57 protein-coding genes (2 of these 57 running past the window's edge) are annotated in these 56,265 nt (G+C 50.7%); 48 read left to right on the forward strand and 9 right to left on the reverse strand.

Features of this window, described 5'->3' with window-relative positions:
• Both LCH97_RS18135 and LCH97_RS18140 read right to left on the reverse strand, forming a co-directional pair.
• Nucleotides 1-535, reverse strand: the 5' portion of a protein-coding gene (locus LCH97_RS18135) for a ParB/RepB/Spo0J family partition protein (RefSeq protein WP_227305772.1). 431 nt of this gene lie to the left of the window's left edge; the window shows 535 of its 966 coding nt (coding positions 1-535); its start codon is at nt 533-535; the stop codon falls past the left edge of the window.
• A gap of 9 nt (nt 536-544) precedes the next feature.
• Nucleotides 545-1,588, reverse strand: coding sequence for a ParA family protein (locus LCH97_RS18140; RefSeq protein WP_227305774.1), 1,044 nt, complete (start codon nt 1,586-1,588; stop codon nt 545-547).
• 190 nt (nt 1,589-1,778) lie between these two features.
• Here LCH97_RS18140 and LCH97_RS18145 point away from each other — a divergent pair, with 190 nt between their 5' ends.
• The 4 genes from LCH97_RS18145 to LCH97_RS18160 all read left to right on the forward strand — a co-directional run bounded on the left by LCH97_RS18145 (nt 1,779) and on the right by LCH97_RS18160 (nt 3,721).
• The gene (locus LCH97_RS18145; RefSeq protein WP_227305776.1) at nt 1,779-2,876 is read left to right on the forward strand and encodes a replication protein RepA; all 1,098 of its coding nucleotides are present in this window, start codon (nt 1,779-1,781) and stop codon (nt 2,874-2,876) included.
• A gap of 159 nt (nt 2,877-3,035) precedes the next feature.
• Nucleotides 3,036-3,269, forward strand: coding sequence for a hypothetical protein (locus LCH97_RS18150; protein ID WP_227305778.1), 234 nt, complete (start codon nt 3,036-3,038; stop codon nt 3,267-3,269).
• A 17-nt stretch (nt 3,270-3,286) separates the two neighbouring features.
• Nucleotides 3,287-3,484, forward strand: a complete 198-nt coding sequence (locus tag LCH97_RS18155; RefSeq protein ID WP_227305779.1) for a hypothetical protein — start codon at nt 3,287-3,289, stop codon at nt 3,482-3,484.
• A 78-nt stretch (nt 3,485-3,562) separates the two neighbouring features.
• Entirely contained in the window at nt 3,563-3,721 is a 159-nt protein-coding gene (locus LCH97_RS18160; RefSeq protein ID WP_227305781.1) for a hypothetical protein, read from the forward strand.
• Nucleotides 3,722-3,739: 18 nt separating this feature from the next.
• Here LCH97_RS18160 and LCH97_RS18165 read toward each other — a convergent pair whose 3' ends face one another.
• Complete coding sequence (locus LCH97_RS18165; RefSeq protein WP_227305783.1) at nt 3,740-4,369, reverse strand: hypothetical protein; 630 nt, start codon at nt 4,367-4,369, stop codon at nt 3,740-3,742.
• A gap of 529 nt (nt 4,370-4,898) precedes the next feature.
• On the opposite strand from LCH97_RS18165, the gene LCH97_RS18170 reads away from it, so the two are divergent.
• The 26 genes from LCH97_RS18170 (at nt 4,899) to LCH97_RS18295 (ending at nt 30,296) form a co-directional block, all read left to right on the forward strand.
• Nucleotides 4,899-5,552, forward strand: coding sequence for a DotI/IcmL family type IV secretion protein (locus tag LCH97_RS18170; RefSeq protein WP_227305785.1), 654 nt, complete (start codon nt 4,899-4,901; stop codon nt 5,550-5,552).
• A 4-nt stretch (nt 5,553-5,556) separates the two neighbouring features.
• Nucleotides 5,557-6,612 (forward strand): DotH/IcmK family type IV secretion protein, encoded by a 1,056-nt coding sequence (locus tag LCH97_RS18175; protein ID WP_227305788.1) that lies wholly within the window; start codon nt 5,557-5,559, stop codon nt 6,610-6,612.
• A complete protein-coding gene (locus tag LCH97_RS18180) occupies nt 6,539-7,849 on the forward strand; it encodes a DotG/IcmE/VirB10 family protein (protein ID WP_227305791.1) in 1,311 nt (436 codons plus the stop codon). Before LCH97_RS18175 ends, LCH97_RS18180 begins: the two co-directional genes overlap by 74 nt.
• Nucleotides 7,849-8,109 (forward strand): hypothetical protein, encoded by a 261-nt coding sequence (locus tag LCH97_RS18185; protein WP_227305793.1) that lies wholly within the window; start codon nt 7,849-7,851, stop codon nt 8,107-8,109. The genes LCH97_RS18180 and LCH97_RS18185 overlap by 1 nt, the downstream gene beginning before the upstream one ends.
• 46 nt (nt 8,110-8,155) lie before the next feature.
• Nucleotides 8,156-8,503 (forward strand): hypothetical protein, encoded by a 348-nt coding sequence (locus LCH97_RS18190; RefSeq protein WP_227305796.1) that lies wholly within the window; start codon nt 8,156-8,158, stop codon nt 8,501-8,503.
• Nucleotides 8,504-8,615: 112 nt separating this feature from the next.
• On the forward strand, nt 8,616-9,239 hold the full coding sequence (locus LCH97_RS18195; RefSeq protein WP_227305798.1) for a hypothetical protein: 624 nt from the start codon (nt 8,616-8,618) through the stop codon (nt 9,237-9,239).
• Entirely contained in the window at nt 9,239-10,339 is a 1,101-nt protein-coding gene (locus LCH97_RS18200; protein WP_227305800.1) for a hypothetical protein, read from the forward strand. Before LCH97_RS18195 ends, LCH97_RS18200 begins: the two co-directional genes overlap by 1 nt.
• A 9-nt stretch (nt 10,340-10,348) precedes the next feature.
• Nucleotides 10,349-11,281 (forward strand): IS5 family transposase, encoded by a 933-nt coding sequence (locus LCH97_RS18205; protein ID WP_227301451.1) that lies wholly within the window; start codon nt 10,349-10,351, stop codon nt 11,279-11,281.
• Nucleotides 11,282-11,467: 186 nt separating this feature from the next.
• Nucleotides 11,468-14,416, forward strand: coding sequence for a hypothetical protein (locus tag LCH97_RS18210; RefSeq protein ID WP_227305802.1), 2,949 nt, complete (start codon nt 11,468-11,470; stop codon nt 14,414-14,416).
• On the forward strand, nt 14,416-14,814 hold the full coding sequence (locus LCH97_RS18215) for a hypothetical protein (protein WP_227305804.1): 399 nt from the start codon (nt 14,416-14,418) through the stop codon (nt 14,812-14,814). The genes LCH97_RS18210 and LCH97_RS18215 overlap by 1 nt, the downstream gene beginning before the upstream one ends.
• Before the next feature lie 18 nt (nt 14,815-14,832).
• Nucleotides 14,833-15,609, forward strand: coding sequence for a DotD/TraH family lipoprotein (locus LCH97_RS18220; protein ID WP_227305806.1), 777 nt, complete (start codon nt 14,833-14,835; stop codon nt 15,607-15,609).
• Nucleotides 15,610-15,637: 28 nt separating this feature from the next.
• Nucleotides 15,638-16,438 carry a type IV secretory system conjugative DNA transfer family protein gene (locus LCH97_RS18225; RefSeq protein WP_227305823.1) on the forward strand — a complete coding sequence of 267 codons (801 nt, stop codon included), beginning with the start codon at nt 15,638-15,640 and terminating at the stop codon, nt 16,436-16,438.
• Nucleotides 16,438-17,556 carry a type IV pilus twitching motility protein PilT gene (locus LCH97_RS18230; RefSeq protein WP_227305808.1) on the forward strand — a complete coding sequence of 373 codons (1,119 nt, stop codon included), beginning with the start codon at nt 16,438-16,440 and terminating at the stop codon, nt 17,554-17,556. Before LCH97_RS18225 ends, LCH97_RS18230 begins: the two co-directional genes overlap by 1 nt.
• A 5-nt stretch (nt 17,557-17,561) precedes the next feature.
• A complete protein-coding gene (locus LCH97_RS18235; protein ID WP_227305810.1) occupies nt 17,562-17,816 on the forward strand; it encodes a hypothetical protein in 255 nt (84 codons plus the stop codon).
• A gap of 8 nt (nt 17,817-17,824) precedes the next feature.
• Nucleotides 17,825-18,082: an IcmT/TraK family protein gene (gene icmT, locus LCH97_RS18915; RefSeq protein WP_227305812.1), complete on the forward strand. Its 258-nt coding sequence runs from the start codon at nt 17,825-17,827 to the stop codon at nt 18,080-18,082.
• A complete protein-coding gene (locus LCH97_RS18245) occupies nt 18,082-18,993 on the forward strand; it encodes a hypothetical protein (protein WP_227305813.1) in 912 nt (303 codons plus the stop codon). Before icmT ends, LCH97_RS18245 begins: the two co-directional genes overlap by 1 nt.
• A 77-nt stretch (nt 18,994-19,070) precedes the next feature.
• Entirely contained in the window at nt 19,071-19,517 is a 447-nt protein-coding gene (locus tag LCH97_RS18250) for a toxin co-regulated pilus biosynthesis Q family protein (protein WP_227305814.1), read from the forward strand.
• An 11-nt stretch (nt 19,518-19,528) separates the two neighbouring features.
• Complete coding sequence (locus LCH97_RS18255) at nt 19,529-21,181, forward strand: PilN family type IVB pilus formation outer membrane protein (protein ID WP_227305815.1); 1,653 nt, start codon at nt 19,529-19,531, stop codon at nt 21,179-21,181.
• Between the two features lies 1 nt (nt 21,182).
• The gene (locus LCH97_RS18260; protein ID WP_227305816.1) at nt 21,183-22,472 is read left to right on the forward strand and encodes a hypothetical protein; all 1,290 of its coding nucleotides are present in this window, start codon (nt 21,183-21,185) and stop codon (nt 22,470-22,472) included.
• Entirely contained in the window at nt 22,462-22,878 is a 417-nt protein-coding gene (locus tag LCH97_RS18265; protein WP_227305817.1) for a hypothetical protein, read from the forward strand. Before LCH97_RS18260 ends, LCH97_RS18265 begins: the two co-directional genes overlap by 11 nt.
• Nucleotides 22,879-22,905: 27 nt before the next feature.
• Nucleotides 22,906-24,636, forward strand: coding sequence for a GspE/PulE family protein (locus LCH97_RS18270; RefSeq protein ID WP_227305818.1), 1,731 nt, complete (start codon nt 22,906-22,908; stop codon nt 24,634-24,636).
• Between the two features lie 13 nt (nt 24,637-24,649).
• Nucleotides 24,650-26,524 carry a hypothetical protein gene (locus tag LCH97_RS18275; RefSeq protein ID WP_227305482.1) on the forward strand — a complete coding sequence of 625 codons (1,875 nt, stop codon included), beginning with the start codon at nt 24,650-24,652 and terminating at the stop codon, nt 26,522-26,524.
• Entirely contained in the window at nt 26,524-27,630 is a 1,107-nt protein-coding gene (locus tag LCH97_RS18280) for a hypothetical protein (protein ID WP_227305485.1), read from the forward strand. The genes LCH97_RS18275 and LCH97_RS18280 overlap by 1 nt, the downstream gene beginning before the upstream one ends.
• Before the next feature lie 80 nt (nt 27,631-27,710).
• Nucleotides 27,711-28,280 carry a type 4 pilus major pilin gene (locus LCH97_RS18285; protein ID WP_227305487.1) on the forward strand — a complete coding sequence of 190 codons (570 nt, stop codon included), beginning with the start codon at nt 27,711-27,713 and terminating at the stop codon, nt 28,278-28,280.
• 61 nt (nt 28,281-28,341) lie between these two features.
• Nucleotides 28,342-29,295, forward strand: coding sequence for an ATPase, T2SS/T4P/T4SS family (locus LCH97_RS18290; protein WP_227305489.1), 954 nt, complete (start codon nt 28,342-28,344; stop codon nt 29,293-29,295).
• Entirely contained in the window at nt 29,295-30,296 is a 1,002-nt protein-coding gene (locus LCH97_RS18295) for a hypothetical protein (protein WP_227305491.1), read from the forward strand. Before LCH97_RS18290 ends, LCH97_RS18295 begins: the two co-directional genes overlap by 1 nt.
• A gap of 2,619 nt (nt 30,297-32,915) precedes the next feature.
• On the opposite strand, the gene LCH97_RS18300 is transcribed toward LCH97_RS18295, so the two are convergent.
• The 4 genes from LCH97_RS18300 to LCH97_RS18315 all read right to left on the reverse strand — a co-directional run bounded on the left by LCH97_RS18300 (nt 32,916) and on the right by LCH97_RS18315 (nt 36,950).
• Entirely contained in the window at nt 32,916-33,848 is a 933-nt protein-coding gene (locus LCH97_RS18300) for an IS5 family transposase (RefSeq protein ID WP_227301451.1), read from the reverse strand.
• 573 nt (nt 33,849-34,421) lie between these two features.
• The gene (locus LCH97_RS18305) at nt 34,422-35,555 is read right to left on the reverse strand and encodes a site-specific integrase (protein ID WP_227305493.1); all 1,134 of its coding nucleotides are present in this window, start codon (nt 35,553-35,555) and stop codon (nt 34,422-34,424) included.
• Nucleotides 35,533-35,793: a helix-turn-helix domain-containing protein gene (locus tag LCH97_RS18310; RefSeq protein ID WP_227305495.1), complete on the reverse strand. Its 261-nt coding sequence runs from the start codon at nt 35,791-35,793 to the stop codon at nt 35,533-35,535. Before LCH97_RS18310 ends, LCH97_RS18305 begins: the two co-directional genes overlap by 23 nt.
• Before the next feature lie 197 nt (nt 35,794-35,990).
• Complete coding sequence (locus tag LCH97_RS18315; RefSeq protein ID WP_227305497.1) at nt 35,991-36,950, reverse strand: ParM/StbA family protein; 960 nt, start codon at nt 36,948-36,950, stop codon at nt 35,991-35,993.
• 251 nt (nt 36,951-37,201) lie between these two features.
• Here LCH97_RS18315 and LCH97_RS18920 point away from each other — a divergent pair, with 251 nt between their 5' ends.
• From LCH97_RS18920 to LCH97_RS18375, 12 genes are all read left to right on the forward strand, one after another.
• Nucleotides 37,202-37,540: a lytic transglycosylase domain-containing protein gene (locus LCH97_RS18920; RefSeq protein WP_370630742.1), complete on the forward strand. Its 339-nt coding sequence runs from the start codon at nt 37,202-37,204 to the stop codon at nt 37,538-37,540.
• Nucleotides 37,540-39,702 (forward strand): DNA topoisomerase 3, encoded by a 2,163-nt coding sequence (locus LCH97_RS18325; protein ID WP_227305499.1) that lies wholly within the window; start codon nt 37,540-37,542, stop codon nt 39,700-39,702. Before LCH97_RS18920 ends, LCH97_RS18325 begins: the two co-directional genes overlap by 1 nt.
• 79 nt (nt 39,703-39,781) lie before the next feature.
• Complete coding sequence (locus LCH97_RS18330; RefSeq protein ID WP_227305501.1) at nt 39,782-40,558, forward strand: hypothetical protein; 777 nt, start codon at nt 39,782-39,784, stop codon at nt 40,556-40,558.
• A 110-nt stretch (nt 40,559-40,668) separates the two neighbouring features.
• Nucleotides 40,669-41,211 carry a hypothetical protein gene (locus tag LCH97_RS18335; protein ID WP_227305503.1) on the forward strand — a complete coding sequence of 181 codons (543 nt, stop codon included), beginning with the start codon at nt 40,669-40,671 and terminating at the stop codon, nt 41,209-41,211.
• A 151-nt stretch (nt 41,212-41,362) separates the two neighbouring features.
• Nucleotides 41,363-42,136, forward strand: coding sequence for a hypothetical protein (locus LCH97_RS18340; protein WP_227305505.1), 774 nt, complete (start codon nt 41,363-41,365; stop codon nt 42,134-42,136).
• Nucleotides 42,133-42,867, forward strand: a complete 735-nt coding sequence (locus LCH97_RS18820; protein WP_304956734.1) for a M23 family metallopeptidase — start codon at nt 42,133-42,135, stop codon at nt 42,865-42,867. The genes LCH97_RS18340 and LCH97_RS18820 overlap by 4 nt, the downstream gene beginning before the upstream one ends.
• Nucleotides 42,868-42,905: 38 nt before the next feature.
• Nucleotides 42,906-43,871 (forward strand): hypothetical protein, encoded by a 966-nt coding sequence (locus LCH97_RS18350; RefSeq protein ID WP_227305507.1) that lies wholly within the window; start codon nt 42,906-42,908, stop codon nt 43,869-43,871.
• 11 nt (nt 43,872-43,882) lie between these two features.
• Nucleotides 43,883-45,481: a hypothetical protein gene (locus LCH97_RS18355; protein ID WP_227305509.1), complete on the forward strand. Its 1,599-nt coding sequence runs from the start codon at nt 43,883-43,885 to the stop codon at nt 45,479-45,481.
• Nucleotides 45,482-45,489: 8 nt separating this feature from the next.
• Nucleotides 45,490-47,625 carry a DotA/TraY family protein gene (locus LCH97_RS18360; protein ID WP_227305512.1) on the forward strand — a complete coding sequence of 712 codons (2,136 nt, stop codon included), beginning with the start codon at nt 45,490-45,492 and terminating at the stop codon, nt 47,623-47,625.
• Between the two features lie 125 nt (nt 47,626-47,750).
• Entirely contained in the window at nt 47,751-48,011 is a 261-nt protein-coding gene (locus LCH97_RS18365) for a hypothetical protein (protein WP_227305515.1), read from the forward strand.
• 288 nt (nt 48,012-48,299) lie between these two features.
• Nucleotides 48,300-48,671, forward strand: coding sequence for a hypothetical protein (locus tag LCH97_RS18925; protein WP_370630743.1), 372 nt, complete (start codon nt 48,300-48,302; stop codon nt 48,669-48,671).
• 67 nt (nt 48,672-48,738) lie between these two features.
• On the forward strand, nt 48,739-48,999 hold the full coding sequence (locus tag LCH97_RS18375) for a hypothetical protein (protein ID WP_227305517.1): 261 nt from the start codon (nt 48,739-48,741) through the stop codon (nt 48,997-48,999).
• A gap of 57 nt (nt 49,000-49,056) precedes the next feature.
• Here LCH97_RS18375 and LCH97_RS18380 read toward each other — a convergent pair whose 3' ends face one another.
• Both LCH97_RS18380 and LCH97_RS18385 read right to left on the reverse strand, forming a co-directional pair.
• Entirely contained in the window at nt 49,057-49,320 is a 264-nt protein-coding gene (locus LCH97_RS18380) for a hypothetical protein (protein WP_227305519.1), read from the reverse strand.
• Nucleotides 49,321-49,328: 8 nt separating this feature from the next.
• Nucleotides 49,329-50,018 carry a hypothetical protein gene (locus LCH97_RS18385; protein WP_227305521.1) on the reverse strand — a complete coding sequence of 230 codons (690 nt, stop codon included), beginning with the start codon at nt 50,016-50,018 and terminating at the stop codon, nt 49,329-49,331.
• Between the two features lie 92 nt (nt 50,019-50,110).
• Between LCH97_RS18385 and LCH97_RS18390 the strand changes: the two genes are divergently transcribed.
• The 6 genes from LCH97_RS18390 to LCH97_RS18415 all read left to right on the forward strand — a co-directional run.
• The gene (locus tag LCH97_RS18390) at nt 50,111-51,115 is read left to right on the forward strand and encodes a hypothetical protein (protein ID WP_227305523.1); all 1,005 of its coding nucleotides are present in this window, start codon (nt 50,111-50,113) and stop codon (nt 51,113-51,115) included.
• 72 nt (nt 51,116-51,187) lie between these two features.
• Complete coding sequence (locus LCH97_RS18395) at nt 51,188-51,922, forward strand: polymer-forming cytoskeletal protein (protein WP_227305525.1); 735 nt, start codon at nt 51,188-51,190, stop codon at nt 51,920-51,922.
• 122 nt (nt 51,923-52,044) lie between these two features.
• Complete coding sequence (locus LCH97_RS18400; protein ID WP_227305527.1) at nt 52,045-52,458, forward strand: hypothetical protein; 414 nt, start codon at nt 52,045-52,047, stop codon at nt 52,456-52,458.
• Nucleotides 52,458-54,773, forward strand: coding sequence for an ArdC family protein (locus LCH97_RS18405; RefSeq protein ID WP_227305528.1), 2,316 nt, complete (start codon nt 52,458-52,460; stop codon nt 54,771-54,773). The genes LCH97_RS18400 and LCH97_RS18405 overlap by 1 nt, the downstream gene beginning before the upstream one ends.
• A gap of 75 nt (nt 54,774-54,848) precedes the next feature.
• Entirely contained in the window at nt 54,849-55,772 is a 924-nt protein-coding gene (locus tag LCH97_RS18410) for a hypothetical protein (RefSeq protein WP_227305530.1), read from the forward strand.
• Nucleotides 55,773-55,843: 71 nt separating this feature from the next.
• Nucleotides 55,844-56,265, forward strand: partial view of a hypothetical protein gene (locus LCH97_RS18415; protein WP_227305532.1) — the 5' portion only. 142 nt of this gene lie beyond the right edge of the window; only the first 422 of its 564 coding nucleotides appear in the window; its start codon is at nt 55,844-55,846; the stop codon falls past the right edge of the window.

Below are 56,265 nucleotides of genomic sequence, written 5' to 3' on the forward strand. Positions count from 1 at the left end.
CGACGCCAATCGACTTGGCCGCATCAATTAGGCTCGTGTAGGTGCCATCTTCAATGCGATCCTTCACGGCCTTACCAAGCTCATAATCAGTCAGTCGTTTTTGTAGAACATTGTCTACAAGTACGGCTTTCTTGGCTTGATGATCATCCATGTCTTGAACGATGGATTGGATGGTTAGTCGTTCAAGATACTGGTGGGCACGGAAGCGCGTTTCACCACCAATCAGTTCGTACTTACCATTGTCCAGACGCCTAACGGTTACCGGCCGGATCAAATCAGATTCTTCGATGCTCGCCGCCAAGTTCACGACAGATTCATCATCAAATTTGAGCCGGGGTTGGTATGGAGAGGGAACAATCAAGTCCAAGGGAATATCGTGAACTTGGCCAACCACCAATTTTGTTTGGTGTTGGTAAGCCGGTAGATTTCCCTTAGGAATGTAATTGTTATCCTTTTTGGTCTCGCCATCAGGTTCCCCGCTGGGCAGAGCGGAACCAAAGCGCTTATTACCTCCACCAAGCATGCCTTTTGCCATGATTTTTCCTTACAGAAGGTTCGATGAGCCGCGCAAATGAAGCAGTTTCGCCAGTTCTTTGGCAACCTCAACCAAGGACCAGGCCGCAGAGCTTGCGGTGTCCCTGAGGAAGAGTGGAAGAGCGGCCTCACCAGGCAAATGCTGCTTCGAGAACCCTACGTAATGCGGAATTTTCTTGTTGAAGACTTGGTCCTTGAACCGGAGACGCAACTGCTCATCGTTCATCTTCGTGTGCGGCCAGCCGTTATGGAGTCCATTTGACACAAAGTGAAGCGGGACAGATACCCCATACTCGGTTTTGATTTCTTCTAACTCATTGATAATGCATTTGATTGCTTTGAGAGAGATGCCATCAAGGAATACAGGAGTAATGATCAGATCTGCGGCCATCATCAGCGAGTAGTTGAGGATGGTGCTTGCCGGGTTGGTATCAACCATGACAATGTCGTACTTGGCGGCAAGCTGACGTTGATTCTCCTGAAACCACTTTTGTATAAGCTTTTCACGCCCACGTTCAGACATCACTGTCGAGTCATATCGTGCGATAAACTGATCACCTGGGACTAAATCAAGAGATGTGTCTGCGAATGGTTGGATGACTACTTTTTCCAATGGCTCTCCATTGAGAAAGAGATCCATGGCGGTCAGCAAGCTTTCGTTCTCTGTATCCACGTTGAACAGTTCACTGATCGAACCTTGGCTGTCCGCATCAATGACGAGGACGCGATAGCCCATGGATGCCAGGATGGTAGAGCCGTTAGCAGTGAACGAAGTCTTACCGGTTCCACCTTTGGTCATTCGCGTAACAACCACTGGCGGAACAGATTGTGGGTTATCAGCCAGTGAAAATCCGGGCTCATGGGTTTCCCTGTACATAGCGACCTGTGCAGGGCTGTAATACTGCTTACGACTACGAGATCCACCATCTTCTGGCTCGTCCATGCCGAAAAGCTCTTTTCGGCGATGGTAGGGGAGTTCATACCCCAAGAGCCGGGAGAGCTGGGCAGGACGGAGTTCGATAGGGGTTGTGCAGCGCAATGGACTTGCTTCCATCGAACAATCCTCCTTAGTGACAATGTATGTGTACGGTCCGCTCATTGTGCTGAGCATCATGTTTGTTATTTTTGCACTTTGATGTGTAAATAACAAGCGACCGATAGAACAAAAGTTGCACGCTCCAGTTCCATGTTCACAAAAGGCTGAATATAATGTTTGTCATAGTAGCTACTAAATCAAACACAAAATGTCCGACTTTATTGCGCAAGCCATACGGCTTGGTCTTCCTGAGCATGTTGCAAAAGAGCTTGCAAGCAAGAAAGTAAATCCGGCTGGTGGCGCAAATGCCGCTGTCAATAGGGTTTCAGCCCAGGCAGGGGCCTCTCCGCCACCAAAAACGACAGAAATAACGAAACCACAGCAAGGTGCCTTTGATTTCGTAGGTGGATTGGCAAGCCCACTTCAGCGTCATGTTGTAGAACAGCAACATGGGCCAGTGAAAAAATTGACGGCGGCAGCGAAAAAGAAGGCGGTGCTGTCACTTCAAGACCCGGAACTTGGGTTCATGGAGACAACGTTACTTTCCATTGGGCTTCCATACGAATCGGTAGATCATTTGACCGATGCGTCCAGGCTAGTCTGGACTAGGCGCGTAGGTAAGCGCAGCTTGACCATCACTGGTGACCCGGATTTTGGGCTGCCATCCGGAAAAATCCCCCGGCTCTTGAGTGCCTGGATCTGTACAGAAGCCAAGCTCACGAAAAAACGAGAGATCGACTTGGGATCTTCTTACAATGATTTTCTCAAACGGATTGGCATGAAGCACGTGACAGGTGGGAAAAATGGCTCCCTGACCGCTGTGCGAGAACAGGCCTTGAGGCTCTTCACCTCGAACATCAGGCATAAAGAGGTGGATGGGCATCGCGTTGGGTTTGAAAATCTGGATATCGCTTCCAATGGTGTTCTACTTTGGAACCCTACAAAACCAAGTGATCCTGACTCAATCTGGAATTCAGGGCTGAAGCTGTCCGAGAACTTCTTTGAAAGTTGTATGGAACACTCAGCACCGATCAATTTGAATGTCATCAGGGCGCTGAAGAGCCCGATGGCGATCGACATGTACTTGTGGATCTCGTATCGCTCAAACATCGTAAAGGTTGGCAAGCACCTGGTTGAATGGCCCACATTATTTGAGCAGTTCGGGCAAGGCCGGGACGCTGAGAACGATCGTGCAATGTACAAATTCCGCGAGCGCTTCCGGCTCCATCTCAAAGATGTGCTTGGCTTTATGCCCGATCCCGATAGATATCATGACTCCAAGCAGGGACTGATCATCACTGCGTGAACAGGGCTACAGAGGTCCCTGTTTCTCAAAGCAAGCTCCGTGAGGAGCTTTATTTTTTTGTAGCGAGAATTGAACAGTATCTCCAATTGGTGGTCACTTTGTTGCATTTGATCGAGCTGTGACAATGTGGGCATCGAGAAAAGAAATGGAGTGAACATCATGACCACGCAAAGCAACGTACTCGAAAACTTGTTTCACAAAGACAATCTGGTAAAACTGGTTAAAGCGCTTGATGAGCGCAGCGAAAAACTGGCTGAGGATCTTTCGTGGATCGATGACAGTAACGTTGCTATCAAGGTACAGCGCGAGATGAAACTGACCTGCGACGTGCTTGGTCTTCTGCGCGACGCCTACGGCAGCCCGTACATCGATAGCATCCTGAAATTGAGCTAAGCGGGGGGGAATGCATTATGGCAACGCGAACCGCAAGACAAATGGCCGGTGCGCAAAAGCGTACACTGAAAGCTATGCAGGCAAAGCTGTTGGATATGTCTGCCGATTGGGATGAGGTCGATCAATTCCTGATGGGCGAGCTGAATGATCTACGGGAAAAAATCGGCCAGATCATGAAAGCTATGAGTGAAGTCAGTGAAAGTGCTGGGTCATAGGAAACGATGCGCGACACTTCACACCTGGTAGCACTCCAAGAGCGATTGTCTCGCGAGCGTATGCGCCTAGCAGAAGTAATGTCTGACGAAGAAAAGGCATTGCGGCAAGTATGGGTCGTACAAGCTGAGCGTGAGCTTGAGGCGGAGCTGAAGTTTCTTGGTATGGCTGGTGATGGCAATGTTGATGATATGGGGGACGACGAGCTTCTTTCAGAGCTTGAGGTTCTGCCACCATAGTCTGCATCGCGCACGTGACTACTTGTCCGAGGGGACAAAAAAAGCGACAGTCGGCCTGTCGCTTTTTTTATTGGCAACGTGGAAGATTTTCACTGTCAGAGTGCGAATAGAGCTGATTGGTGTTTGATTTAGTAGTGTCTTATACGTCTCAACGCAGCCACCACGCTGCCGATAAATCGCCAGTGCCTTGCGCGAAAGCAGTGTGTTAAATGCCCACCAGTGATCGGTCTGTTTCATGTATTCGGGTATGGCTGGATCAATCCAGCCCGCAAGCCAGGCGATCTTCTCCATCGTTGCCACCATGTTAGTGATCGTATGACGCGGCTTTCTGGGAATGAATCCGACACGGCCGGAGCTATCAAATTCTGGTGTGGTCCAGATTGCATCGTGGTGACCGATCCTGTTGCGAATGTCTCGGATGCGCATGAGTAGGTTTTTGATGCGTACACGGAATGCTTGATCCCCAAAGTCGGCTTTGGCTGCTACAGGTGCGTACGGTAGTGCGTCCGACATAATGTCCGCTTGCATCTGTGGCGGGTGGGCCGAATGGTTCAAACTGTCAATCAGCTTTTCCCAAAAACAAAATGACAAGGCCGCCACAATGTCGTCAGGGGTGATGCTGTAGCTGCGAGGCTTGTTTTTGGCCACACTCTTTGTCGCTTTTTTTCGCTATCAGTGCGAAGTCTTTTGCACGGTTATGCGAACTTTTTCACTAACTGTGCCATCCAACAAAATGTGGATAAGTCTGTGAATAATAAAGGTTTTACACGAATAAAGTGGGGGAGTAATCGCGCATAAAGTGGGGAAAATTAGCGCATAAAGTGAGGTAATTTAGCGCATAAAGTGGGGGCAAGGTAACGCATAAAGTGGGGTAGTAAGAAGCGATGGTTATTGGCTGAGATGTACACCAGGCAAGGCTCTTAGGTATGGTATGAAATTTGCTAAGTATGTTAAGAAGTTAAAGATTTTTGTAAGTAGGCTTTAAGAGTTTTCCTGCCTTGCGGTGTGGACATCGCTTTGCGATGCCGCACACCTTAAGACAGGTCATCGTCAGTCTTTACATAGAAAAATTCACAATGGCAAATGCAAAATCTATTGGCAATACCGCACGTCACTGGTTAAAATGTTTAATGTGATAGGTATCTTATCGAACCAAATAACGGAAGAAGCGAAGTCCATGCTCGATATGAACGAGAAAGAGGTCGATGCGGCCTTGAAAAGCGCTCTGGGTGAGGCTGGGGACTTGCGTCATGATGGACGACGCAAGACCATGATCATCTTAGGGCTGGTTGCGGTCTGCGGTCTTCAGCAATTCAGCATTGTTGCCTTGTTGGAAAAAAAAGATCCGCCACCAAATTTTGCTGCTGTTACACCAAACGGCACGTTATATCAGTTGATCACGAGTACAAATCCAGTTTTTAACGAAGACCAGGCTGGACAGTGGATCAGCAATGCACTTCCGAAGGTCTTAAATTATAACTGGACTGAGCTGGACCCTCACTTCACAGAGGTCTCGCAAAAATACTTCACCGAAGATGCTTGGCTTACCTTCAAGAACGAACTTGAAGCAGCAGGTACTTTCCAGTCTGTTCTGAAAAACGAACTCATCAGTAACATGAAGTTTTCCAGCTCCCCGATTTTGGTCGGCAAAGGCCAGCAGGGGGGCGTTGATGCATGGGAGTTTGAGGCGAAAGGTACGCTGACCTACTTAAACCGTACGCAGCGCTCGGACAACACGATGAAGTTCAAGGTCGTGGTAGGTCTGGTTACTGTGAATGGCACAAAAGACTATCGAATTCTTGCCTTGTACATGATCAAAGACAGAGGGTAAGAAAATGCACAAGCAAACACTCAAATTCGTTGCGTTGGCCATTTTATCAGTGCATGCACATGCCGCAGAACCGCAGGCTGCGGCAACTCAGTTTGTGACCGATAGTGCAAATGACCCTCGACTGGCTGTTCAACATAAGGGTACTCCAGCACAGTCTTCAAGTGGTTCGACCACCCCGAAGAACCAGACTAAAGATCCTTTGCAGCAGGCCATGGATGCCGATCCGGTTTTTGGCGCTGTCGTGAAAGATGCCGTTCCTTTCGATTCCAATCAAATCAAGATGTATCGCCGGCAGGTAGAAAAGGTTGAGAAGCTGAAGGAATCCCCCTCTGTCTCGGGAGAGCAAAGAACAATACCCGTTCGCGTAGGCCAAACCGTTGAAGTTAATGTAGCTGTCGGGTATCCGCTGACTGTGCGGCTCACTGATGTCAGTGGCCAGCCTGTAAAAATTGCAGGTAATGTCCCTGGACTGTCAATCATTACTGTCCACCCCATACCTAGCGATGCTCAAGGTCAAGCATCTACAGGCAGTACACAAGGCTCCGCTAGTGGCAATTCAGGTGCCAACTCGGCAGCTGAAGCAAAAGACGCAATTGTTATTGAACCGGCTGGAGCAGGCTCCACTACTGTGACTATTTTCCCTGTAGGGTCGATTAGACCTGCGGTCGTCAAAGTAAAGTCAGTTTTTCCTAAGGGTGGTGAGCGTGTCGATTTTGCCGCTGATCTTCGACTGACATGGGTGGGGGGAATAAACGTAGGGAAGGGAGATGAGTATCAGACGCCACTTTCAGGAGCGTTATTGTCAGTTTTGAAAGAGATCGTTGGCGAAGAAATGCAGCTGGTATCTCATTCTGGTGGTGACGCCATTCGTGTTTGGAGGCGACTGGCGGATGGGCATGTTTTTGTCAAAATGAGGCCAGGTGTCACGTTGTTGTCTCCTCGCAATTTCCGGACGACTACACGTGACGATGATGGAGGTGCTGCTTATGAATTCGATTACAAGCCGGCATCTGTTGTCACTGGGGTTAATGGCACGTCCCGTGCAATTGTTATCCGATAGGTTTTCCATGAGTGAACAGACTGAAGCCGTTGATTTTAATAGCCAGCCGCCATTGGCCAATGAGAGCAATAGCGGGGCGGATACGAGTAAAAAGCGGTTATTGATTTTTGCCGCTATTGGGTTAGTGGTCTTTGGTGGTGTCTGGGGGATGAAAAAGTATAACGCCGGCCAAGAAGCCAAGAATCCTGAAGGGATCGCACTTGCCACTACTCCTGAGAAATTGAAGGAGCCAGGGAGTGCCGATGCTGGTTCTCTACCTGGGGCAGATGATCATAGTCAGCCTGCTGCATATCCAACAGCAGATGCGCTTCTGAATGGCCAACAAGCTGATCGACAAAAGGATGCTGTTGCTAGCGGTGGTGGTGCGTATGTGGCCGAAGTCGGTGCATTGAATGAACGAGGTGAGGCGTATCCGCAGCAGCCGGGTGGTGGCCAAGGATATGGCAACCAGATGCCTCCGATTCCTCAGGGCCAGATGCCAACCCCCATCGACGCACAAACCGTTCAGTCTCGATCTAAGTGGATGGAGAAGTACCAGAACAATCCGCCGAAAGCAGAAGGCCAGCAACAGCAGGAGCGGCGGATCGTTAATTGGTACGGCAGCGGTGCTGTTCCAGGAAACAGTAAAAACGATGTGGCTGGCCAGCTTCAAGTCAGTGCGCAAACCAGCGCACCACAAGGGCAAAAAGTTGCTTCAATTGGTGAGCGTGTTGCCGCCGTCACGACTAACCACACATCGTCGTACCAGCAGGGAACGACAGTCATTGTACGAATCGTTGAGGATGGTCCGAAACGGGATGCTCAACTTTTCGGCACCTACACCGAAGGCTATGACGCCCTGGTTGTTAAGCTGTCAAAGATGCGCCTGGCTGATGGTCGGATCGTTCCAGTTGATGCAGTTCTGGTGGACAAAAGTACAAACTCCCAAGCAGTGGTCAGTGCTGTTCAAGGGCATTATCTGGATCGATTTGGCATGCTGGCAGCCGGTGCTTTTCTGGGAAATTACGCAACGGCATTGACAAGTGGAGGAACAACAACAGTTGTAAATGGCGGCTCGGTAACTGCTGTGCCAAAGATTGATCAACCAGCGAAATATGCAGTGGGCAAAACTGTTGAGGCTATTTCTCAATTGGCTACTGCTGGTGCTGCTAAGTTCAATAAGTCCGAAGTCATCCTCAAAAGAAACGAGCTTGTCGGTGTGTTGTTCTTGGACGATGCTGTCGCAGGAGCTAAGTAATGTTCGATCAAACATTACTATCCGGAGATGCGCTGCAAGCAGGCAATGCTATTCAGCAAGCGGTGTATACGGTTTGTCAGTTTCTCGGCTTGCTTTCCATGGGGAAGGCAGGTTGGTCAATGTATAACGCGGGCGATGCCAGATTTGCACAACCTGGTGACGGCTGGAAGGTCATGGTGCTTTTTTGCGCGGGTGTATTTTTGTACTACATGGAAGATTGCTGGGCGTTAATCAAAAATACATTTCCAAGCATTTTTTGATTAAAAATTTGATATAGTAGTATCTATACGTGTACAGGAGATTAATATGAAGAACAAGCAAACTAAAGCAGCTTTCCTGCTTGGTGTTTTGGCTCTGGTTATGGTGGAGACCGCTCTTGCTGCTCCTGTCGTGACAGCTAATGGTAAGAGCCTGGTTGACACTGCCAATCAGGTAAACAATTTGTTCACGATCGGTCAGACGGTACTTGCAACTGGCTTGCAGCTTCTTGGCATCGCTTGCATGGGTTTCGCCGGCTGGAACGTCTATGTCAGCGGTAAGCCTGGTCGCGAAGATCGAGGTCACATGAAAACTGCGGTGTTTGGTTTCCTAGGCGGTATCATCGCCTACTTCGCACCGAACTGGCTCGGTATCGGTGCTGCTTCCCTGCTGTGAAAATACCGCTCCAACATGACCCGCCGTAAGGCGGGTTTTTTGTTGTCATTGCCCCCGATTGGTTGTGTATAATGTTCACTATCATAGTAATCATATGAAACTTAATTGATATATGTCACGAGCTAAAATATTCCGAAATCGCGAGTATCCTAATGTGGATGATGATGGCTTGTACCGAATTGTTAAAGATCCTGAATCGGGATTTCTTGCTTCGCTGTTCGAGGATCGTGATCACACTTGCGAATTTTGTGGATACCACTCGCTCTCGTTTTTGGAGGGCGAGCCTGTGGATGGGGATTACGAAAATGAGTACCCGGAGAATTGGCTTGTGCTTTGTCATTACTGTCGTGCTACTCAGCATGTAGGTGCAGCCCTAAAAGCTGGGGCCTACTGGGGGGGGGTAAAGGCCTATTCGCAAGAAGCGATCAATCGTATCTGTCGGGCGATGCCATGGATTATCAAGAATGATCTAAGCCCAAATCTAGAGGCATTTTTCGGACAGTCGTCCAAGATCATTGAGACGTATATGGGCAGTAAAGGTGCTGTGGACATGTTGCCCACGCACCTAAAAGTGTTGCTTAAGGCACGAGAAGACTCATATGAGAGTGCCATTGAGCTTCTTACCAGGAACGGGTTGCGGCTGATTTTCCCGAAGGAGTATCGGCCTCAAGGGATTAATGCATTACGTGCGTACGATGAGGCGCGTGCGCGTGGCTTCATACAGCAGGAGGTTTGATGTTAGGCGTTGTTATCTTCGATCGTGTTGGTGCGGACGTGGACCTGCGATCAGTTGGTGGGTATGCCGCTGACGAAAATGGCGTATACCGCATCAATCAGCTGGATGAGCTTCCGCAAGACCGAGTATGGATCAGTAATTTGACCATCATGCAGATGCGTGACAATCGCGCGGTCCTGAGTGGACATCCCAGCATTAAAGCTGAAAACTGGTTGGGCATTGCCCCAATCCAGTTAGTAGCTGAACTAATGGGGTCGAAGGAACCCCATATGGTCATGAATTCGCTTGTGTTCGTGCATGACTTCATTCGCCGAGCAGTTGAAAAGCTCAATCTCGATACGCGATTTGCTCGGCCGCTGAACAGCCTGATTGATGCGCATGAAGTGCCCGCTGGCATCAGTGAGCCGATTGTCAATGACTTGGCCGGTCCGACAAGTTGGGTAAAAAGCCGGTCTGTTGGCTCTGGTCAGGGTCGGGTCTGGCGGACGTACCGTCAGCCGCGAGCACAGTGGTTTAGTGAGGTCTTGCGCATGCCGGTTCCCTCTGGGCGATGGAGAATATCTCCAGTTGACGAGATGGATGATGCTATCGCGTTCTTCGCAAGGGGAAAAGCCGCGCCATTTACTCACGGTGAGTTGGTGTGGCCGTGGGTTTCCGAAAAGCCGCGTGAGTATCTGATGTCGGTTGAGTTGCCGGCTGATGTGCAACTGACTTCCGTTCAAGAAGTGTGGACTGGGGACGTTAAGCCAGGTCAAGTGCCTTTCAAACCAGATCCACTGACGTTCTCTGATGGCTTGGCGCTTGAGATGATTTTTCAAGCCAGATCATCCGGTGTTCCTGTTGTGGGACCGTGGTTGAAGGCTTTGGAGCGTTGTCGAGTGTTTGAGCGGCTCTCTTCCTTGGATCTTCCTGAGCAGGTTTTCGTGTCTGGTTATGGTGGTGGCAAGGTGGTTTTGGTGTGCCCGCAGTCGATGTCCATGGATTTGGATGTTTATATGGCCAGAAATGGATGGGAGCCGCCATCGGGTATAGAGCTTCCAGCTGATTGTGGACTTGGTCCGGCTTTGTTGCACAAATCAGTGCTTGCGTCCGTCCGGTAGAATGACCGCATGAGCAAGCCCCTTCCTCCCAAGTACCAAACCATCAACTGGCAGTCATACAACCAGTCCCTCAAGCAACGAGGGCAGCTCCTTCTCTGGCTCGACAAAGGCATGAACTGGTTGGCACCGGCTACCGGCAGGCGGGGACGGCAGCTAACTTTTTCTGATGCTGCCATCCAGTTCTGTCTCACCATCAAATGCCTCTTTGGCCTGGCGCTACGGCAAGCCACAGGTATGGTCGAAAGTATGTTGCGCCTGGCTGGCCTTGACTGGGCCGTCCCCGACTTCAGCACGCTTTCCCGCCGCCAGAAAGACCTGCAAGTCCGCATCCCGGTACAGAAAAAGCAAGGTTGTCTGCATCTCTTGGTGGATAGCACCGGCATCAAGATGATGGGTGAAGGCGAGTGGAAGGTGAAAAAGCATGGCGCTGATTACCGCCGCCAATGGCGCAAGCTGCATCTGGGCATAGATGCGCAAACGCTGGAAATCCGGGCAATGGAAGTGACCGACAATCGCACTGGAGATGCCACGATGCTGCCAGAGCTGCTATCGCAAATTCCGGCGGGAGAGGGACTGGTAACCGTCACCACGGATGGGGCGTACGACACACGCCTATGTTACGCAGCGATTGCAGAGCGTGGGGCGGCAGCCATCATTCCCCCACGTCGAAATGGCCAATTCTGGAAAGGGAATTTACGGGGCAATCAGGCTCGCAATGAGTCGCTACGAGCGGTGAAGTATCTGGGGCGCGCGCTCTGGAAAAAGTGGAGTGGCTACCATCGCCGCAGCTTGGTCGAAACGAAGATGCACTGTTTCAAATTGCTGGCAGATCGGGTTAAGTCACGGGACTTTGACCGGCAAGTAGCGGAGCTTCAAATCTGTGCAGCGATTCTGAATCGCTTCACAGCACTGGGCACGCCGCAAACGGTCCGTATGGGATAAATCCGTCTGGGGATTGGGGTAGTTCGACCTACGGCTGATTTGTGCAACAAAGCCACTTGGTCCGCTCTCTCGCGCCAAAGCAAGCAATATTCGGACGCTTTATGCAGTGGAAATCTACCATAACCTGCCAAGAGAAGAGTTTACACAGAAAATGCATTCTTTTGTCGCTGGGGAATAGGGGCAATAATGACAACTATTTTTGAGTCTTTCGATAATTTTATGAAGCGTATTCCCAAAATGCGGGGTTCTGCATTTTGGGATAAATGTGTTTGGCGAACAGGCTCTGGCGGGGTTATTTCCCTTAGCGGAGGCAGCCTTATGACCATTTATCGTGTGGATGGTGGGCTGCAGGCCTTTGATGGAGAGGCCTATAAAGAGAGGCTGGTAAAACTTTCTGTTTTGCTGGCAAGCCTTCCACGCCGCAATGGTGTTACCGTTGATTTTGTCTTTCAGCGTGATAAAGAGTCTGCGATAAAAGAAGTACAGCATCAGACAAACAGTATCAGATCAGCAACACAACGAATTGGGATGGACGTTGACTTTATTATAGATGAGCGTGAGAAAATTCTTTCTGACACAGTAGCTGCTGAAGTTACTCTGATCATTGTTACTACTTCACCTGCCATTTTACCGAAAGAAATGAGAAAGATAGCTGCTAATTGGTCAGGTGGCGAAATGGCGCAAAGCGAGATAATCATTCCGGCACTAAGAAATCGCCATCTGGGTGTTTGCAAGGAGTATGTTGAATCGCTAATTAGTACGTTTAGCTTAAAGGCTAAAACGCTGACGTTCGAAGAAGCAATTGTCCTGGATGCTAATCTTTGGGATGGATCAGGAGAAGGGCTGCGGCCGATTACGCCAGACTCGATGAAAGCAAATAAATCAGTCCAAGCTCGGGTAAAGCCGGTGATGGCTGGCCAGAGAGATGATTTCGTTCCACCGTTGCCGGGTCTGCAAATTTTTCGACGTAATGGGCAAAACATCCCTGAAGCAGGTGTGGCAAGAGTAGGTAACCGCTACTATGCGTCGGGTTATTTCGAATTTCCAATTTCTCAGCCGGAGGTGTTCAACGGTCTTTTGCGAATTTTTCCAACAGCCAAAATTAACACGTCGGTGCCATTTAGAATAGCTTTTCAACTGATGTCTGGCAGTGCATCAGGCAAATTGACGATGAGAAAAACCGTTGCCCAGTTCTTGAAATTTACCACATTTGGTGGCGAGAACTCGAAAATTGTTGATGCCATAAATGAAGTAAAGGGCCTTGAAGAAGGAGGTCTGGCTACATTTGTTGGCATTAAGATTTCTGTCGCCACATGGGGGGCTTCGGAACAAGAAGCTAATGATCGATTTGCAGAACTAGCCGCTGCTTTTAATGGTTGGGGGGGCGGTCAAGTCATTCAAGAATACGGTAGTCCAATTGAGATGGCGATTGGCACTTTGCCGGGATTTAAGAACATGGGCATGGCGCTGGTGATGCCAGCACAGATGATTTCAGCGATTCTGCCCATCGAGCGGCCAGCATCACCGTGGAATTACGGTAACATGATGATGCTGACTGAGGATGGCAAGCTATTTGTCTATCAGGTTGGCTCGACGATACAGCAGGCATGGGTTGATGTGATGTTTGCAACCATGGGTTCGGGTAAGTCTGTATTGCTACAGGCACTGAACCTAGCCTCTATCCTCCAGCCAGGTAAAGATGATATCCCTCGAATGGCAATTCTGGACGTCGGCTATTCTTCTAAGGGATTGATTGATACAGCTAAGGCTGCACTTCCTGCAGACAAGCAGCATTTGGCTCAGCACTATCGTTTGTCTCTTGATAAGCGAAATGCAATGAACCCAATGGATACTCCATTGGGTTGCCGATCAGCGGTTCCAGATGAAAAGGGGTTGTTGGTTGATTTCATTACGCTATTGCTGACGCCAGTTGGGCAAAATAATCCAGTGCCTGAAATTGCCGAACTCGTTGATACTCTTATTTCTGCGGCTTATCGTTACTTTTCAGTTGAAAAGCCAAAAAAATATCAGCCACGGCGTAATGTCGAGGTCGATAAAGCATTGAAGCGCTGTAATTTGCATCCTGATGATGGGACGAGTTGGTGGAGTGTGGTAGACATGCTGTTTGCCAAAAACGAGATCCACGCGGCTACAGTAGCGCAACGCTATGCAGTCCCAATTATTCCTGACTTGAATCAGGTAATGCAAGCAACTCCAAGCATTCGGGATAACTACGATAATGCCACAATTCCTGGCGGCTCTTCTATGCTTGACTTTGTTAATCGTATGCTGGGTTCTATCAGTAGTCGGTTTCCTCTGTTGGCATATGAGACCGAGCTAGACTTCTCTAGTGCCAAAATTGTTGCAGTGGACTTGGCCGATGTTACTGGAGGCCAAGGCGCAGCTTCGCAGAAGCAGGGTGAGGTAATGTACTTGGCTACCAGTACATTCTTGTCGCGTGGTTTTTATATGAATGATGAAGTAGTTCCTACGATGGACTGCCCTTCAGAGTATATGGAGTACCATCGTCGAGAATTGCGAAAAAACAGAAACGAAGTAAAGCGCATCGTCTATGACGAAATTCATAACATTAGCTCTCCGATGGTGTTACGCCAGATTGAGAGTATGGTTCGTGTTGGGCGCAAATATAAGGTACACATCGCCCTTGCTTCCCAAGAGCATACCGACTTCCCAAAATCCATTATTAACCTTGCAACTAATATTTGGGTATTGCGAGCTGATTCTAAAGCAGTACGTGATGATCTGAAAAAGACGATGAATCTTAGCGAATACGCAGATGAGGCGCTAGCGAACCGCATCAAGGGTTTAACATCGCTGGGTTCGCCTATGCTGTTGTATAGCCAGATTAAAGGTGCAACCGTTGAACGTGTACTGTATTTCAAGACTGGCGCTGTTGAGCTATGGGCATATGCAACGACGCCTTCGGATGTGGAAATCCGTTCGCAGATTTCAAAATTCGTTGGCTATCGCGAAGCGTTGACACTACTGGCGAGGAAGTTCCCTGGTGGAACTGCTGCCAGTGAGGTTGATAAGCGTGTCGATGCTTGGGGTGGAGCTAAGCGCGAAGCCGACATTATCAACGAAATTGTTCAAGAGATCGTGGGGGACAAGTAATGAAACTGGGAAAAGTACATGCAATATTGGGGCGCTGGTTTGCGGATGAAGATGAAGATGTATCTGTGCCGAATGACTGGGCAATCGCGAATGAGAGTCGGATTGCGGACGCTAGTCCTTCGGCCAGCATGCGTGACGCGATATGGTATCGGCTCCATGGGTTGCTGCCATCGCACATTTTGCTTGCTCGCATGATAGGTATGCCGAACGACACAATGGTTTCGCTATGTGAGTGGGCAAGGGATCACCCCCATACCATGCTGTTCAAGAAGCTTGAACGTGTGCCAGGGCAGCTAATTGATTGGAGGCAGGATCTGGATCGTCGGAGAGGTGAGCTTGCACTTGCGCTTGGTAATGATGAGAGAGCAGCAGAACTGCCACCGCCTGCGCCGAAATAATAGCGGCGTAGCATAATAATGTTTGATATGATTACTATTGAAGCAAAACAAGGAGCATTGCAAAAAATGAAATCAAATATTCATCTTACGTTTGCTGCAGCCGTTATGGTGTTGGCGGGGTGCGCAGCTCCTGCTGTGAAGGAAACCCAGTCAAGCCCTGAGCTGGTCATGCTTGTAAAGGCTGCTGAGGATGCTGCTCGCAGCCAGCAATTGCTTGCCAGAATGACGGTTGTGAATAGTGGAGACAGGGCTATGAAAGAGTTAAAAGCCAGTCTCGCGGCCAAACCAAGCGACGATTTGAACAAGCTCTACTCGACTGAGTATGTAGGTGTTCCGCATGGCATCGTGAAGGATATTGCCGATACGATCGGCTGGCGGTTTGAAGAGCGTGGCTCGCCGGACGTAGACAGTATTATTCGTATCAAGAGCGTGGCTCAGCCTGCTATCGCAGTTCTTCGTTCTGTCGGTGATCAGTTCCCGTTCGTACTGGCCGTTGATGAAAAGTCCAAGGCTATCGTGCTTGATTACACTCGGACGATCGAAGAAATTCGTGAGAAGCCGACTACGCCTGCCGCTGTAAAGCCGTTGATCCAGAAGTACGCAATGGATGGTGGCGTGTTTGCCTCTAAGTCCTTGGCAGTACAAGTCGCCAAGGGGTATAAGAGCAAGGGTTTCGAGTCTCAAATCAAATCTGTCGGTCGTAAGCTGCAGATTCAAATCGGCCCGTTTGTTGATGATGGCTCAGGTGAGCGTCGAGTCCGCGACGTGCTGGGCCTTCACCAGCGTGTAGAGTGAGGTCCAGATGAGACGCTCATTGTTGGTGATGATTTTCTTTGGTGTATTTGGCGTGGCCAATGCGGCCACTCCGATCCCCAATGAAGATAGCTCCGCGCTAAAAAATGCGCTGAACTGGCAGCCAAAGTCATACCTGTCGGAAGAGGCCGCGCTGAAAGTTAAGGCCGTCTACAATGCAGGATTGTCATACGGTGCACAGCTTGGCCAGGCACGAGAGACGGAGCGGCTTAATGCGATGTTGCAATCCCAAGATGCGTCTCTTTCTAGGGTGTTTGATTTTTCCAAGCTCCTCCTTCCTGACTCTCTGCTTCCTCCGGTTCTTTCTTCTGCAAGAAATACTGTCCGCTTGGATAGCCCAACTAGCATGGTTTCTGTTGAGGCCTCTTATCGCGTAAAAGAGGATGCACGCTTTGTGACTACGCCGCCTTCCTGGTGGGATTACATGCAGCAGCCTGTGCCTGAAGTAAGAGAGCCTGACGCAGCGCTGAAGCCCCAAACTCCAGAAGAGAAAAGTGCATGGGATGATGGTGTTCGCCAGGGGTGGGCTACAGGGGTTCTTGCTGCGAAAAGCGCTTATGAGTCAAAGCTTTCCCAATTGAAAGAGAGCTTCAACGGCATGCTGATGTACAAAATGCTCTGGCTGAAAAACATGGTTGATCCGCCGAAAGTTGTGAAGCAGGAGCAGCGAGTTGTGGATGCTGATGGTGGCATCGATGTGAAAGTAAATCGCAAGGTAATTTCTCAGCCGGTTATCTTTGTGAAGGATCTGACACGCTGGAAAGCCATCATGACTGACGGGGCTGCCGAGTTCTTCGGGGGGGGGATGTAATGTCTGCACCTGAAAGTCAGTTTGACGTAAGCACCAAATCGACTCGTGCAGACCTTGAGAGCCTGCTCAATCGGTTTGGCGATGCGAGCGACGTGTTCCTGAAGCAGGACACATACCCGGTTGCCAAAGTGCATGGTCGGAACAAGCTGATCATGGAGCGCAGGCTTCAGCAGAACGAGATGAGAAGCCTGCTGACGGCCGCATACAAGGACAATGTAAACGGCTACGACATGGTGATGGGTAAGGCAAGGTCGTTGGACTTTGTGTACGAAGGGGTTGATGGCCAGCGATATCGTGTTGCTGTTGCCCGTGATATGCAGACAGAAACATCGGGCCCTTCTGCTACGTTTCGCCGGATTAAGCCTGATCCGTGGACTTTGAAAGAAGCAGACACACCCGACGACCTTGTTTATGTCAGCCGTACGCAGCGGTCAGGATTGATTTTGGTTACTGGGCCAACCGGTTCCGGTAAATCTGCGACCCTTTCCTCCTTACTTCGTGATCATGTGGAGCGCGAAAACTCATCGTGTATTCTCCGAACGATCGAAGATCCTGTTGAGTTTGTCTACGGGCATGTCGCTGCGCCAACTGCGGTTGTCGATCAGTTACAAGTTGGAACATCGGTAGATAGCTTTTCTGATGGTATTCGGGCGCATCTCCGAATGGCTCCAACTCACATGTTGGTTGGTGAAGTGCGTGATGCTGAAACGGCCCAGGCAGCAATTTGGGCAGCTCAATCAGGGCATTTGGTATACGCCACGATGCATCCCAACACAATCCCAGAGCTGTTTGACTATTGGTCAAAATTCTTTCCGCAAGCTATGCGGGCAGTGATGATTTATAACCTCGCGACCACCCTTAAATATGTGGTTTGTCAGCATTTGGTTCCTACGATCGATGGGAAGCGTATCCCTGTCCGAGAGTGCCTGGACTTCACCAAGCTGGGCGGTGCCGGTAGCATTGCACAAGAGATCGCCTCTAATGCTGATCGCGTTTTTCAGTTAATGAGAGAAAAGGTAAAAATTTATGGCTTGCCGATGCGTGAGAGTGCGCTTTCTTTGATTCAGCAAGGCAAAGTGCGCCAAGAAGATGTAATTACCTATCTGATGAGTGGTTAAGTTCTATGGCAAAAAAACAGATTCTACCTGATAAATATTTAAAAAAAGCTAAAGAATTTCTAAATAGGATTCCCTACGAGGGCTTGCAGGCCTGCGTGGGGATTTTAATATTCCTGGCGGGTATGACTGTGGGGGCAGCATGGTCTGACTCTCAGGGTAAAGGAAATATATCTGGCGCGTCGGAAGCGAACATGAGTTACGCGGGGCATGATGGGCAGGGCCGCCCTCAATATATTGTTAGAAAAGAATCTCTGTGGTGAGGTGATTTATGGATGGGCAATTGTGGGTTTCTGCGGCTAAACCTCCAAGGTTTACGCCATGGCTTGATTCTAGGGCTTTTTATATTCTACCTGTCATTATATTGAAATGCCGCTGGTACACCGTGATAGCCATGCTCTTGATTTTTGCATTCTTGATGTACTTCGAATACAAGGGTGTTCCAATCGAGCAGGCATTTCGCTATTTGAAGTCGAAAATTGCTGGGCGAACTTACTACGCACGGCCAAAATACAGGAGTCCTGACTGATGGCGGCTCGTCAAGGAGGGGATGGTTCTAGCGATGATCGTTTGTATATGATTGTCGGGGTGGTGGCTCTGGTTTTGGTCGGCATGTATTTTTTACCGCAATTGATTGTTAAGTGGATGGAAAGTACGTACGGCCGGTATGAGTATCTATCCAGTATTCCACTCATTGGTGCCCCATTCGCATATGGTGCTGCTTGGCTAAAAAGCGAACCTACTTTGACTAGAGCCATTGTCTTGGATTATATCTTGGGCTGGCTTATTGCAATTCCGATTGCGCCTTTTTTGATTAGACACATTAAGACTGAGATGTTGGTGCGGCGGGTTTGGTCTAATAGGCCTGCGAATCGTCAGATGTTTAATAGGGTTATAAAAGCAAGGGGTGTTGATCCGAAAGAGCGGCAATTGTATCAAGTCTCAGAATGGATGGAGATAAACAATCTGGACTTCAAAGCGCCGGATTTTGATGAAAAGTTCCTGATGTTGCTTGAGTCGCAGATTGGCGCTCCATCGAATCCGCAAGATCCGCTGCTCGTGGGTTTTGCCCGTCGCTTAGGTGTAAGTGCAAAATTGGTCAAGCTGGCATGTGATAAACATGCATATCGTTCGACGGCCATGGTTCGCCTGCTGCACCACCATCGTGAAAAGCACGGTGTGGTTAGCTGTGACTGGGCAAGGCCAATTCTCTTCCGAAACGGCCATCCGGAGCTTTGGGCTGCGCTGGGAAGTGTAGGCCGCAAGACAGTTTTTATCGAAGGGGCCGGGATCATGGCTCACTACTATATGGAGCTTGCAGAGAGGAAGCCATTGCGTGATGTGCGGCTGTATGGCTGTCTTGTGATCATGCGGCGCTACTTGAGCCAAACTATACAGCAGATACTGCAGCAGAAAGGTCTGCCAATACCTCAAGTGTAGGATAGTTGTTTTATTTGCCTTATGATCTAAAAAGTTTGATATCATACCTATTGAAGTGAATCTAAAAGGTTCAAGAGATGAAACGGAAAAAACTGATTTTTGTATTGCTGTACCTTGGCGTAGCAGGGCAAGCAAGTGCGGGATTTCTCTACCTGGAGCAAGTGCCCGCGCTAGCAGAAGCTGGTCAGAGACGTGATGTGCTTGCAGGGGGTGGAGGAGAGCCTGGAAAACTCGATTCGGACGGTAAGCCGATCGTTTTCGGCGCTGAGCGGAAGACTCTCCAACTGGTTCCGGGCAAGGGGCGGATATCTTCGGTGTTGCGTGATTTTGCTCGCGCTAATGGATGGGAACTCGCCTGGGAGGTCGATCGTGACTTTCCCATTGATTATCCGGCGACATTCAACGGCACGTTTTTGGATGTGATTGAGCAAATTGCAAAATCTCTTCAGAACACTGATTCTCCTGTGCGCGTCAAGGTCTACGAGGCAAACAAGGTTCTTCGCGTAATCCACGCGACACGATAAGGAATACCCGGATGAAAAAGTTCGTTGCGGCGGTGTGTGGGACTGCAGTGCTCTCGGGGTGTGGTACTCCGGGAATGCTTCAGGCAACTGATAATCGAATCAATGATTCCCAGGCTGTGCTGAGGAAAGCAGAAGCTAATCTGGCGTACCCGACCGCTGAGTTGATCGAGCGCGGCAGTGGGGCTTGGTTTGCTCAGCGCTCTATCGTTGTCGATGAGATCGATACGCTTCCAACTCGATTCGCACAGTCCGCCAGTTTCGCGACGGGCAAGGCTCTGGCCTTGTCTCTGATTACCGAACAAGTGGCTAAAGAGCAGGGTATTACCATCCGACTGGCTCGCGATATTTTTGGGATCACACCTTCTAAGACCTCCAGCGGAACTGGTAGTAACCCCGTAACAAGTGGGTCGGCTGCGATGCCAACCGCCCCGATAGGTATGCCACCCATCCCTGGTGGTATGTCTATGCCTGGTCTTTCGGGTGGCAGCACTGCAAACCTCGCGAATGATGCCGAGCCAAGAGCTTTGCTGAATTATTCCGGCACCCTACGTGGGCTGCTCGATGCGATTGCAAACAAAACCGGCACGAACTGGACTTATCGAAATGGCATTGTCGAGTTCTCACGACTTGTCACGCGAACCTTTCAGATCAAGACTATGCCCGGAGCTTCGACCTACTCGGCAAAAGTAGGGAAAAGCTCCCAGAGTAGTTCGGCTAGCACAGGTGGCACTACTGGTGGTATGCAGATGAATTTCGGCTCTGACTCTTCTGTGAGTATGACCTCAGAGTTGAACTACTGGGACAAGCTGAGCGAAACCGTTACCAGCATGTTGTCCTCAATGGGTAAGGCAATTCCATCGCAAATGACGAGTTCCATTACGGTGACTGATTCGGCCGATGTCGTTGAGCGTGTACGTCGTTATATCGACAGCGAAAACGCTGTTCTTGGTCGCCAGGTCAATCTTTCCGTTCAGGTCTTCTCCGTTCGTCTCACTGAAGATTCGGCGGCCGGCATTGACTGGAATTTGGTTTACAAAGCAGCAAGTAGCGGCTGGGGCTCATCTTTCAAAATGGCCGGAGATGCTTTGACAGGGTCTGGTGTGTTTGGCGTAACGATGAATTCAGGTCAGTTTGCAGGCTCCTCCATCCTCTTTAAGGCATTGAGTCAGCAGGGGCGTGTAAGCACGGTTGTTAATACCAATGTTGTGACCCTGAATAATCAGCCGGCACCTGTTGCTGTCACCAGCAACCAGGGTTACCTCTCTAAGGTGACTGTCGCTGCTGCGACTACCGGCACCAACCCGTTGGCTGGTATTGAGCAGGGCGTGGTTACTACTGGCTTTGTAATGAATCTGCTGCCGACACTCTTGGATAACCGCAGCGTAATGCTTCAGGTGCAGATCGATATGTCGGAGCTGCTAGAGCTTAAAGAAGCAAGCTCCGGTGAAAGCACCATTCAGACGCCGAGCACTTCCTCCGTGCAAACGATGCAGCGAGCATCTCTGAAATCCGGCCAGACTTTAATTCTGAGCGGTTTTCGAAGGTCGAAGAATAATGTCTCTCGCAAAGGCGTTTACGCCTATGAAGGCGGCTCGAAGTCTGCTGGTCAAAATGATGAAGAGATCATCATCGTGATCTCTCCTCAACTAACTGAGGGGGTGTGATATGTCCAGAGTGCTTTTTGGCAATCTGGTTATAGAGCTTCAGTGGGAGAACCTGCTCGGTCTCAATAAAGAGTCCGACGAGGTGCGAGAGCTTGCTGCTGGTAGGAATGGCAGCAAGCAATATCTGGTTGTGCAAAACGCGCTGGGTTCTCGCGTTGCTGGCTTGGCAGATTTGGCTGCTAATGTTCGGAAAACTGAGTTTTTTGCACTGGCAGGTTTGCTTCGGGCGGTTACCGATGATCAGAACATTGTCTTTTTGCATACTGATCCAGATGATATCTCAAACTTTGTCTTCATCGCGATTCAGGACGGGAAGCCGGAGAGTGATCGTGTATTACCCCGAGCTGCTGCTATTGATGCTGCCATAGATTTCATCCAGAAAATCGGAGCCGGGGTAACTATTCTGGGAGATATCGATGATTCCCAGATCCAGGTGACTCGGCATGTGAATCTAGAGGACATCGCCACATCACTGACTGATGAAGAAAAATCTGGGTACAAGCTGAACCCTCTGCCGTCTAAAGGTTTCGGCGGACTCCTGCTGCTGATTGTCGCTTTGTCCATCCTCGGCGGAGGGTATTGGTGGTGGGCGGATGTCGCTGAGAAAGAAGCACAGGCCAAAATAGCAGAGGCTACCGCAGCTCAGCCCGATCCCGTCGTTGAGTACAAGGCACAACTCCAAAATGCACTGAAGCTTGAGCCGCTTAGCAGCGGAGTTGCTTATGCGAAGGCGGTGGAGACCATTATCCTTGGCCTGCCAAGTGAGGTGGGTGGTTGGAAGGTAAATCGCCTACTTTGCAAGGAAAAAACATGCATGGTCATTTGGGTGCGTCGTGAAGGGGGTACGTTTGAAACCATTCTCGCACAACGTCAAAATACCCAGTTTCAGGATATGAATACTGCTGTCGAAAACATTACGTTTTTTGACTCGCCGGGGAGTGGGAATGAGGTGTCTCCGGTTTCTCGTGAGCTGTTTTACATGAAGGCTGGGGTTCGGATGCAGACTCTTGAAGATGCGGGGAAGCAGATCGAAAAGGATAAAAAGCTCATGAATATTTCTCTGTCAAAGCTGGAGCCCATTGCTCCATTGCCAGTTTCATTGAAAAGGCGATCAAAGTCAGTCGAGGTCATTTCTAAAGGTGACTGGAGTATGAAGGGCCATCTTGCTTTCATCGACTCTGTTTCGGGACTTATGGCTCAAGCAGGAAATATGTCGCTTACCGAAGTTTCTGTTGTGCTTGATGAGAAATCGCCTGAATTTACGGCGCAGGGGAAATTTTATGTCAAATAAATACATTGTGCTTTTTTTGCTGATCCCGGCAATTGTCTCAGCTGAAACGATCGACCGCTTTGCCAAAGGTACGCTTTCTGCTGCTCCGGGGGCTCCTGCTGGAGTTGCGATCGGACTTCCCGCCATCCCTACAGGTATTCCACCAATTCCTGTAGCAGGCGGTCAGTTGCCTGGGAAAGATGGATCTACTCAATTGTTTGATATCGTATTCATTCAAGGAAAAGGTAACTTGCATAAAGTTTATCTGGTAATAGATGGTAAATATGGAAAATTGGCAAGAGCAGGCGATGTAGTTCAAGGGTGGAAAATTCAAAAAATCGGAGAAGATTTTGTCGATATTTCCAAAGGTAAAAAAATTAAGCGACTCCTGATGGATGCAGGAACGGCAACTTCCGATCAGCGTTAAAAGCGATATCCAAGGGGCAGTCTAGTCATGGTTAAAGAGTGGATCAAAAATAATTTTGGTTGGACTTCTGCGTCCAAGCCAAGTCCTTCGCAGGGGGCACGTAGTCCAGGTTCGGTGACTGGTCTGTCTGTCCGTAGGATTGGTGCACTTAAGACAGAGGCCATTCGCCATCATGGCTGGAAGCCGGAGAGTGATTTGTCACTTTCCGGCTATGAAAATCATTCGATGGTTCTCTGCTCTGTGAAATCCAAGCAATATATTTTGCTTTTGGAAGAGGTTGCTTATAGGCAATTTCAGAAAACTGATTTTCTTCAGCGCTTCGATACGGCTGTTCGCGCAAAAACGAAGTTGGCTTGCTTCGGTGTATTTGTTGGGACAATGGAGGAGATCCTCCTTGTCCACTCTCAGTTACAACAGCATGGAGCAGAGTCCAATGCTAGAGATGGGGACCCTAAGACCGGGGGCTATCGGAACTTTGATCTTATAGTTGAGAAGGGTATTGATCTCAAGGCGTCAGATCTCCATCTTGAGTTTCGTGATAAAAGTCATGTTGTGGTGAAATACCGTATTCATAGCAAACTCAGAGAAACCGATAAGAAAGATAGGTTGTCGAGAGATTTTAATGCCATGATGGACGCTGTTTCAACCGCATTTAACTCACGGGCAGATTCAAATAGCCGTAGTCATGGCCATTTTGATGAGAACAAGCATCAGAGTTGTTCTATCCCGATATCACTAAGGAATAGAGATTATCAGCTGCGGTTTCAGAGTATTAAAGAGAATCGTGGCAATGATGTTGTTCTCCGAATATTGCTAAATGAAGCGGTTGAAAGTGACATCCTAAGTCTCTCGCAGCTTGGCTATTCTGAGGATCAGGTGGAAGTTTTGGAAGATTCGGTTCAGCGATCTCCTGGTCTTTTGATCATTGCAGGTGAAACAGGGTCTGGTAAAACGACGACGCTTCGTACCTTGATGACGTACGAGAGAACTTCAGGAAAGAAGTTTTACTCGATTGAAGATCCAGTGGAGTATATTCAGCCTCATGTGACTCAAATTCCAGTCCAGAGGAAAGCTGAGGAGAGTAAGAGTGAAGGGGTAGAGACGCCATTCGGGGCAGCAGCAAAGGTTGTATTGCGAGGTGATCCTGACAAAATCATGAGCGGAGAAATACGAGATCGCGAAACAGGGTCATTTGCGAAATCGATGACGCAAACTGGGCACCAGGTTCTTTCTACTGTTCACGCATCAAGTTGTTTCGGCATTATTCCTCGCCTTTCTGATGATGAAATTGGCATGCCGCTACACGCATTGGCCTCGCCTGATTTTTTAGTTGCGCTGGTTTATCAGAAGTTGGTTCCAGTGCTTTGTCCGGAGTGCTGTTTGCCGGGGATGCAAGTGCTTGACGACGATTATCTAATGGTTATCGCATCGCTTGGCCTGGATGTTGAAAAAATTAGAGTGGAAGGCGATGGGTGTCCTCATTGCCGCCACCTGGGGACTAGTGGTCAAACTGTGGTAGCTGAGGTGTGTGAGGTGACTGAAGAAATGCTGCCAATGATTCGGGAAGGACGATTCTGGGAGGCGGAAAAATATTGGCGCTCTATGAGTAATGGAAAGTTACACGATCCTAATATGCTAGGAAAAACAGCAATGGAGCATGCGATTTATAAAATGTCGATCGGATTGCTTGATCCGCGAGATGTCGAGTCGGCGTTCCGCAAGCTGAAAAAGTATCGCCCACATAACACCGTAAATTAAGCCGGGAGTAAACATGTCTGAAGATGCATTCAAGAATTTATTGTCTCGTTTTCGTCGTTCTTCTCCACCTGAAGATAAGGCGCGTTTCGCTGAGAGTGCTTCTCTAGGCGAAGTGGACGCCACCAGTAACCCGGAATCCCTTGACGGCTGGGCTGGTAACTTTGGCGTGAATGTTGATGTTTTGGTTTCTATTGATGCCGGCGAGAGTTTTGTACAAAAGGTAGAGGCGATTTCTGCTGTCGAGAATGAGCGTGGTGTGGTTTTTGGTGATGTAGAAGAGGGGAACGGCGATATAAGTTTTGGTGCGTCGCCCGCTCGCCTCGTCCGTCAGGAACAGGGGGTTTCGCCAGATCGGATGGCTCTTTTTCAGCGGGTTGCCCAGGAGGCACGTGGTGAGGGAGCTGAAACTACTGAATCGTTCGACATGGGCTACTCAGTAGATATCGCATCTGTTGGACTTCATTCTAATGGGGGGCTAAAGGCGATTGATCAAGGGAGTGAGAATGCGCTACTGCCAGATTGGGCGCGCTCTGCAATTCAGCTGGGTTTTCTTGGCGAAAGTCTGTTTGATGTTTTTCAAGGTATTGATGCTCTCGGCTTGATTGACGACGTAGCTTATGCAAAGCAAGTCGTGTCCCACTGGTCTGTGCCAGCAGTTTACGTTGAGTTTTCCGAGCTTGCCTCGCTCTCAATTAGCGCTCGGACTGATTTGCCGGAAGGTACTCGGCAGGGTGACCGTCTTGGCCGAGATGGATATTTCTTCCTAAAAGGCGATAGCCGTAAGACAAATGCGCTGATCGTCGTGGATGGCTCCTCACTTGTAGCTGCTTCTGCCGTTAAGACCATTTGCAATAGCCTGGATGCTGCAGGGAAATCTTTCTTTGTAGCCGTCCTGTCTTCCCACGAATACCGCTGGGCGGTTCGCCGGTTTGTTTGGCCGGAGATTGTGGTTTCTGGTGATGCTATCTATGCGCTATCCGTCAGCGATGCATCGCGTGCTTATGCGGCCCCCATCGGAAACGGCCGCCGTTTGATTTTACAAGAGTCAGTGTATGGCACAGAGGCGATTGTGGCATTGGGTGAAGAAGAGGTGAAGAGCGCGGCTGGTTCTTCTACGCTGTTTATGAACACATCTAGTGATGGGGTGTGGGTGTGTGATTTTGGTGTTGGGGAGGAGAGGAACGGCAAGACAGCTCCGCTGTCAGCCTTCGGCCTCAATGATCAAGTCACGATAGATCGCCTGATGGCAGAGTTTTCCCGTCCGGGGGCGATCGTGTTTGTAGCGGGTGAACTGGCGTACCAAATGACTGCTTCTCTCGTGGCTGCTGCTTGGCATCGCGGGGTTCCAGTTGTTCAAGAGCAGGGGAATTCGATTGATGGCGTAGCGACTGTCCTGGTGAATCCTCGCGCAGAGGTTCTCCGGCAATTTGCTTCTCCTGTTATCGCGGTCTACCCAGCAAAAAAAGCGTCTCCGGAGTCAGCGCTTATGTTCATCTTCGGCGAAGATCCGGAGTGGGCGAGAGGTCGGGTTGTAATGGGGGTAAGTGTAGTGCGTGTGCCGGGCTTGTGCCCTGTATGCGCGTTGCCTGTCGATGCTGACCAAGCTGCGCGTGAGCTGACGGAAGTTGTGAGTGACTTTCGTGGCGCTAGATTCGAAACAGTTCGTACTCGCAATGTTCAAGATCCGTGTTGCGGCAATGGGTATGCCGGGGAAGTATGGTTGAGTGAGGTATGGGACAGTCGAGTATTTCAGAAAGAAATCGGGGCGACGATGCTCTCGGATCTGGTTGAAAAAGGACTTCGCAATGATCAGCGAATCAGCTCCAAATTGCTGAATGCTGTGCAGGCTGGCGTAGTTGATTACCGCGTAATCGGGGGAGGGATGTAATGCTGGAAAAACTCAAACGTCTTATGGGAGTGTCAGAGTCTCGCAGTCAGCAGTATGTCGGGTTGGCCAAGGCAGTCAGAAAGTTTCTGAAGTTGCGGGCCAAGTTCTACAGTGACTTGGCCGATTCGATCGAAGATGGTGCCAATCCGTATGAGCTGTTTGCGAAGAAGCATGCTACGGCTCGTGACCGAGGCAATACTTTGGCCCCGCTGTTTGCCCTGTGGCGCGATCGAGCTGCCTCCATGAATCTCAAGGATACCTGGAATGGGACGATCCCAGCTGACGATCTTATGGTGATCGGTTCTGGCGAACGGGGCGATTTGCCTGAGGCGCTCCGCTTCTTAGCCAGGGTGGTCAAGATTCGTGAGCGCAATGCTAAGGCTGTCAAAGTGGCTGTTGCATTGCCGGTATTTCTTCTGATTTTGATGACGGGTGTGCAACTCGGGGTTGCCATGGGGATGATGCCGATCATGGAACAGATCATGCCCCCAGCGAAATTCCCGCTTATTGGGAAGGTGCTTTACTGGATGTCCGGTCTTATTCGGGATTTCTGGTTCGTGATTTATGGCTTGCCGGCAATTTTGCTTACGGGGTACTTCTGGTCTCTCCAGCGATGGACTGGAGCGATGCGGAACAAGCTTGACCGACATGTGCCGTATTCGATTTACCGTGACCTGAAAGCAAGTGAATTCCTGGTGTCTCTCGCGGCTATGTCTCAGGCCAATACGGCCACTTTTGATGCGGTTTGTTTGTTAGAGCAGGGTGCGACGCCCTGGATGCGTTGGCATCTGGCTAGAATTCGTCTTTCGTTGACCGGCAACAGGAGCATCCTGGCGGCATTGGACACTGGACTGTTCTCTGAAGAAATATTCGACCGAATCACTGAGTACGCCGAGCGAAGTAGCTTTGAGGACGGTATCCGCAAGATTGGCCTTGGAACGATTGAGGAGATTGCTGAAATGATCAGCGAGCGATCGACTTTGATCAGAAACATCCTTATCGTTGTTGTTGGTGGTTTCATTCTGCTGACTGTTGCGGGCATGTTCCTAACAGCCCTTGAGTCGGGCAATCAAATTCAGCAGCAGATGAATGGCGGGATGATGTAATTCTTTGCAAGAACACAAAAAAGTTTGTTATAGTATCAATTATAAGCAACATTTCTTAATTTCCAACGGTTGGAGTTTTTATGAAAATCTCTCGCATCGCGTTTAAGTCTGCTAAGCGTTCTTCGCTCAAGAAGCAGGCCGGTTTTGACCTTGTCCAGATTTCTGTGGCTGTTGCCATCATTGCATTCATCATGGCGATCGCCTTCCTGGCCGTCCCGACTGTGATGACCAACATCAAGGTGAATGCTGAGACTGGTGATATACAGCAATCCGTTTCGAATGCCGCTCGCGTGTCGGGTTCTGGTGCAGACCTGACGGGTCTCAATGCAGCTGCCGCGATCAACCTTAAGCTCCCGCCGCCTGATCGAATTTCCGGCACAAACATTATGAACCGCTTCGGTGGCACTGTTACGTGGGGCTTGTCGAACTTGTATGGCACCAATGACGGTATTGCTGTTACCTCGTCCGGTTACAATAGTGATGCGTGCGCCAAGCTTGTTCCTAACGTGCAGGCGATGTTCGCAAAAATCACTATCGGCACAACCGTTGTAAAAGACATTACGGCGGGCACTGCTTTGACTGCCACTGCACTGGGCACTGCGTGCAATGCTGCCGCAACCGTAAACATCAAGTACGAATTTGTTCGTTAATTCGCCAAAAGCCCGCCACCACTCAGACTGGGGGCGGGCTTTTTTGTGGGGATGAGTGGTCATGAGTCAACAGCAGCAAGTTTTAACTGACGTTCAGTTGCATGTCCGTGACTGGCAGCAGTCCGTCTTGTTTCCTGGGCAGATCAAGCCGGGTGAGGGATTTAAAGGTTTTCTGACCAAGTTGACCGAGGTAGTGCTTACTGAGCAGCAGGCTGTTGGTCGGCGAACTTCGTTTCCAGTCACCGTCCAGGGTATGCGCTGGCGTGTTCAGCGCATACAGCAATACCGATACTCGTGCCGGTTGGTGATGAATCGTGCGCCAAAGCTCGGTGAGCTGAAGTTGCTGGAGTGCCACGCCAACATGATGCTCTCTGATGAGCTGCGTAAAAGTGGTGGACTCGTGTTGTTTTCAGGGCTTACCGGCTCCGGGAAAACCACTTCCATGAATGGCATGGTCGTGTCGAGGTTGGAGCAATTTGGCGGTTTCGCCCAGACGGTGGAAGACCCGATTGAGATCGTAATTGAAGGTTGGCATGGTGCAGGGTACTGCACCCAGATCGATGTTGGTGAGTCGCCCTCAGGTATGGAATTCAATTTTGACCGACGCTACGCGGAGGCCATCACATCTGCGTTGCGCTCTTTCCCTGCCAGGGACCGTTCCATGTTGATGATTGGAGAGGTTCGTGATGGACATAGTGCTGCAGAGCTGCTTCGTATTGCAGTGGACGGGCACTTGGTTCTTTCTACGATCCACTCTCGCGACATTCCTTCCGGGCTGCGTCGCCTTGCCGCCTTAGCTAGGGCCGGAGGTGAGTCGCAGGCCGACGAGTTCATTGCGGATGCTCTCCGTATGTCATTCCATCAGCGGCTTGATAACGGGATACCTCAGGTTCTGTCTCTGGATCTTCGCGATCGTAAAGATTTATCCCAATATATCAGTAAAGGGGAGTACGCACGGCTTGACGGTGAAATCGAGCTGCAGCGGCGTAAAAACGTACAGGGCAGAGGTGTGTGATGCGTAAGAAGCAAGCTGGCGAGATTCTGATCGGTTTGGTCATTGCTACCGTGGCAATCGGCATGGTGTTGGCCTATTTTGGTTTGAAACAGATCAACGACTGGCGAGTAACTCGCGGCCAGATCGTTGGCGGTGCGCTTGCTGAGCTGGGTAAGGGGGTGAATAGTTTTGTTACCCAGTATCACCCTCAAATCGTCGCGGCTATGTTCGGTGGTGCTACACAGGTCACCGATAGCGGTGGGACTGTCATTGTCAATAACGCATTGCAACCGACTGCTGCTGAGATCATCAAGATTGCAGGGATGTCTGGGTTGGGGGCAACCCCATCAATTCCCGGTGCGAGCTATAAAATTGTTCTCAGCCCTGGCAGCTCGTGCGCCATCCAAGCAACGTGCAATGTTAACTCCCTTACTTACATCGACAAGCCGTTGGTGATGCCTTATCCGGGAGCTGCTGACAACATCGATTACATGGCGGCCGCTGCGGCCGTACAGACTATCGGGATCAATGGTGGAGCCTCTTTTTCGCCGAACAATGCGAACCTGACCTTCCAAAGTCCTGCCGGAGCACCGCAGACGATCCCTAATCCAGTTGCAGGCACGCCAGGCGGGATTGTTGCGGTACGGGGTGGGTATATCCGTGCTGACTTCGACGAGTTCTTGCGCCGAGATGGCACCAAATCCATGACGGGCAACTTGGATATGGGGGCCAATAGTATCAACAACGCTAAGGACTTCAACGGCACGGGGACAGTAACTGCTGGCGGTAATGTGGCCGCAGGCGTGGACGTTACGGCGGCCAGGCATGTAACTGCCGGCCAGAATGTGACTGCTGGGGGAGTGGTCTCTGGCGATGTGCTGACGCCGAATAAGGAGGTGGTTGAAGGGACTTCATGCGCTGGCTATGCCTCTGGAGCCATCGCTAAGGACGCGGCAGGCTTAACACTTTCTTGCCAATCCGGTAGCTGGGAGCAAGCAACCGCTGCCTGCACTTTACACTGACAGCTTTGATGGCTCAGAAATGATTTCAGGAGTTAATATTTGCAGCGCAAGCCCAACATGGCAAAAAACATACTCTCTAAATCTTTCCAAAGACAGCCTTGTACTAATGTCATTCCTGAATAGTAATCTCGGTTATGGCTTTAGTTTTGCGGGCATTAGTCAAAATGGTAAGATTTGCGGATTTAATGCTAATGAGGGGAGCCCCGGATCAACTGCATCGTCAACTTGTACGCTATCTTTACCAGCTGGAGTTCATCAATTTCAATTTTGCGCTGCTACTAACATATCCAATGGGTCAATAACGGTTATTCCCCAGAAATAGTTTTGCCAATCCGGTCGCTGGGCTAAGATTGGCGGAGGCGACAATGCCGCAAAGGCACTAAACGGCTATACTGAGCTTCCAAGTGGTTTAGTAATTCAATGGGGTTACTTGAATGGGACTGCAGGATACGCAACCTATACAAAGCCATTTCCCAATGCTGCTTTTGCAGTTACCTGCTCTGGCAATAGCAGTGGCTCCGAAATAAATTATTGCCATCTATCAGATGTTTCAGCTTCCCATGGTATGCATCGCCCATAGCATTCTTGTTGATTCTCTATAGTCATTTGCCAACCGGTCGCTGGAAAAATGACAAAGTTATAAGTATCTCCTCATATTGCGCATGCCTTTTAAGCAATGATGATAATTTGTGGTGGTGTGTCATCTTTTGGCCAAGTTCAACGCAATCGTCTTTCCTTATAATGCAGCGTTTCCAGTGGGGATACATAGCGAGCGATAATGGCTGGTACTATGACTGTAATGGCCATCCCGGCGTTGGTGGCATCGCTACTGCTCTCCTAGGTCTTTTGCCAATCCGGTAGCTGGTCAAAGCAACCAATCGCATCCGCATACACTGACACATTTGACACGTCCGATTTCAATTCAGGTCCTAATCTTTGCTCAGGGGCAGACCTGCCTCAACGCAGTTATCTGCTAAATCTCTCTAAGCGCTCATTAGTATTTATGTCGATGACCAGTCAGCAACCTGGCCCCGGCTCCATTACGGGAATCGGGTATAACGGTTCTTTGTGCGGGTATGATTATTGGAATGGCGGAGGAGCATCGATGTCCACAACTTCGGCAAGCTGCTCTTTTGTACTACCTCCCGGAGTTCATTCTTTCGGATTTTGCACTTCACCAAGTGTTTCGTGGCTGAAGGGGGCAATAACTGTTCTTCCTAATGAATAATTTCCGCCATTCTGATATCTAATCTGGAAAAAATAAAAGCCCGAGATCGGGCTTTTATTGCAAAAAGAATTTAGCAACTATTAGATGTTTTCACGTCCGCATAAGATATGGTTCCGTTGTTACATTGATAAACGTACCTTGTGTATTTGCAGCCGACTGGCGAACCGGTTTCAGTAATCAAGAACCGCGCCCCTCCATCGCTGCCACAGCCATTGGATTGGCAATCTCATTGTTTTTTTAAGCATACTGCAAATGCACGTGCTCTCGTATCTTGCATGATAGACCAGTCAAATGCGTTTCGCCCAAAGCAGTTAACAATCCATCCGTTATTAATTTGATCCGGAAACGAGTCATGTACCCATGCTCTATCAGGTTCCATGCAAGAACCACCTCCACCAATTACGATTTCATCGCTAGCGCATGGTTGGAAGTCAGCATCTGTGCCATAAAGACCATCGTCTCGGATGGTGGGCTGGGAGACATGAAAAATTTTTGCCCAGCTACCGGATTGGCAAAATAGAATTTTTCAGAAACATGCGGCTGTTGATGGGCTATAAGAGTATGGCCCCCAAATCTCTTGAACCATACCTCCTTTATAGCCGTTGTTTATACAGTAACGACTGCCGCAAGCCATCATCCATCCAACTGGTCCCGCCCATCCTTTAGAGAAATCTGTCGGGCTATGAGTATCCCCACATAGACCCGGCTCAATAGATGAAGTTGAATCTGATATAGCACCGACAGTTGTCACTATGTATGTAACTTTTGATTGCTTTGACCAGCTACCGGATTGGCAAAATCCTATTCATTTGGAAGCACTACAAACGAGCCACTTACATCTATCGAATTTGAGTTCACGCAGAAACTAAATTTATGCGTACCTGATGGGAGAATGAACGCGCAACTGGCGGACGTCGTTGAATTTGTAGTCGCATTATAATTAAAGCCACAAACTTTACCATTGTAACTCGCCCCTGCGAATGGTGGATTTGTTGTGTTGCTGGCTATCAATGACATGAATACCAGCGATTTTTTCGACAAAATCAGATTGTATGTTCTTTGCGGTACGCTGGCGTATGAGCACAAATTTGGCCCGACTACGAACCCCGATCCATCAAAAGAATCATTATAGGCTGTGGGAACTGGGGGCCGTGCCCAGCTACCGGATTGGCAAACTAAATGCACAGCATACCTGGATTAACGCATGGACCAAGGCTGCCGTTGTGAGCAAAAGCTAGCAAAGACCATGTTCCATCAGCATTCCGTCTTACCGCTGCATCACCACCACTGTTAGAATTGCCGAGATAAGAGATTGCACAGAACTTATACTTCTTTTCGGCTTTGTTGCACAAATCAGCCGTAGGTCGAACTACCCCAATCCCCAGACGGATTTATCCCATACGGACCGTTTGCGGCGTGCCCAGTGCTGTGAAGCGATTCAGAATCGCTGCACAGATTTGAAGCTCCGCTACTTGCCGGTCAAAGTCCCGTGACTTAACCCGATCTGCCAGCAATTTGAAACAGTGCATCTTCGTTTCGACCAAGCTGCGGCGATGGTAGCCACTCCACTTTTTCCAGAGCGCGCGCCCCAGATACTTCACCGCTCGTAGCGACTCATTGCGAGCCTGATTGCCCCGTAAATTCCCTTTCCAGAATTGGCCATTTCGACGTGGGGGAATGATGGCTGCCGCCCCACGCTCTGCAATCGCTGCGTAACATAGGCGTGTGTCGTACGCCCCATCCGTGGTGACGGTTACCAGTCCCTCTCCCGCCGGAATTTGCGATAGCAGCTCTGGCAGCATCGTGGCATCTCCAGTGCGATTGTCGGTCACTTCCATTGCCCGGATTTCCAGCGTTTGCGCATCTATGCCCAGATGCAGCTTGCGCCATTGGCGGCGGTAATCAGCGCCATGCTTTTTCACCTTCCACTCGCCTTCACCCATCATCTTGATGCCGGTGCTATCCACCAAGAGATGCAGACAACCTTGCTTTTTCTGTACCGGGATGCGGACTTGCAGGTCTTTCTGGCGGCGGGAAAGCGTGCTGAAGTCGGGGACGGCCCAGTCAAGGCCAGCCAGGCGCAACATACTTTCGACCATACCTGTGGCTTGCCGTAGCGCCAGGCCAAAGAGGCATTTGATGGTGAGACAGAACTGGATGGCAGCATCAGAAAAAGTTAGCTGCCGTCCCCGCCTGCCGGTAGCCGGTGCCAACCAGTTCATGCCTTTGTCGAGCCAGAGAAGGAGCTGCCCTCGTTGCTTGAGGGACTGGTTGTATGACTGCCAGTTGATGGTTTGGTACTTGGGAGGAAGGGGCTTGCTCATGCGGTCATTCTACCGGACGGACGCAAGCACTGATTTGTGCAACAAAGCCCTTCTTTTCTGTAGTTACTAAGCTCACCCAACCGATTTTGTCTTCGCATACATAAGTAGACGTAGCGTAATAACTTGTCCCATAAAAATCAGCGTTAGGCACCAGGGTCGTCCAACCACCGGATTGGCAAGATGAGAATAGATACGCTATTTTCGTTTAACACAGTATGAGATAGCAGCTGCAGGTGTATCAGTTCCAGCGCCATAGCAATTTACGATCCAACCATCTGCTGGGGCTATCTGTACGCCCCACCATTGGGTTCCTGCTTTGATTGGTGCGGATGCGGTCAATTTACCGTTAATTGCATCTTGGCACATGCCACCACCAGAAACCACGACTTCATCCGGCGAACACCATGCCACACCGGCATCTGGAAAACCATTCCAGACATTGCCAAAAGTGCTTGTTACTGTACGAGCAGTCTCCATCGAAAATGATTTTGCCCAGCTACCGGATTGGCAAAATGACGTTTTAAATCATTCATCTATCTGTATTCAGGTTGATACTTTCTTTAAAATAAAGTGTTAAGCGTACTGACTGGCAAGCGGGTCGATCATCACCACCTTTGCTTCATCAACTGGGTCAAGGTATTGATCTGGTTGAGGAATTGGTTTTGCGTCGCGCATAGATGTGAGTATTTTTCGGAGCAAAGTGTCTTGTGCGGCCTGGATGGCGTTCTCTCTCGATGGCGCATGCATGACAAGGCCTTCGAAATCTAGCAGGCGTACTTCGATGTGTGTTGGGTGTTCTTCGATACTGGCCGGATAAGGGATCAGATTGTCGAGGACCGCTTGCTTACCTTTGTGTTTGTTCCCTTCTAGTTTTCTCACGAGACGCTGAGCACGAAGATGGGTATATCGCTTGAGCATCGACAGTGATTTGTGGCCACTGATTGCCGCCACCTCAAGAAGGTCCAAAGTTCCAAGCTCGACCAGGCGACTTATCGACTCGTGTCTTAAGTCATGGAAGTGAAGATCTTCGATTCCCAGCTTGATCAGCATAAAACGCCACGTGCTCTTCAGCCCGTTTGAAGAATAGGAGAGGGCCCTACCTTTGGTTTTAGCGCCAAGGCGGATTAGGGCGTCCCTGGCCCGTACTGACAGGGGTACATCGCGCTTGGTCCCGTTCTTTGTCTCGGGGAGATGGGCTATGCGTGTCTTCAGGTTTATATGCTCCCACTCCAGCTTGAGAATCTCGCCTTGCCGCATGGCCGTCTCCAGTGCCAGGATTACGATCGAGTACAATTCGGGGTTTGAATGGTTGTGGCAGTAGCGAAGAATCAGACGCTCTTCTCGTGCTGTTAGCCGGCGATCGCGCCCTGGCGGAGTTTTGGGCTTCTTGACGTTCTTTACCGGATTGCTATCGCAAACACCCCACTCTATGCGTGCGATGTCCAGGCAGTTGCTGAGCAAAGACATTTCTAGGCGGACAGTGGCCGCTGAGATGTTTTTATTTGTTTTTGGATTTATCTGGGCAAGGCGTTGGTCGCGGTAGGTGGCAACGTCCACGCTCGTGATTTCTCTGGTGATAAGGTTGCCAAGAGAGGATCGGCTGAGTTGCTCAATGCGGTAACGCTCTTGGGCGTACCCTTTCTTGAGGATGGAAACACGGTTGCGGTAGTGCTCTAGGGTCTCTTTAAGCTTCTGATTCTTGTCCAATCTCTTCCACCTTCGCTTGGATTAATGCAGCGAAGGCCGGGAGGGATATGCCAAGGGCATTGCAAAGGCATACAATCGTGTCTAGCGTAGGCGAGCGCTGGCCTAGCTCCATCAAAGAGACGTAATTTCTCGCGAGGTCGGCTTCAAATCCAAGCTCCTCTTGCGAGTATCCTTTTCTCCTTCGAAGGTCTCGTAAGACGATTCCAAAGGCTCGGTTGTGCGTATGTTGGCTGTTCATCCCGGCCTTCCGATAAGGCCGAAATTGTCAAGGGGTATCCCTCTCTAGTCCTCCAACAATTAGTGGAAATGTTAGGAATAATGGTGTAGTCGAGTATTAATTGTGCAATATCGACTTCGATATGCGGCCAGCATCGAGTGACTGAAAAATGCGAAAAGCCGACACAAGGTCGGCTCTTCGATTGAAGGATGAGCATTCTACAAGCGATTTGCCACAATCATAAGCCCCACTGCGATTGAGTGGCGACCGTGGGTCACAGGGGTGATGTTGATAGTCTGACTGAGCGCATCCTGGACGAATGTGCCTCCACCTCCGGCCAGGATGACGTAGTCGATTGCCCCCTTGGCGCGGGTGGTCAGTTCCTGGAATTTGCGGAGCTGCACGTTGCCGAAATCAGAGCAGACAGAAGCAACTTGCTCCTCGATTGCATGGGGGATGGTATTGATCACTATTTTCTTCTCGCGAAGAGCACGCTCAAGTCGTTCGAAAGGCGGCTCTACCTGAGTTTTCTCGCGCACAAGCGCGCCGAGCTGCTTGACCATAAAGCGGACACCCTCCGCCGAGAAGAATGCTCCGCTTACGGGGCGGCCACCTTGAATTAGGGCGTAATCGGTACTGTACCGGCCAACATCCATGACGGCGACGCGGACATCCGATTGACTCAGTTCCGGATTGGTGGAAGCCACGCTAAAGAATGCGCCGGCCGGTTGAGGCAAGATGCGGACCTTGCTGCCCTCAGGTAGGTGGCTGGTAAAGAGTTCGGCCACTTCGGTGCGCTGCTGCTCCGTCGCTTCCGACGGAAGCCCGCCAACAAGGCGGATCGAGCCAGAAATACCTCTGCGGCGAAGCTCGTTGATTGCGCCTAGGAACAGGGCCTCGTACTCGTCCGTTTTGGACCACTCTGAGAAAATGCCAGGCTCGGACAGCCCGTGAATCTGGGCAGTGTTGCCATACCACCATTCTTCTCCGTTGGAGAGGGTCACCGTTTCATGCTTGGCCCGCTCGCGTTCGTCATGGTCAGTCAGCAGCTGAGATCGGCACGCAATGGCCGGAATAATCGGCAGCGTCTCTTGTGCGCCATCGGGGGTCGTGTAGGCCAGCTTGATGCCAGAGCGACCGATATCGATGCCAACTGCGGGTAGGGAGATGATGTTCATGTGCCTATACTCCATTTAAGGATGCTTGTTGTGTCTTTGTGACAAAAAGTTTAATAAGATATATACTAGAACACACATTAATCTATCAAGTGACCGGGATGAAAAGATTAGTTTTGATGCTGATTTTTAGCATCTCGCTCGCGTCGGAGTCCGTTTTTGCGGAAGCCCCACCCGAGCACTTCGATGTTGTGAGGACTGCCAATTGTGCTTTGGATGCGTCCAAGCGATTCGAGATTCCTTATTTGCTGCTTATGGCGCTCAAGGTGAAGGAATCCGGCGTCCAGTTTACAAACCCTCACGTCACCCGTCGTAATAGTAATGGAACCTCTGACAGGGGTTACTGGCAGGTGAACGATTTTTGGCTTCCTAAGCTCGCCCCGTATGGTATAGACCGAGCCAGGCTGTACGACCCGTGCGTCAACGCCCATGTCGCCGCGTGGCTAGTCCGTAGTGAGGTGCAGCGGAAAGGCAGTTGGGAGGGGGGGATTGGTTCATATCACAGTCCTACTCCATGGCGTGCTAGGGCTTACGCAGCCCATGCCATGCAGATTTGGGCAAAGCTCAAGCAAGATTATCCAGGGTGGAATTGATGGCACGATTGATCATCACGGAAAAACCAAGCACAGCAAAATCAGTGGCCGAGTTCCTTGGTGTTGCGAAGAAGACCTCAGCCTTCTATCAGACAAACTCGGGAGACTATGTCGCTTCCTGTCTTGGCCATCTGATGGAGCAGTATGAGCCTGAAGATTATTGCCAGGAGTGGAAGAAGTGGGATCTCGGGGTATTGCCTATGATTCCCGGAGAGTGGAAAAAGCGCGTGCGGAAGGACGGCAAGCAAAAGGTTGATGCCATTAAGCAACTACTTCCTTTGGTTGATGAGGTTGTCCATGCCGGGGATGCTGATCGGGAAGGGAATCTGCTGGTGGATGAGGTGCTTGAGCACCTGCATAATCGATTGCCCGTCAAGCGCCTTTGGCTGTCTGCTTTCGACACGCTGAGTATTAAACGTGGTATGGAAAACATTGTCCCAGAGTCTCAGTATAAGGGCTTCAGTTTTGCGGCAGAGGGGCGTGCGCGCTCTGATTGGTTGATCGGTATGAATATGAGCCGAGGCGTGACCAAGCTCTGGGAGCAAGGAGGTAACCGGACAACGCTGCATATCGGGAGGGTAAAGACGCCTGCGCTGTGGTTTGTCTACGAGCGTGAGATGGCAATTGCCAGGTTCAAGCCGGTTGATTACTTCGTTGGTGAATGCATTTTTCAGCACGAGAATGGTAGCTTCAACGTGACCTGGTGCCCGCCGCAAGGGGTGCCAGTCGATGATTCCGGCCGGGTCTTGGACCAGAAGTTTGTTAAGGATGCCATCAATAAGGTTTCGGGTAAGGCTGGCGTAATCACCAGGTTAGAAACCAAGCCGGGAAAGAGCAATGCGCCATTGCCGTTTTCTCAGGCAGATATCCAGAAGAAAGCAGGCCGGCGTTTTGGTCTTGCGCCAGAAAAAGTTCTGGAGATTTGTCAGTCGCTGTATGAAACGTACAAGCTTACTACGTACCCCCGGACTGACTGTGCATATCTGCCCGAGTCTCAGCTCGCTGATGCTCCAGTCATTCTTGATGCGCTGCGTTCAAACTTTGGTGATGCTTTCCCAAAATTCAGTTTTAGCACTGGTAAGAAGTCTCGCGCTTGGAATGACAAAAAGATATCTGCTCACCATGGGATTATTCCTACATCTGAAGTTCGCTCCCTTGCGGCGTTGAGTCAAGACGAGCGATTGGTTTATGAGATGATCGTTCAGCACTACCTTGCGCAGTTCATGCAGGAATGTCTGTTCGAGACCACAGAGGTTGAGGTGGTGTCTGAGTCTGAGCTTTTTGCAGCAAAAGGCGTTGTCGAGATTCAGGCGGGGTGGAAGGCACTTTTCCGGAGTAAAGGGGATAACTCCGAAGAGTCCGAAGATGAAAAAGCGGTAAAGCTCCCGGAGATGAATCAGGGCGATCCAGGCAAGATGGGGAAGGGAGACGTACTGTCAAAGCGAACTACGCCGCCTAAGCCATTCACTCAGCCTGACTTGATTGATGCAATGCAGAACGCACATCGATATATCGAGAATCCGCAGCTGAAGACGATGCTCAAGACTGTGCAGGGGATAGGGACTGAGGCCACCCGAGCCAACCTGGTCAAGGAACTTTTTGAGAAGGGATACTTGGAAGAGGTCGGGAAAGGAAAAAATAAGAACATCAAAACCACGCTAAAAGGCAGAGAGTTATGCGAGTCGTTGCCTGATCAGCTGCTCAGGCCGGACATGTCAGCTTACTTTGAAGAGCTACTTGGACGTGTGCAAAGCCAGACGCTGCCGTTGCCCCAGTTTATGCAGACGGTTGAGGCCTTCGTTGTGAAAATGCTCGATGAGATGAAGGCCGGGCGTGGGCTGAAGAAAATCCCGAAGGGAGTAGGAGCGCTAGCGCCGGTCGCTTGCCTTGCGCCGGGTTGCGGGTTGCAATCTACGCGGCGCAAAAAGAAAGATAGTGCTGCGCACTTTTGGGTTTGTTCAAACGGACACTTCATGGACGATAAAGGCGGTAAGCCAGTGCCTCGTGAGGAGGTGGACGCGAAGTGTGAGTGCGGTGGGAAACTGTCACCTCGTAACGGGCCAACTGGCAAGTTCTATGGATGTTCCAACTACCCGACTTGCAAAAAAACTTACAAGCCTACTGGTAAGAGTAGTACAGGCAGTCGTCGGAGCAACGTTTAAAGGGTCGTTCGGAATGCCATACTGTATACTTCGACCATTCTAGAGCGGTATCTATTGCAATATAAGTATTGGGGCTGTAATGACTCAACAAGAATCTCTGATTCCGGCTGACCGCCAAAGTGATAGCCTGGATGTTTCGCCGGAAAGCAGACTCCCTGCCGTGCTGACGTTTCCAGATGATCGGCCAATTCTGGGTAAGGATCTTGATGCATTCAAGGACTATTTTGGCGCGACGGTTGCCCAGGCATTGGCTGCCTTGGGGATACAAACCCATGGTCGGTGGTCAACGATTGTGAAGAAAAATGCCGAAATGCCCGTGGATGGAGCGATCGCTAACTTGGTACGATGGTATGCGGCGCATCCGGAGCGATTCCCGTTCGGGCAGGTCGATATGCCGACGCTTCGCCTGCGCCTTCAGATCAACCAGGACTCGTTTGCGCAACTCTTTGGCCGGCGTAAAGTTGCAGTCTCTCACTGGGAGAGAAAGCAAGTTAAACCCGAGCCTCAAGTGCAAATCATTGCGCGAGAGATGGATGATCTGCTGAAATCCTACGAAAAGCAGGCGGAGCAAGATCGTGACAGCGCATTGATGATCCTTCAGCGTCTCATGGCGAAGCTTGACGACGCCGCTGCTGATGCGGCGATAAAAGGCAAAGACGACATTCTGGCTTGCATGCGGTCTGCGATCGAGCTTGAGGCCCAGAATGTTGCTGTAAAGCAGGATACGACGCCGCACAGCTTGGATATGCTTCACGAGTTCATGGATATTGCAGCATTGAACTCTGCGCTAATCCCGGCCCCCCCTCCTCGTCGAAAAGGCGTTCGACAGCAAAAAGAGTCGCCGAATCAACAGTGAGAGCACCCGGCCCGCCGCATGGCGGGTTTTTTATATGGGCTGTTTGGAGTTGTTTATGTCGTATGCGAAAATGTAATCACGCAGACATTAATCTGAAAGGATGACGAGGCATGAGTACAAATAGAATTGTTGTCGTAAGTCTTCCGCAGGAGGAAGTTATCTTGGGGGCGCTGAAAGCGCAGTTGCAAGTTATCGGTGACTCGTATCAGGCGTCATACCATAGTGACCAGACTGTTACCCTGATTTCTGATGCAGCTCAGCTTTTCGATTGCAATCTTTCCCTATGTGATCAGGGGGAGGGGCTGGTCGTTGTGGCAGCAAAAGAGCGAAGAGAGCGATCGAGCGATGAGTTGTTGGCCAGCATTCTATGCGCCTACTATCCGAAAACGGATGATGAACAAAATCCGGGTCTTATGATGGCCAAGCATGCGATCAATGAGGCAACAGACTTTCAGTTTGATGAATGCATACAGCATGAAGTGGTGATGGCATGTTGCCATGCTGTTGGTGCCTACATGTTTGCCAACTTCACTCTAGATGATATCGACCCAGGAAGGAGTGGTGATCGATATGAGGAGTGCCGCAAAAAAATCATATCCTTCGTCGTGAGCACTGGACTTGCTGATCTGGTGCTTGGCCGGAAGGCTAAGTAGGTGGCCAGTGAACTAAGTAGCTTGTTTACGCTATTCAAGTGACTGGGGTAGGTGATAAGTAACCCGCTAATTGGCGGGTTTTGCATTCGTGTTGTTGTAAAAGTTTGATTTAATATATACTTGGATAAACATTTATCTGATAGGTGCGGATGTGAAGCCATCTTTTTTAGCCTTAGCAATTCTGCCGCTGGCATTTGCCAGTTCAGCTCTCGCAGACCAGATTTCAGGTCCGCAGGCAGAGGTGATCATTGCCAGGGCTGTTGAAAATGTTGCAAAGGATGCTGTTGTCCGATTTCACCCCAAAGGAACGTTTGTCACTTTCCTGAAAGACAACGGTGCGGATGCACTGATGGCGAACATCCGGGGCCGTAGGACAAAGGCAGTCATGGCCCTGACTGGGGTCATGTTTGAGGCGGGCTGCAAAAAAATGGCCGGGGACTACTTCCGGTACAACTACCAGACCACACCAATGGAAGAGAAGGAACGGTTAGACGTGCGGTTGAAATTTGACCGTCTGGCCGGGCCGGGGTCTGCGTGGTGTACAGAATTGGGGGGAGATGAAGATGAGGCAAAACTGAAGTGTCATAAGTCGTCACGTTATCCAAAACGGCAGAAGAACGTGTGGCTGAAGCTGGCACAACAAGCTGAAGTCGCCAGATCCAAACGCAATGCGTATTTGGCCTCTATCAAGTTCAACCGATACGACTATGTCGCGGCGGTTACTTCGACAGGGCTGGATATCTTCGACCCTGCAATGCAACGGCCGGACAATGCGGCCTGTGCCGTTATGGCGGACGAGATGAGTAAGTCTCTCTTTCTTCGATTGAGGCACGACAAGGTCGATGAGGCTTACTACGTTCAGTACCGAGTGGCCATTGAGGCTAGCCGTGAGATATGGCACAAAATGGATGCACTCGAAAAATGAAGACGTTTACCACATATTTCGTTGCGACCACTGTAGCCATTGCGATCGGAAGCGCAGGGGTTGTCGGTATGTCTTTCAAGGCAGGTGCCGCAGCAGGTACTGGTGGAGTTACCAGCAGCGGGAAAGCTAGCTTTTGCTTTGCGAAACCTTTCACTGTTCCGATGCGAATCACCAATCATGCAACTGGGGCTCGTAAACACCCGACGCTGGGCATTACGCGCCCTCATTATGGTGATGATATCGGGATGCCGTCGAACACCCCAATTTACGCGCCAGCTAATGGTGTTGTTCAGAGTGTGGCGTTTAACCGACCAGGTGCCGGCAATTACATCGCAATTCAGCATCCGAGCGGCTACCTGACCCGTTATCTGCATCTGAACTCAATCTCTGTGAAGAATGGGCAAATGGTCAAAACGGGGGATCTGATCGGGTACTCCGGGATGACCGGAGGGGTGAGTACAGGGCCCCACTTGCACTGGGAGGCTCACACGCCAGTCTATAAAAACCCATTCCCTCCGGTTGGGCCGAGCAGCCTACTTTGTGATGGTGCATCTCCGGCGCAAACGGAGGGTGAGGCTAGTGGGACGGGTGATCCAGCACAGACAGTTCAGTGGCCGCAAGATACAGATGCGCCAGATCCTGAGTGGGAAGCTTGTCCTATCCAGCCGCCACCGATGCTGCCTCAGGAGTGGCGTTTTGATGATCCTGGCCGCAAAACCAAACCCTATTAAGTGAAAGGTTTGACGAAATGAGTATCGGAAAGAAATTCATGAGTTTTTCTTTTAAGAAAAAAGCAGCAGTAATCGTTCTAGGTGGAGCGCTTGCCCTTGCCCCGACGGCTGCGTTTGCTGACTGGAGTGATATTTTCGGGAAAATCTTGAATGTAGTGACGCAGATTCTTGAGCAGGGGTATGCCCAGCTCGAAGCGCAGGTGAAGCAGGGGGAAATTACACGAGAGGAAGGCCAAAAAAGCAGGGATAAAGTTGGCGAGGAAGAAGAGAAAAATCGTCAGCAACAATGTGAATTTTGGTGCGGCAAGCCTCTGCCGAGTCCGGGGACCGTGCCGAATGATGCGCAAAAAACAGGTTCACCGGGTGCTGCTGTAGCTGCTCGTCGTGACTCTACTGCCAAGCTTCAAGCCATCACAAGCAGTATGGCTGGAAACATGGATCAGTCTACCGCGATCCAGGGTTACTACGGGGCCATGACTGGCTGGTATCAGGCAGCCAGTGCTGATGAACGGCGTCAGGTCATGCAGCCGCTGTCTTTTGAGCCTGGCTATGTGCCGACACCTAAGGAGAGGCAGATGGCGGATTACAACGCCAAACTGACTATCGGCCTTGAGCCGACTATTCCGGCTTCGTCTGATCAGGTTGGCAAGAATGCAGCCGCACAAGAGTATGAGGCTCGCCGAATTGGCTACAACTCGGCGCAACTTGCTGCTTACGACAGTTATCGCCAATACGATATGTCGGCGGAAGAAGTAAAAGCCATTTCGGACGTGCTTCTCTCGATGTCCCAAGAGACGGTTGAGGGAATGAATCCTGGAACTGCCATGAAGGCCCAGGTACAGCTGCTGGCTATCCAGTCTGGCCTGCTATTGAGCCAATACCAGTCTGCTCTGCGTCAGGAGCGGTTGTTGGCTGTAATGGCCTCCAACAATGCTCGATTGGCTATGAAAGACCGTCTGCGCAAGCTGACACAAGGTCAAGCTGTTCAGAGCTTCGAGAAATAAAGGCCATTTCTATGAGTATCAGCAAAGCGAAGTTTTGGCAGCAGGCAGGAGGGGTGACTCTAGCCTGTGCCATCGGCTTCCAAATGGTGCCTGGCATTGCCCCGCTGATTGCTGTTGCCCGCGCAGACGCGATGGCGGCCACTTCTGTGCAATCAAGCGCGTATCTTGCGCAGCGACTCGACGCTCTGGCTGAGAGTTTGGTGTTGAATAACTATGTTCTGCTACAGCAGAAATATGTTCAGCAGCAGATAGACAAGCTGATCCATGAGGCAAATGGTCTGCCGGTCTCTGTTGGGTCTGCCATTTACAAAGATGCAGTCGGCAATTTTTCTTGGATTGCCTCTTCGCTTTCTGAGGCAGCAAGTATTGGATATTACGGGCAACCTAATGCAATTGCCAATGAGCTTGTGAGTAAAACAAAAGGCATTCTTATTCAAAATTTGATGCAAAAATATTCTGTTGATGAATTAAATAAAATGTCGAATCAGCAGATTTCACAAGCAATGAGTAATGATTTTTCATCGGCATCATCGCAGTCGAGTGGTAATATTGCTTACAATTCAAACAATCCAATTATTCAATATTTGAATAATATCAGTTCTGATTCTTTTGTTCAGTCCTTGACGGATCAAGCTAAGGTTTATTTTAAGCAACAGGCTGAAGATTACTTCAAGGTATGGATTAGAAATTTTATCCAAGAAAATATTACAACAAAGATCTCTTCTGAGACTGTAAAAAGCATTCCTTATGTCGGTCCATTCTTGAGCTGGTATCTCACTCAGCGGCAGAAGTGGATGAACAATGTTCATCAGAATGAACAGAAGCAGGAAGAGGGTAAGTTAGATCGTAAAAAAACTGAATACGAAAATGAAATGAAGAGACAGGAGGGTGATTTGATCTGGGGTCGTACCCCGCTACCATCCTATCCACGGCAGATCGACTCCTCCGTGTTTGGCACTTCCGGAGGGATGAATTCGAATCAGCGTGTTATTGAGCAGTTCGCCGTTCAAGATCGCGGGTCTTTGGCCGAGTGGCTGTTCTACGGTGACAAGCCGGTATCGGTCTACGGCTGGTTGGCAAATTACCCTGCTGATCGCAGGGCGGAGATCATGAAACCATATGTCATTGGCCCCAGGCTGGATGTTTCAGGCAAGCCTGTTCCACCATCTGACGATGATAAGGAAAACGTCCGGCGAAATGCCTGGTTGACACTGGGGATTGAGCCCACTCCTCCATTTACGGCTCAGCCCGGTACACCAGGTTTTCAGGAGGAATTGGCCGTGCGGGCGCAGTACACCTCTGTGGTGACGCAAAGCTACGACGGCTACATGAAGGGTTGGATGTTCCAGGATCGAATCAACCAGCTGATGAGCACAGTGCAGATGTTTACCCCTCAGGTGGTTGATGGACTGAGCGTAGGCCAGACAAATGGATGCAGTGCGATGTTGCATCAGCTGTCGTCAGAAGTGCAGTTGCAGATATTTCAGTCTCAACTTCGTTTTGAAAGGCTGCATGCGTCATCGGCTGGGATGGAAGGGAAGATGATTCGTGATGGGCGCTTGCGTGAGCTTGGCCAAGGCGCACCTGTCGGCACTATTGCTGGACACTAGGAGGAGTTATGAGTGCTTTGAGTGAAGGAGCCAAGGGTATTGGCTACGTGTTTTTAGAGAGGCTTCTCGGGTCTGATGCTCTTGGGTATTTTGGCATTCAGGCCAGCGGGGTAAATTCCGCTCCGATGACATCCGGCATGGCAATGGCGGCAGATGTCGCCTTGTGGTTCATGCCGTTGATCACCTTTTATATCTTAGGGATGGGCTTGGTTTACTCATCTCAAGAGGGAACTGTACTTGGGAAGCGCTGGTCGGCAGTAATTGTGCCATTGCGAGGTGTCGGTGGTCTTATGTTTTCTGCCCCGGTTGTTCCCGGTGGATTGTCCGCTATCCAGATATTCGTGGTTGGCCTGGCACTCCTCGGTAATTACATCGGTAACGAGGCGGCAAACGTTTTGGCGGAGAAAATCTACCAACCAGGCTCTGGATTTGTACAGTCGAAAATGACAGCACCGATGACTGACAATACTGCGAAAGCAAATGCATTTGCGTCACTTACTGCTTCTGAAGTGTGCATGATGGCAGCCAGAAATCTGGGCTATGGCTCGGGCACGCCAACTGCGGGGGTGGGTAGCAGCACAGGCTCACAGGCGACTGGGCCTGTTTCTGCTGCGTCTGAGTTGTGGAGTAAGGCTACCAACGGTAGTCCCAGCACTGGCCCGGTGACGACCTCACTGTCCACAATTTGCGGTGGTGCTCAGGTTAGTGCTGGGCAGAACCCTAATCCAGGATACCCGACTGACGTTATGGATTGCAGTGTCACGGAATACCCGTCGGTTTGCACAGCTGTGCAACAAGTCAACCAGGATTTTAAGGGAAAAATTCAGTCGAGACTCCAAGCCAATAAAGGCATCCTGACAGACCGCGATATGTTCCAGCTCGCGCAACAATATCGTGATGCAATGACAGGCGCGATTAATCCGGATCTGACCAACGTAATCAGTAAAAATGCTGAATCTGTGAAACAGATGGGTTGGCCTGGTTTGGGCAATTTTTTTCAGAAGTACGCAGCTGCCAGTGGTGAGTTTGACAATTACATTTACCACTCTTCTAACCCAAAGTTCGATTTCAAGAATATTGGTGATGCAACGCAGGCAGGTATGGCGCTTAGTGATCAAAGCCAAATGGCATTCAAACGTGCGGTGAACACTTTCGACTACACTTGGGAAGGTGCACTGAGATCCTCTGGAGCGATAGTTGATGGCATCGGCAATACTGCGGCTGATACGATTACCTGGGCGCAGGTTGAAGGAGAGAATAAGGTTCTGCGTGGACTGATTTTCGGGGTGGGGAAGAGTGCTTTTGATGTTGGTTCTATGGATGCTGTTCAGCGCCTAGGCATATACATGACAATGGTAGGCTCACTTACGCTGAAGTATTTGGGTGATGGCACCGCACCGCAGAACAACGACAGTATCGATATTAAGTCTGGCGAGGCAAAAGATACCGGAAGCTCTGATAGCGGCCTAGTGAATGCGATCAAGTCTCTTGGTGGTAGTGGTGTTGCTGACATGATGCGGATGATGGCAAAGCCAGCAATGCTGGCAGGTCTTGTCCTGTCGATGCTCTTGCCTTCTTTGCCGACCATTTACTTCGTGCTGATGACTTTGGAGTGGGTGATCTGGCTTGTAGTCGCCGCGATGGCATCTCCGCTATGGATGATTTTTCATATGCTTCCCGATGGTGATACGTTGGTGAGCAACAGAGCCGAAACCGGCTGGGGATTGCTGGCCTACATTGCGCTTTTCCCTTTGCTTGTTGTCTTAGGATTTGGTGCCGCGATGACTTTGTTCAATGTGGCGATTCCGTTCGCTTTTGAAATGATGATGTCCATCACCAGTTCTTCAGCTGTTGGTGCAGCAATGGATATTGCTTTTAAGCCCCTAGTGATGTCGGCCGTTGTGATTGGTGCGACTTTCCTAACTATGAGCTTGATCATCTCGCTTCCGCATCGTCTGGCTGGGTGGATCAACATCAATCCGCAGAGCGACAGCCTTCATGAAGGTAAAAATCAGTTGGCAGTGGTCAACTCACCCAAGCCGACAGATGCCACTCCTAGTGGAATGAATCAAGGACGCGGGCCTGGCTGGATGGCTCAAAAGACGGGCGGGTGGATGCCCAAGGTGTTTGGTAAAAAATCTTGATGTTTGATGTAGATAGAGCGCCTGGATAAAATCCAGGCGTTTTTTTGCGTGATGTGTCTGGTCAATTTTTTAATGCGAAAGGGCTTGGTATAGTGGAAGCATGAAAACAGCGAAGGAGAGATGAAATGAACGCAGCCCTGAATATGCTCGGTTTTGTAGCGGAAATGATTACCTTGCCGTTCCGCTTCCTGATGGCTGTGCCAGCCGTCCTGTTCAAACTGGTGAAGCCGTGGTTTCCGCTGGTTGTCCTGATGTACCCAGCATTTCACGTCGCCAAGGCGGTGAACGAAACGCACCCAACCTTGAGCGTGGCTCTGATGGCCTTCGGTTTCCTTGTGTTTGTCGTGACTTTCTTTCGCGCAGCGAAATACTACCGAGACAACTAAGTCGATTGCCTGTAGCCCCGCCGATGAGTGGGGCATCCTCACTCAAGGATGCCTCATGAGCGCAAAAAAACTCACCTCCGAGCAGGTCGCCGCTCGTGAAGCTCGGGTGGCCAAGACGGCGCGACTGACGGAAATCATCTGCCCCCTGCCTGACCCACGGCACACAGTTGACGTGAGTTTAATAGCCTGGAGCGCCAGCTGGACGGCTACGCGAGAGACTTTGGTCTAAATCTAGACCCTGACTTTCAGCGTGGGCATGTTTGGACTGACTCGCAGCGAATAGCCTACATCGAGGGTTTCTTTCGCGGGACTGTCGGGAATAACCAGCGGATCATCCAGTTCAATGCCACTCACTGGAAAGATGACAATCACGGTGGTGATTTGGCGAACGAAATTCAGATTGTGGATGGGTTGCAGCGTTTGACAGCTATCCGAATGTTTATGTCCGGTCGGCTCAGTGCCTTCTGGATGGTGGTTGATGACTTCGCAGACTCTTCATTTAACCCGCGTCGGCAGAGCTATTGGGTGAAATTTGCCATTCATGCGTTTACACATCGGCGTGACCTCCTTCGCTACTACCTTGATATCAATGCTGGTGGTACGCCTCATAGTAAGGACGAAATCGACAGGGTATCGTCATTGTTAGCGGAATGTTTGTGATGGTCACTTTTTTGGGGGTACGCACCTTGCTATAGTGGAAGCATGAAAACAGCGAAGGAGAGATGAAATGAACGCAGCCCTGAATATGCTCAGTTTTGTAGCGGAAATGATTACCTTGCCGTTCCGCTTCCTGATGGCTGTGCCAGCCGTCCTGTTCAAACTGGTGAAGCCGTGGTTTCCGCTGGTTGTCCTGATGTACCCAGCATTTCACGTCGCCAAGGCGGTGAGCGAAACGCACCCAACCTTGAGCGTGGCTCTGATGGCCTCCGGTTTCCTTGTGTTTGTCGTGACTTTCTTTCGCGCAGCGAAATACTACCGAGACAACTAAGCTACCCGACAATGCAAACACCCCGCCAGTGCGGGGTGTTTTTTTGGGGTAATCATATCAATCAGGCAGTATTCCTTTTGCTAAGTCCGAGCTGTAAATCATGACGCCGCTTTCGCCTTGCTCGGCCAGTGCGGTGAAATCCCGCTCAAAAATATCACGAGCCCCTGTTGGGATGACAACATCAGGAGTACATTCATGGCTCAGTTGTTTTCCTGCAAGAAATTGCTGGATGCGTCCTTTGTCGCACGCATGAAGGTGGTATTGACCGAGCGCTAAAATGGCAATGAATTGTTCGCCTTCGTATTTAATTAAGAGGGTCATGTTGTTTTCTAGGGTTTGAATAGTCCAGGATATGGCGCAGAGTACAGAGGCAATGCTGCACCTATGTCTGAGTAGGTCATGCTGCCGTTTAGGCAGTAGTTCATGAGCAGTTTTGAAATGTCGAACTGGTAAAACAGTTTTCGGGGGCGATTCATGATAAGCATCTGGCCGGCGTCATTAATTGCATCCCGTATCTGTTGGCTGGTTTGCAACATGCCGTAGCCTTTGTTTTTGAAAAGCTCTGCCCCTGACTCGAACATGACTGTTTGTAGGTTGTTCATGCTTGCCAAGTTCTTGGCAATCCCTTTCTCCCAAGTCTCATACCAGATGCCAGACATCCATACTCGTCGGACAGCATCGCATGCATCGGGTGTGGGGGTGCCATTGGACTGGAAGATGATTTTTTCGCCGACTTTCCAGTACATCGTGATCGTAGCTGAGGGGCTGCCATCGGCAAGCATGGCCAACTTTGCAAATCCAAGACCGGCTTGCATTCGGCCTTGGCTGACAATGTAGTTTGCCCTTCGAGCTTGAAGGGGCTGGTCGGCCATTTTTTTTTGCAGATTTGCTTTCGCCATGTCAATGGCGCGGAGGCCAGACTTAACTAGCAGGTCGCGCCCTTGAGCATAGTTCTGGGGAGCTTCGGCGCGGTATGGCATGGACAGAGGGTTTACTGGCTGTGTATCAAACAGTGGCATGATTACTCCGCTATAATGTTTGATTTAATAGGTACTTCAATATAACATATATCTGAGCAATAGGATTAACCTGTTATCTGAAAGGTGGCGCAATGAACCAAGAACCGCAGCACGGGCAAGATTTTGGTGAGGCAGAGAGCCTTGCCTTGGATGGTGATGATAAGCCAGGAGAAGGCGTGGAGCCCCCCGCTGCACGTGGATCTCAGCGAAGGATAGAGCCGAATGACGACCTGAGGTTCGATGAGCCGGGTGACTCGCTGGATGTGGCTCAGCCGCACCACCCAAAGCGTAATATCACCCGAGTTGTAATGCTCGCGCTAATTTCTCTTATCGCAGTCGGCATGGTTGGAAATTCTGTATGGCACAAGTATCTAGCGCCACAGCCCATTCCAGAAACTGCCGCACCATCGTTCCAGCCGATTAATCATGCGCTGGACAAGAAGCCGGCTGCATCAGCCCCGCAAAGCGAGGCAATAGGTGATTTGGGGGGAGGGGGTGTTGTTGGTGGTGTGGATAGTGGAACGGCTCAAAATCAGCCTACTCCGCAGGCGTTGGTGTCATCCGCTCCGCAGCCGACACAACCGGCTTCAGCTCCGCTTCAGCTGAAGGCGCAAGCTCCTCTGTCGTCGCCTGCTCCAATGGCGATTCAGCAACCCAAGTTCGCGCCGTCTGTTGGCGGTCAGTTGGCTCACCTCGCTCCATCAGCAAAGGCCATTACCCCGGCCCCAGCTGCTACCAGTGCGGGGACCTCGCCAGCGCGTGTTCCGGCAGCCAAGATGTCTGCATCTGAAGAATCACTTGAGGCCAAAGTGGAGCGCCTAGAGCGAGAAGTCCGCAGTCTGAAGGCGCTCGCAAAATCTGGCGCACAAGGTGTTCGGGCGGCGAAAGATGGTCAGCAAAAGAAAGTCGCTGATGGTGCTTCTGCACATAGGGTTGTCGGCATGTCTGCGGCGTCAGTCTGGGTGACGCAGGCGAATGGGAAAACGGCCGAGCTGAAGGTGGGTGACCGTTTCAAAAATGGTGAGGTGATCCAGAGTATTGATCAGCAAGCCCAGATAGTGGAGACGGATCGCGGTCGTTACAAAGTGAGTTTTTAGCCAAGGTCACTTGGTTGGGGGTGGGTCTCTCAGGCAGCATCCCCTCTATATAGGCACATAAAGGGTTTTGTCATGCGTAAATTTTTCGCCAAAATGCTGCTCGGGGCTGATACTCTCGGCAAGCTTCAGAGAATTCAACAGTCCGAAGTATTGGAGGCAGAAGCCGGCAAGGCGGCAGATGGTTCTGTTGCCGAAGCTCCCAAGGTGAGCACGCCGACCATCACCCGTGATCAGATTCGCTCCCTTATCGAGATCGACATGGAGATCCATGGCAATGTCTTCATCGGTAAGGGCGTAAAGGTTTCCGGTCGTGTTATTGGCAGCTTGATTCCGAATGGCGGTGTTGAGGATTGCGATCCGATAGTTCTCGTCAGTCCGGCTGGCCATGTGACTGGTGATCTTCACTCCCGTGTTGTTGTGGTTGCCGGCCACCTGGATGGTGATATTTACGCTGACCATGTCCTGCTCATGCCTACTGCAAAAGTGAATGGTACGGTCAACTACCGACACACGCTTCGACAAGATATCGGCTCCGCCCTCTCGGGGATGGTTCGTCGCGTTGACGACATTCCACTCCTCGACAAGCCGCCAAAGCCGGCTGAAATGTCTGCTAAGGTGATTGATGCTGCTGCTGAGGAGGTTGTGCCTACATTGAAATTGGAAGCGGCTACCCAGTCCAGCGACAGTGTTGTTGCTATACCTGTAAGGACTGCCCGTGCTGCTTCAAACGGTGCCCCTCAAGATATTCAGCGCCTCTACGAAGATCTCAACGTTTCCGCTCCTGGTGCGCATGCGGTCGGTGCATAGCGGCCCATAACAACGAGTGCCTGACCCGCCCACGAATGGGCGGGTTTTTTATTGCAGGTTTCTTTAGCAAGTTATACTATCGTTACCACTAAAGCATATCAATTAACTGAAAGGAAGTCGGCATGCAGACGCAGTCTATTGTCGCTGGTGGAGGGGTGTTCCCCCTGAGAGTCCCGGTTGACGCACTCTCCGAAGACGAGGCCCGTGAGATGGGAATGGCTGGTCCTCTGCCGGCTGAGGCGCTTGACGAGGAGGAGGATGCTCGTTGGGCTGTGATGCCTTTCTTGAAGGCAGCGGTGGAGCGGATGTGCGTCATGGTCGTGCTTGCTGAAGATCATGACGTGGAATTTGACCCGCTGGATCAGCAGGGCTTGGAAGGGGTTCGTGCCATGGGTACGTCTCAGGAAGATCCTTTGTTGGCGCATGCCGCCGATGACTATCTTTCAGCGTTGACAACATTGTCTTCAATGAGCGGGCGATCCGTTGCAGATCTTCATCGTTCGGTGGCTGGCTTGTATTTGATGGAGGGTGAGTAATGACTGCTCAAGAGAAAACTAAGCGCAATTATGGTAAAGAGGCTGCTGACAAGGTAATCAAGCAGATTACGGATGCTTTGGCATCGGGAGCACCGCTTCCGTTCAATGATCCGATGATGCGGGTGCGCCACTTTAACCCCGTGTCCGGCACTGTGTATCAGGGCATCAACCGTTTTTTGCTGCATGCAGCCCTGCCTCAGGGGTCGGCCGATCCGCGCTGGATGACGTTCAAGCAGATGGAAGCGCTTCAGCAGAAGAACCCAGCTATTCGCCTGAAGAAAAATGCAAAATCGGCGATGGTTGTGTTTTCAAAGCCGATCATCATCAAAGAGCCTCAGGCTGGCTATTCCAATGATAGCAAGGGTGCTTCGTTGGCTGATGCGCCCATGATCGAACGGAAGGTTTTCGTCCTGAAGGGCTATTTGGTCTTCAACGGCTCGCAAATCAGCGGGCTGCCGCCTCTGGTGCATCCGCAGCATTCTGCTACCCATGATGGCGAGCACATCTTTAACCTGGGGAATGCCATTGCTTCTGAGGCCGGCGTTCGTGAGCAGATTGTTCCCGGCGTCGCGGCCTATGCGCCTGTTGCTGACGTAGTGAAAATGCCGCCTCCTGAGCATTTCAAATCGCTGGAAGATTACACGGCTGTTCGTATGCACGAAATTTCGCACTGGACTGGCCATGCCTCCCGCCTGAATCGGAATCTGCTTAATGGTGCGTTCGGCTCACCGGAATATGCCCGCGAGGAATTGCGAGCAGAAATTGCGTCAGCAATTCTGGGCGGACTGATCGGCTACAACAATGATCTGTCGAACCACATCACCGACCATGCGGCTTACATCCAGAGCTGGCTGTCTGCCTTGCAGAAGGATCACCGCGAAATCTTCAAAGCGGCCAACCAGGCGGAGCAGATCGTTGGCTACTTGGGCGAGCTGTCGCCTACCTTGGCGCATCTGATGGCGGCCGAAAATCAGTTCGTCCAGCAGAACATTTTCACCGCCGAAACCTTCTCTGCCGAACAGGAGAAGGAGCTGGGTGACAGTGTGGCGAGCCAAGCCGGCGTAGAGGCTGCTGCCCAGCCGGTGCAGGCGGTTCCCGAGGTACGGGCCGCTGCTGTTGAGCAAGCTTCCCCTTCGCTTGGCCAAGAGAAGCCCGCGCAAAATGTGGTGGGCGTGAATCACCTGGGCGAGGAGCTTTTTGAGGGTGAGGCGGGTGTTCGCTCGAAGAATAGCCGGGGCTTCTTGTCCGCTGAGCCGATCCCGATCATTCCGGGAAAGTTTGGTGCGCCAGATGTGCCGAACCGAAGCGCCGAGTGGTTGACTGTCCATGAGTTGGCCGCACGCCGTAATGCATTGATGACAGATGTCTCGTTGCTGTCCTCTGCTGAGCTGATGCCGATCTTGGCTGGCGAGTACGAGGTCGAGGCCATTTCTGACGAGACGGATACTGAAATTCACCGGCAATTTGCTGAGTGGGTGGCGGGGAGCATTGAAGGCGGTGCTTTTGACAAGCCGGCCCTGACTGGCGCAGATCTGTTCCGGAAATTCCTCAAAGAGCAGTCTCAGGTGGTTGAGCCGTTGCTTGCTGCGGACGAGGAACGTCGCCGCATGGATCGCGTGAACTCTGCGATCGATGCTGAAGCGACCGATACGGCTGTTGCTGAGCCGGCCGCCTCCATTGGTGGCCCTGCGGAGCCTGAAGCATCTTCGTCGTTTGCCGATCGCACCATCTCTATCCAACCCTTCCGCGATGAAAAAGGCGGCTGGCTCAAAGTTTCTCACCAAGATTTCATCGATCTTGGCCTTGCAGACAAGATCAGTGGTGAAGACTCTCGGATGACACCAGGTGGGATCTATCTGGCGTTCAACGAAACCGATCCGGGTTGTGACGCGCAGCGACTGGTTGAGGCGGTCGAGGCCGCAGGCTGGGTTGTGGACTTCCAGCAGTACGTAGAGTCGCGGGAATCCCAGATTCGAAGCTATGCCGCATATTTCGCTCCGCTGGTCGGCTATCTGCCTAAAGTGGGCGATCGCCTGAAGCTGGTGGAAGGTGTCGCTCGCATTGAGTCGAAGTCGCCGAATGGCAGCTGGCTGGCCATCTTTGAGGGGGAGAAGGGCAAGCAGAGAGCTTTGAGTTCCGGCCGTTTCTACGATTTCATCGAGAACGTGGTTGAGGGCGATTTCATCAAGAAGGCCCCGGCGTCGCCCATTGCAGAGGAAGAGCAAAAGGCTGTCTCGTTGCCTCCGGCACAGGTAGAAGAACCGCCAAAGCCAAAGGCAAAAGGGCGACTGGAATCCGTGGTGAGCGGCTTCTAAGGCTGTCTTTTGAGGAGGGCATCGGAGAATCTGATACCCTTCAAATTGTAATCTTGCTGCTTGGAAGGACTGGTGATGAATATCGACACGATTCTCTGCAATCTCATGGACGGTAGGCGGGTAACGGAAGATGAACGGCAGGCCGTTGCTGCCAGTGTCAGGGCGCGGCTTGAGGCCGGGGAACAAGGCGATGATTTGCCAATCGCAATGAGTGCGTTGGGTTGCGACTATGATGCCGCATGCAATGTGATTAGTCAGGGGGACGGGATGGCTGCGGTTCGGATGATGGATTCAATCCTGGGTAAGGATGGCACTGCAACGTACATGGTGCAAGGTGCTGAGAGCGCGATCGAGAAACGAATGCATCAAGCGCTGAAGGATAGCTGGAAGTATGTAAACACCCCCTTCGTGAGCAACAGCGCGAAATCTAAGGTAGGGGGCTTTGTGAATGCTGAGTCAGTCGCCGGGCAAAAGATAGGGATGTTGTTTGCCATCCAGACGGCTTGGCCGTTTGTGCATGACTCAGGGGGTCTGGCGCTGAAGAATGAACTACGCACCCTCCTTGGCCACGGCGCTCAAACTGGTGCGTACTATGGGTTTGTCGAATCCAATAGTGGTGATGCGGAGATCATGGAACCCTACCACGTTGAGTGCAGTGAATACGATCACAAAAGGGCAGGTTTTTTCGTCAAAATCCCCTCCGAATTTTTTCAGGAATTTATTTCCGAATTCCCCCCGCTCGCTGAGCAGTTATTTTTTCGTGAGGACCATAACGGCCACCGAGTGGTATCTCAGTTGAGCCAGCAGGAGCTGCGGACTGAGAAGGCCTATCTGGAGTGGCTTATCCATGGCCCGCAGAATGATGGGCGTTTGACTGCTGACAGCTCTATGTATCTGGATTTTTACTTTGATCAACTTGAAGAAATTGAGGCCCGTATTCCACAGAATACGACCACCAGCAAAAGCCCGGCAGTGAGTAGACCCTCTCTGGGTTTTTGATGGCGTCACTTGGTGCGGCATACCTGCCTCAGGCAGAATATGCCGCATACAACGAATTCGGGAGTAATGACATGTTGAATGCAAAAAAGGCGGTCGCATTGGCAATCGCGCTGGCGCTAACCGGTTGTGCTGGCATGCAGAGCGCGGCCAAGAATGCGGCCATCCAGGCAGGGTTGCCATCTGGCGTGGTGAGTGCGATCGATATCGGCGCTCAAGCTGCCGGTGCAAATGCATTGCAGCAGGCCAAACTGGAAGCCCGGCATGAGAAGTTGCTGCGGGAGTCCACTGGGCGAACTCGCACGGGTACTTACGACTACCAGGCCACGAAAGACAGCGATTACGAGCTGATTGACGTGGTGGACAAGGCCAGCCTCCGGCCGGGAGAGTGTGGCCGCCTCCGCGTGGAGGTTCCTGTGAATTTGCTGACTCCTGTGCAGTACATCATTCAGCAGTCCTCGACCGTTGAAGGCGATAGTGCTGAGACTATGGTGAA

It is taken from the genome of Vogesella sp. XCS3 (assembly GCF_020616155.1).
In the GTDB taxonomy this organism is placed as follows: domain Bacteria; phylum Pseudomonadota; class Gammaproteobacteria; order Burkholderiales; family Chromobacteriaceae; genus Vogesella.

What these genes read in the sequence shown, in the direction of transcription:
- LCH97_RS18140 (WP_227305774.1), bottom strand. Translation starts at nt 1,588, where the DNA reads ATGGAAGCAAGTCCATTGCGCTGCACAACCCCTATCGAACTCCGTCCT.
- LCH97_RS18350 (WP_227305507.1), top strand. Translation starts at nt 42,906, where the DNA reads ATGAGTTTTTCTTTTAAGAAAAAAGCAGCAGTAATCGTTCTAGGTGGA.
- LCH97_RS18295 (WP_227305491.1), top strand. Translation starts at nt 29,295, where the DNA reads ATGCGTAAGAAGCAAGCTGGCGAGATTCTGATCGGTTTGGTCATTGCT.
- LCH97_RS18230 (WP_227305808.1), top strand. Translation starts at nt 16,438, where the DNA reads ATGTCTGCACCTGAAAGTCAGTTTGACGTAAGCACCAAATCGACTCGT.
- LCH97_RS18315 (WP_227305497.1), bottom strand. Translation starts at nt 36,950, where the DNA reads ATGAACATCATCTCCCTACCCGCAGTTGGCATCGATATCGGTCGCTCT.
- LCH97_RS18275 (WP_227305482.1), top strand. Translation starts at nt 24,650, where the DNA reads ATGTCTGAAGATGCATTCAAGAATTTATTGTCTCGTTTTCGTCGTTCT.
- LCH97_RS18210 (WP_227305802.1), top strand. Translation starts at nt 11,468, where the DNA reads ATGACAACTATTTTTGAGTCTTTCGATAATTTTATGAAGCGTATTCCC.
- LCH97_RS18365 (WP_227305515.1), top strand. Translation starts at nt 47,751, where the DNA reads ATGAACGCAGCCCTGAATATGCTCGGTTTTGTAGCGGAAATGATTACC.
- LCH97_RS18355 (WP_227305509.1), top strand. Translation starts at nt 43,883, where the DNA reads ATGAGTATCAGCAAAGCGAAGTTTTGGCAGCAGGCAGGAGGGGTGACT.
- LCH97_RS18400 (WP_227305527.1), top strand. Translation starts at nt 52,045, where the DNA reads ATGCAGACGCAGTCTATTGTCGCTGGTGGAGGGGTGTTCCCCCTGAGA.
- LCH97_RS18260 (WP_227305816.1), top strand. Translation starts at nt 21,183, where the DNA reads ATGTCCAGAGTGCTTTTTGGCAATCTGGTTATAGAGCTTCAGTGGGAG.
- LCH97_RS18820 (WP_304956734.1), top strand. Translation starts at nt 42,133, where the DNA reads ATGAAGACGTTTACCACATATTTCGTTGCGACCACTGTAGCCATTGCG.
- LCH97_RS18170 (WP_227305785.1), top strand. Translation starts at nt 4,899, where the DNA reads ATGCTCGATATGAACGAGAAAGAGGTCGATGCGGCCTTGAAAAGCGCT.
- LCH97_RS18290 (WP_227305489.1), top strand. Translation starts at nt 28,342, where the DNA reads ATGAGTCAACAGCAGCAAGTTTTAACTGACGTTCAGTTGCATGTCCGT.
- LCH97_RS18335 (WP_227305503.1), top strand. Translation starts at nt 40,669, where the DNA reads ATGAGTACAAATAGAATTGTTGTCGTAAGTCTTCCGCAGGAGGAAGTT.
- LCH97_RS18265 (WP_227305817.1), top strand. Translation starts at nt 22,462, where the DNA reads ATGTCAAATAAATACATTGTGCTTTTTTTGCTGATCCCGGCAATTGTC.
- LCH97_RS18205 (WP_227301451.1), top strand. Translation starts at nt 10,349, where the DNA reads ATGAGCAAGCCCCTTCCTCCCAAGTACCAAACCATCAACTGGCAGTCA.
- LCH97_RS18235 (WP_227305810.1), top strand. Translation starts at nt 17,562, where the DNA reads ATGGCAAAAAAACAGATTCTACCTGATAAATATTTAAAAAAAGCTAAA.
- LCH97_RS18180 (WP_227305791.1), top strand. Translation starts at nt 6,539, where the DNA reads ATGAATTCGATTACAAGCCGGCATCTGTTGTCACTGGGGTTAATGGCA.
- LCH97_RS18280 (WP_227305485.1), top strand. Translation starts at nt 26,524, where the DNA reads ATGCTGGAAAAACTCAAACGTCTTATGGGAGTGTCAGAGTCTCGCAGT.
- LCH97_RS18145 (WP_227305776.1), top strand. Translation starts at nt 1,779, where the DNA reads ATGTCCGACTTTATTGCGCAAGCCATACGGCTTGGTCTTCCTGAGCAT.
- LCH97_RS18185 (WP_227305793.1), top strand. Translation starts at nt 7,849, where the DNA reads ATGTTCGATCAAACATTACTATCCGGAGATGCGCTGCAAGCAGGCAAT.
- LCH97_RS18920 (WP_370630742.1), top strand. Translation starts at nt 37,202, where the DNA reads ATGGCGCTCAAGGTGAAGGAATCCGGCGTCCAGTTTACAAACCCTCAC.
- LCH97_RS18285 (WP_227305487.1), top strand. Translation starts at nt 27,711, where the DNA reads ATGAAAATCTCTCGCATCGCGTTTAAGTCTGCTAAGCGTTCTTCGCTC.
- LCH97_RS18220 (WP_227305806.1), top strand. Translation starts at nt 14,833, where the DNA reads ATGTTTGATATGATTACTATTGAAGCAAAACAAGGAGCATTGCAAAAA.
- LCH97_RS18405 (WP_227305528.1), top strand. Translation starts at nt 52,458, where the DNA reads ATGACTGCTCAAGAGAAAACTAAGCGCAATTATGGTAAAGAGGCTGCT.
- LCH97_RS18200 (WP_227305800.1), top strand. Translation starts at nt 9,239, where the DNA reads ATGTTAGGCGTTGTTATCTTCGATCGTGTTGGTGCGGACGTGGACCTG.
- LCH97_RS18255 (WP_227305815.1), top strand. Translation starts at nt 19,529, where the DNA reads ATGAAAAAGTTCGTTGCGGCGGTGTGTGGGACTGCAGTGCTCTCGGGG.
- LCH97_RS18390 (WP_227305523.1), top strand. Translation starts at nt 50,111, where the DNA reads ATGAACCAAGAACCGCAGCACGGGCAAGATTTTGGTGAGGCAGAGAGC.
- LCH97_RS18225 (WP_227305823.1), top strand. Translation starts at nt 15,638, where the DNA reads ATGATTTTCTTTGGTGTATTTGGCGTGGCCAATGCGGCCACTCCGATC.
- LCH97_RS18155 (WP_227305779.1), top strand. Translation starts at nt 3,287, where the DNA reads ATGGCAACGCGAACCGCAAGACAAATGGCCGGTGCGCAAAAGCGTACA.
- LCH97_RS18150 (WP_227305778.1), top strand. Translation starts at nt 3,036, where the DNA reads ATGACCACGCAAAGCAACGTACTCGAAAACTTGTTTCACAAAGACAAT.
- icmT (WP_227305812.1), top strand. Translation starts at nt 17,825, where the DNA reads ATGGATGGGCAATTGTGGGTTTCTGCGGCTAAACCTCCAAGGTTTACG.
- LCH97_RS18380 (WP_227305519.1), bottom strand. Translation starts at nt 49,320, where the DNA reads ATGACCCTCTTAATTAAATACGAAGGCGAACAATTCATTGCCATTTTA.
- LCH97_RS18410 (WP_227305530.1), top strand. Translation starts at nt 54,849, where the DNA reads ATGAATATCGACACGATTCTCTGCAATCTCATGGACGGTAGGCGGGTA.
- LCH97_RS18250 (WP_227305814.1), top strand. Translation starts at nt 19,071, where the DNA reads ATGAAACGGAAAAAACTGATTTTTGTATTGCTGTACCTTGGCGTAGCA.
- LCH97_RS18160 (WP_227305781.1), top strand. Translation starts at nt 3,563, where the DNA reads ATGTCTGACGAAGAAAAGGCATTGCGGCAAGTATGGGTCGTACAAGCT.
- LCH97_RS18190 (WP_227305796.1), top strand. Translation starts at nt 8,156, where the DNA reads ATGAAGAACAAGCAAACTAAAGCAGCTTTCCTGCTTGGTGTTTTGGCT.
- LCH97_RS18175 (WP_227305788.1), top strand. Translation starts at nt 5,557, where the DNA reads ATGCACAAGCAAACACTCAAATTCGTTGCGTTGGCCATTTTATCAGTG.
- LCH97_RS18245 (WP_227305813.1), top strand. Translation starts at nt 18,082, where the DNA reads ATGGCGGCTCGTCAAGGAGGGGATGGTTCTAGCGATGATCGTTTGTAT.
- LCH97_RS18300 (WP_227301451.1), bottom strand. Translation starts at nt 33,848, where the DNA reads ATGAGCAAGCCCCTTCCTCCCAAGTACCAAACCATCAACTGGCAGTCA.
- LCH97_RS18310 (WP_227305495.1), bottom strand. Translation starts at nt 35,793, where the DNA reads ATGAACAGCCAACATACGCACAACCGAGCCTTTGGAATCGTCTTACGA.
- LCH97_RS18395 (WP_227305525.1), top strand. Translation starts at nt 51,188, where the DNA reads ATGCGTAAATTTTTCGCCAAAATGCTGCTCGGGGCTGATACTCTCGGC.
- LCH97_RS18360 (WP_227305512.1), top strand. Translation starts at nt 45,490, where the DNA reads ATGAGTGCTTTGAGTGAAGGAGCCAAGGGTATTGGCTACGTGTTTTTA.
- LCH97_RS18330 (WP_227305501.1), top strand. Translation starts at nt 39,782, where the DNA reads ATGACTCAACAAGAATCTCTGATTCCGGCTGACCGCCAAAGTGATAGC.
- LCH97_RS18270 (WP_227305818.1), top strand. Translation starts at nt 22,906, where the DNA reads ATGGTTAAAGAGTGGATCAAAAATAATTTTGGTTGGACTTCTGCGTCC.
- LCH97_RS18195 (WP_227305798.1), top strand. Translation starts at nt 8,616, where the DNA reads ATGTCACGAGCTAAAATATTCCGAAATCGCGAGTATCCTAATGTGGAT.
- LCH97_RS18215 (WP_227305804.1), top strand. Translation starts at nt 14,416, where the DNA reads ATGAAACTGGGAAAAGTACATGCAATATTGGGGCGCTGGTTTGCGGAT.
- LCH97_RS18385 (WP_227305521.1), bottom strand. Translation starts at nt 50,018, where the DNA reads ATGCCACTGTTTGATACACAGCCAGTAAACCCTCTGTCCATGCCATAC.
- LCH97_RS18375 (WP_227305517.1), top strand. Translation starts at nt 48,739, where the DNA reads ATGAACGCAGCCCTGAATATGCTCAGTTTTGTAGCGGAAATGATTACC.
- LCH97_RS18325 (WP_227305499.1), top strand. Translation starts at nt 37,540, where the DNA reads ATGGCACGATTGATCATCACGGAAAAACCAAGCACAGCAAAATCAGTG.